A 57,671-nucleotide genomic window follows, 5' to 3' on the forward strand; every position below is an offset into this window, starting at 1 on the left:
ATGCAAAGCTGAATAAGATAGGAAAGATCACGGCGAAAATTAAAATAAACAAAGATGGGCCGCTGACGACATAAGGATAGCCCTCAGAAATGATATGCTGGTATTGTTCCTTTAAGGAACTTAATGGCTTATTTTCATCACGCTGTTTTCCGCTTTGGAACGCATCGCGAAAATTCACATAATACACCGCAAGGCCAAAGCAGGTCACGATGACAGCAATAATCCCTTCCGCCAGCAGAAAAACGGAATTATCCCGCGGCACTTCTGTTCCCAGTGTAAAGATTCCCCAAAACCCCATATTGAGCAGATCTCCAAAGACCGCAAAAAACGATGCGCCTAAGAAAAGAAAGACAATACCTTTTATCCATTGCTTGTTATAAAATTGCCCGAGTCCCGGAATGATAGAAAGCAACAAAGCGACTTGACGATGCTGCACCGTTTTCACCTCTCTTACAATACAAATCTAGCTTTCTCTTTATTTTCCGCTGTGCTTTGCCTTAATTTGTCCTTTGGCCGTTTCAGCGGCTTGATCCAATGCTTGTTTCGGATCTGCCTTCCCTGTTGCAACCGTCTGTAATGCTGAATCAGCCGGCGTCCATATTTCATTCATTTCCGGAATATTTGGGGTTGGCTCTGAGAAACGGGATTGTTCAGTAACAGCCCGTGCCGCCTCGCTTTTCATAATAGCCGGGTCATTGGCTAGGGATTTCACAGCAGGAACTTCTTTCGTCTCTTCATATCGTGTTTTAGAATTTTTTTCATTTGCCAGGAAAACGGCTAATTCTTGCGCCAGCTCTGCATTCTTTGAAAATGCACTGACGTTGTAGCTTTTGACGCCGATAAAGGAGCTCATGTTTTTCCCATTTTCCAGCTTCGGCAGTTTCGTAATGCCATAATTGATTCCTGCTTTCGAAAAGGCTTCTACATTCCATGGACCAGAAATAATTGCGGCGGCTTTTCCTTCTGTGAACAGCGATTCCAATACGTTAATCCCTTGTTCTCCAATAATGCCAGCCGGGAACAGGCCATCTTTGTAAAACTTCTGAATCAGCGCCGCACCTTTGACAGCTCCTTCATTATTGATTCCAATGTCTGACGGGTTATAGCTCCCATCTTTGTCCTTTCCAAAAATGTATCCGCCATATCCGCTCATCACACTTTCTGCATAATAAATTTGATCGAATAGGGCTAAAAAGCCAAATTTGCTGCCATCAGCTGTCTTTTTGGAATAGTCGTACCACTCTTCCAGCGTTTTGGGCAATTCCTTTTCTGTGATGAGATCTTTGTTGTAAAAAAGCACAGTCGTTTCGACCGCTTTTGGCAGTCCATAAAGCTTTTGATCTACCATTTGAGACTGAATGGAAGCGTCAGTATAAAGTGATTGAACGTCTTTTTTGACATGTAATTCCTTGAGTAATCCTTCCGTGACAGCGGTTCCGATTTGGTCCCCTGGCATTGTTAACACGTCAGGGCCTGTGCCGGCCGGTCCGTCCATTCGCAAATCTTCAATCTGCTTGGCATACGGTTTTTCAACGACTTTGACCTTCACATCATGCTCTTTTTCAAACACAGCAACGGCGTCTTTAATGCCGATGCTCTTTTCTTTATCCTCCCATACAACAAGCTCTGACCCTTTTGAACTCGATTTGGCGCTGCTGCTTTCCTTTGGGCCGCAAGCCGCCAAGGATAAACTGACAGCTGCGCAGAGCATGAATACGGAACACTTTTTTGCCATTTTCATTGATTGTCACCCTTTCGGTAGAAATGAAAGCGTTTTAAAGATAATATAGCACGCCTGAGAAAATGTGTAAACAAACTATTTACCTCACGGAGTAAATTTTTTTACCTAAATAAAAAATGACTTAGTGTCCTAAGTCATCCTTAATTCATACTCTTCCTGACGATTAATTCTGCGCCCACATATAATGTTTTTACCGTTCTTCTCTTGTCCTGCACTTGTTCAAGCAGTAATTGAACAGCATTTTTACATAATTCATGTATATCAATATGAAACGTCGTCAGAGGAGGCGAGACATACTTCGCGAAGCTGATGTTGTTGATACTCACAATGCTTACCCTGTTTGGTATGGCAATTCCTTTTTCGTTCAGGGCTTGCAGACAGCCCACTGCAATCGGGTCCGCTGCAATCATAAAAGCAGTCGGAAGCTGATCGCCTAATGTGTCGATCGCTGCTGACATCAGGCGGTAGCCGTTTTCTACAGAGAATCCGCGATGACAAAAAATATAGCGCTCGTCCAGCATGGCTTTTTCCCTCATATAGGATCTGAAGGTTTGTTCACGGATGTCCATTTCATCCTGATTGGTATTCGGATTTTTGTATGTGCCGCCGATAAAACCGATGCTCTTATGCCCCTTCTCAGTCAGGATGTTTACCGTCTTCTTTGTCATTTGTGCCAAATCGGGCCTTACCGAATCAAAATGATCGGGATCAGGAGCTGAATCGATGAACACGCCATTTTCAGTGAGATTTCTGAGGAAAGCCAGCTCTTCATCTGAAAATGTGCCAACGGCAATAAACCCTTCCGTATGTTCAGGAATGCTCTCGATTCCATCCGCTATTTTATAAGTGGTCATATCGACATTGAATGCTTTCGCCAGTTTCTCTACTTCTAATCTCATCGTTTTAAAATAGACATCTTCTAATTCTTCTTTATCTGTCAGCCAATATAAAAACGCAATATGTTTCACCAGCGGCCTTACTGTTTTTTTGCGGTAATTGAGCTTTTCCGCCGCTTCATAGATTTTCTCCCGTGTCTCATCAGGAACAGAAAGGCTTTCATCGTTATTTAAAACGCGGGAAACGGTTGAGATTGAAAATCCCGCTTCCTGCGCGATATCTTTAATTGTCGCCATTGTATCTGCCTCCATTATTCAGCTCGGATTGTTTTAGTAAAATATTTTACTTTATTTTTCACAAATGTCAAGTGCACAAAGCCCTCTGGCTTCCATGTAAAAAGACTGAACCATTTGCGGCTCAGTCTCAGTTGTTCGTATCATTCGGAACCGGCGGAATTGCCCGGGAAATGAGTTGGTTATTGCACATTTTCCTCGAAATATCCCGAAAGCACATCTTCCACATTCGTCAAATGCGCCAGCATGGCGGCTTCCGCCTGTACACCGTTCCCGGCAGCCACAGCATTGTAAATCCGTTCGTGCTCCTCATACAGCCGCTGAACGGAGGTCTTCTTGGAAAACAGCCAGATTTTCCTCGTTTCCCTCATTGTTTCCAGCAGCAATGATGACACGTGATTCATCAAGTGTTTAAGAAGTTCATTTTGAGAAGCGTCCGCAAGCGCAAGATGAAATGCGAAGTCTGCTTTCTCTCCCAGCTCCCCGTCCGCTTCAATGCTGCCCATTTCCTTTAGTGCATCCTGAATTCTTTCGAGATCTGCTTCTGTCCTTTTTTCAGCCGCTAGTGAAGCCACGCCGATTTCAAGCAGTTTTCTGACCTCGAGCAGCTGCTTGACGTCCTCTTTTTTCATCAGAAGGGCCGCTGAGAGCGGCTGAGAGATTTGATTGAGCTCAAATTCCTTCAGATACGTGCCTTCTCCCTGTTTCATTTCGACAAGCCCCATCGCTTTTAGCGCAGAAAGTGCTTCGCGAACCGCTGAACGGCTGACTTGAAAGCTCTCAGCAAGCGCCTGTACAGAGTCCAGTTTATCCCCCGGCTTCAATTCGCCGTTTTTGATCATATCTAATAGGGCATCTGCTACTTCTTCATATATTTTTTTTGTTTTAATCTGTTTGTATTTCAATGCAATTCACCCCGTAACTTGTAGGTCTGGCTGTTTACGATCTATTATACTCTGTTTTGTGGGCCGCCAAAAGATTTTGACTATTTTGTCAAAAAGTCTTGTACTTTGATTTTTTTCAAAATATAATGCTAGGTAACTGGTCTTATTACCCAGTCATCAGATGATCATATCATCTATAGAAACCGCTTACATATGGCCAGTTTATGTTTCAAGGAGGGGTTTGGGATGCAATGGACACAGGCATATACGCCTATAGGGGGAAATTTGCTATTATCAGCGCTTGCCGCACTTGTACCGATTATTTTCTTTTTTTGGGCACTCGCGATTAAACGGATGAAGGGGTATACAGCAGGCTTGGCCACATTGGGGATCGCCCTTGTCATTGCTGTATTGGTTTATCGGATGCCTGCGGAAAAAGCGCTGATGTCCGCGACACAAGGAGCCGTATACGGAATGTTGCCGATCGGCTGGATCATTGTGACGTCTGTTTTTTTGTATAAAATCACTGTGAAAACGGGACAGTTTGATATCATTCGCAGCTCTGTTCTCTCGATTACTGATGACCGACGGCTTCAAGCTCTCTTGATCGCTTTTTCATTCGGGGCTTTTTTAGAAGGGGCAGCAGGCTTCGGAGCGCCGGTCGCCATTTCTGCCGCGCTGCTGGTCGGTCTCGGCTTTAATCCTCTTTATGCTGCGGGGATCTGTTTGATCGCCAATACGGCGCCGGTTGCCTTCGGGGCGATTGGGATTCCAATTACAGCCGTAGAAGGGCCGACAGGGATTCCGGCGATGGAGATTTCGCAAATGGTCGGGCGGCAGCTGCCGTTTTTATCCGTATTTATTCCTCTTTATTTAATCATCATCATGAGCGGGTTCAGGAAAGCCTTGGAGATCTGGCCGGCGATTCTCGTATCTGGTGTTTCCTTTGCTGTTGTTCAATATCTCAGTTCCAATTTTTTAGGGCCTGAGCTGCCCGATGTTTTGTCAGCTCTTGTTTCAATGGCTGCACTTGCTGTGTTTTTGAAATGGTGGAAGCCGAAAACAACATTCCGGTTTGCCGGTGAACAAGAGTCGGCCGCCTCAATTGAAACGGCGCGCACAAATCCGGCGGCGCCTGCGTACAGCGGCGGACAGATTTTTAAGGCTTGGTCGCCATTTCTGCTGCTGACGGCGATGATTTCCGTATGGGGCATTCCATCTGTCAAATCTGCACTAACCGGGCATTATGAAGGCTCTGCGGTGTTCTTGAAGTGGCTGAATGCTGTTGGAGAAAAACTGACTTTTGCCCCCGGTGTGCCTTTTTTGAACAATCAGATTGTCAATGCTGACGGTACGCCGATTGAGGCGGTTTACAAGCTTGAGGTGCTTGGTTCAGCCGGCACCGCGATATTGATTGCCGCAGTGCTGTCAAAGTTCATCACGGCGATTTCGTGGAAAGACTGGGGAACCGTTTTTAAAGAAACAGTCCAGGAATTGAAGCTTCCGATTTTGACCATCGCTTCTGTCGTTGGTTTTGCCTATGTCACCAACTCCTCGGGAATGAGCACGACACTCGGGATGACACTCGCGCTGACAGGTTCGATGTTTACCTTCTTTTCGCCCGTCCTCGGCTGGCTCGGCGTCTTCATTACCGGCTCGGATACTTCCGCCAACCTGCTGTTCGGCAACCTGCAGAAAGTCACCGCATTATCAGTCGGCATGGACCCCGTTCTGTCTGTGGCCGCCAACTCTTCAGGCGGTGTCACAGGAAAAATGATTTCACCGCAGTCGATAGCGGTGGCGTGCGCCGCGGTAGGACTCGCCGGAAAGGAGTCAGATCTTTTCCGCTTTACCATTAAACACAGTCTGTTTTTGCTGCTGCTCGTCTGTATCATCACCTTTTTGCAGCATCACATATTCAGCTGGATGATTCCTTAAAAAAATCCTCCCGTCTAGGGAGGATTTTATTTATATCGCTTTCTCGCTGCCGATGACGGAATATTCATTTGATCGCGATATTTTGCCACGGTGCGTCTCGAGATTTGGATGCCGTGTTGTTCATACAGCAAATCGACAAGCTTTTGGTCTGAAAGCGGTTTTGTTTTGTCCTCTTGATTGATCAGGTCTTCAAGATGCATTTTGACTGCATAATTCGACGCATCTCCCTCTCCTGAAGCCTCGGCTTTTGCTGAGAAAAAGAGCTTCATCTCAAACAGCCCATAAGGCGTTTGTATTGTTTTCCCTTTAATGGCCCGGCTCACAGTTGATTCATGAAGGCTTAGACAGTCCGCCACCTCTCTGAGAGTCAGCGGCTTCATTGCGCTTCGCCCTTTCAGAAAGAAATCCTTTTGGCGTGTGATCAGTTCATTGATAATTCTCGTGATTGTCTGTTTTCGCTGCCGCAGCGCGCGGCTCAGCCAGCGCCACTCCTGATATTTCGCAGATAAATAGGAGACAGTATCCTGACAGGAGCCGGATGATAAAAGCGTTCTGTACTGCGGATGCAGATCGATCTCGGGAAACGAGCGGGTATTCAGCTCCGCTGCGATGTGCCCATTTTTTACGGTGATAAAAATGTCAGGCTCAATATACACATCTTGCTCTGGCCGGGCAAACAGAAGGCCAGGTCTAGGATGAAGAGCCGCGATATCATCTGAGATATCTTGAATGGTATGAAGCGGAATTCCCGTCTCCACTGAAAGCGCTTTCCATTTTTTTTGCGCAAAAGCATCAAAATGAGCTGAAACCAGCATTTCCGCTTGTTCATTTCTGTTCGGCAGCCGCTGTAATTGAAGAAGGATGCATTCCTGCAAAGATCTCGCGCCGATTCCAGCCGGTTCTAATGACTGGAGTTTTGCCAAAACAGCCTCCGTTTCCTTAACCGATACAGATAGGCGCCGTGCTGCCTCCTCCACATCTTCTTCCAAGTATCCATTTGAATCAAGCGAATAAATCAGATAATTAAAAATCTTTTTTTCAGTGTTTGTCAGATTCATATCGAGTGACTGCTGTTTTAACGCATCCTGCAATGTTTTTTGCGGATCACTTAATTGAAGGCCCGCTTCCTGTGCATTCATCCTGTTTTTGTTTGTTTTATGGTAAGATAGTGGCGGTGTGTCTGTTTCCTTTCGTTCAATAAGAGGGTTTTCCAGTGAGAGCTCATCAATGTACTCGGCGAGTTCTGCCGAATGATAGCCAAGCAGTGTGATGGCCTGCCTGAGCTCCTGTGTCAGTTGAGGCTTTAATACTTGTACTTGCTGAAGTTTCATATCCATCATGCTCACTCCCCTTTCTTCATTGTACATGATTGAGATCACACCGTATACATTTATGAAAAAGGAGCTGCCAAAGAAATGTCTGAACTTTTTTCCGTCCCTTATTTTATTGAGAATTTAAAACAGCATATTAAAATGAATCAGTCTGAGGATAAAATCCACGCGATGAACAGCTACTACCGTTCCGTCGTCTCAACACTAGTGCAGGACCAGCTGACGAAAAACGCAGTTGTCCTGAAACGGATTCAGCATTTAGATGAAGCATACAACAAAGTTAAACGTGGAGAATCAAAATAAACCTTCCGCTCACATGTGAGCAGGAAGGTTTTCCTTCTTTGAGGCGTGCTGGATGAGACGGGTGCTTGGCACGCCTTCCATCCAGGTATGAAAGTAATTGGCGTTTTTCCCGTAGGAATTATCAATGACCGTGTTTTCTTTTTGAAGAAGAGAAGACAGGATGTGGCCGTGCAGCCTTGATGTTTCCACCGATTCGTAACGGCTGAAAAACCGAATCGCTTTTTGGACGATATAATCCGAGTATTTTTCCCATATATACGCAATGGGCAAAGGGTTGCCTGCTTTTTTATTCAAGACGTTCAGCGTTTGGAGAAAAGCAATCGTCCGGCGGTCTGAAGCTGACAGCACCGTGCGCCAGTCGTAGCTTTCCGCTTCTGCGTGTTCCTGAAGCGCCTGGTTTGCTTCATGATCTGTTCGGATAAATCTCAGATTTTGATTGGACGGCTGCTGCGTGGGAATGACGGGAAACAGCTGATGAGCCATATCAGGCAGAAGCTGAATGTGATTTCTTGAAAAATAAGACTGTGCCGTAGCATAGGAGGCTTTTTCCCTTGTCATGATGTGAAGGTTCGCATGCTTAGAAAATATCTCTGCCGTCCGTTTGAGATTGTCTTTGTTTTGAAAATAAATCGATTGCGGCAGGATCACAATTTTGTGGTTCGGATAGGTTTGGACGATTTTCTCTCTAAAGCCTTGATAATACGGATACAGATCCCCGAAGTTTCCGCCTCCCTGGCAGACGATGATGAGATTAGGATCCAGCTTTCGCCCGACTGGAAAATTGTCAGGATTCCAGCGTTTTCTGACCCGAATCCCGTATTCTTTAAAGAAGGCTTCTGTTCCTTTCATAATAAATAAATCCCCTACATTCCCATATAGAGGATAGTCAGCATATATAATCTCTGATTGTTTCGGAATGACGTCGAGCAGCCCGGACAGTTTCTGTTTTAGGCTGATCATCGAATGCTTGCTGTCCATTTCTTCACCTCGGCAGTTTGGAATACGTGCAGTAGCACTTCAATGACCCGGTCTTGCTCATCTTCTGTCATATTGGACCCCGATGGGAGACAGATTCCTCGCTTGAACAGATCTTCGCATACGCTTCCTGTATCTTCATGAGAATAAAATAAAGCCGGATCAAACAGCGGCTGGGTATGGAGCGGCTTCCACAGCGGACGGGCTTCAATGTTTTCTTCAGCAAGACGTTGAACGACGTCATATGGGCTGAGCCCGTTATCAAGTGTGAGCGTGGTGAGCCAGCGATTGGATACGCCTGCTGCGTACTCCGGCATAAAGCGGACGCCGGCTATGTGACCGAGCGCATTTTTGTATCTCGTGAAAATGGTCCTTCTTTTCTCCACTCGCTCATCCAGCACCTCAAGCTGGGCAATGCCGACGCCGGCTAAGATATTGCTCAGCCTGTAATTATGTCCAATTTGACTGTGTTGATAATGAACAGCCGGCTCTCGTGCCTGCGAAGCGAGAAATCTTGCTTTTTCAATTGCGGCTTCATCATTTGAAACGAGCATCCCTCCCCCTGATGTGGTAATGATTTTGTTCCCGTTAAATGAAAAAATGCCGAAGCGCCCGAAAGTTCCGCTTTGCTTCCCTTTATAGACTGTACCCAGAGATTCGGCTGCATCCTCAATGACAGGAACTCCGTATGCATCACACAGGCTTACGATTTCATCCATTTTCGCACTCTGCCCATATAGATTGACGGCAATCACCGCTTTTGGCAGTGTTCCGTTTCTTTTCGCTTCCTCCAATGCTCTTTCAAGGGCTGTCGGCGACATATTCCACGTATCAGGCTCAGAATCAATAAAGACGGGCACCGCTTTTTCATATAAAATCGGATTGGCGGTTGCTACAAATGTGAAGGACTGGCAAAACACGCTGTCACCTTCTTTTACCTCAAGCAAACGCAGCGCGAGATGAATCGCCGCTGTTCCTGAGCTGACCGCAGCTGCTGCTTTTACACCGACTCGTTCTGCCAGCTGTTCTTCAAATGAATTCACGAGCGGCCCAAGCGGCGCGATCCAGTTTGAGCAAAAGGCTTCTGAAATATAGTGCTGCTCCCTGCCGCTCATATGAGGGGGAGATAAGTAGATTTTTTTATGCATAGAATCATCCTTTGTTTGATGTTTGAATGGAAGAAATGATGCGTGCCGGAGCACCGGCTGCCGTTACCCTGTCCGGTATGGGACGGATCACCGCGGAGCCGGCACCGACAATGCTCCAAGCCCCGATTGTAAGCTGCGGTATGACGGATGCACCGGTTCCGACATGAGCGCCTTCCTGAACGGAAACCGCTCCTGACAGCGTGACACGCGGAGACAGATGGACATAATCGCTGATCTGATTGTCGTGCTCTGCCACTGCACCCGTATTGATGATGCAATGAGCGCCGATGCGCACATCCGCCTGAATGATCGCGCCCGCCATAATCACTGTCCCTTCCCCAATGACAGCAGACTTGCTGACGATGGCTGACGGGTGAATCAATGTAATAAAATCGTCTTTCCTCAGTCCCAGTCGCTCCGCCAGCTGTTTTCTGACACTGTTATTCCCAACAGCAATCAGAAACAGCACATCAGGAATGAGCCTGCGCAGTTCAGTAACGGCTTCCGGCGGTCCTGTGTACCATTCTTTTCCGCCTTCGAACGTTTTGAATTTATCATCCAGCACCGCGGCTAAGCGCGTATCTGAGCGGACGTTTATCAGCTCTCTGATCACCTTTCCGTGACCGCCGTCACCCACAATGGCCACGTTTTTCATGAGGACACATCTCCGCTTCCGGTAAACCGTTCCGCGGTCACATGATTGGTTTGCTGAATCCCTTCTGAAACAAGGACCTTTCGCACCGTCAAACATAAAATTTTCAAATCGAGAAAAAATGACCGGTTGTCAACGTACCAAACATCTAATTCAAATTTCTTTTCCCAGGAAATCGCGTTTCTGCCATTGATTTGCGCCCAGCCTGTGATACCCGGCTTCACCTCATGGCGCCGCGCCTGTTTTTCTGTATAAAGAGGCAGATAGTCCATCAAAAGCGGGCGCGGCCCGACAAGGCTAAGATCGCCCTTCAGGACATTCAGGAGCTGCGGAAGCTCATCAATGCTCAGCTTTCTGATCAGCCTGCCCGTTTTCGTCAGCCGGACTTCATCGGGCAGCAGATTTCCCTCACTGTCTCGTTCATCCGTCATTGTCCGGAACTTATATAGGGTGAACGGTTTGCCGTGCAGGCCCGGCCTTACTTGCTTAAAGAAGACAGGTGATCCTATTTTCAGCCTGACAACGGCGATGGTGAACAGAATGATCACACTCGTACAGCACAACAAAAAAATGGCGGCCGTCAGATCAAAAAGTCGTTTCAGGATCAAAGATTCACAGCTCCTTTCATTTTTCGAAACCGTTTTAATACCAGCTGTCTTTCCTCTTTTGTACAAACGAGCATAAAAGCGAAAACAGCGTAGAAAAAGCTGACTGTCACTCCCGTCGCTATCAGTGACGGCCAGCTGTCAATCTTCACAACGAACTGAATTGCCTTACAGACCGTCCAGGCAAACACAGCGGCTGAAAGAGGCCCGATGATGCCTTTAAAGAACACGTGCTTTTTGCAGCCTGTAATGCGGGATACGTAAAGCGGCGTAAAGATGGCATTTTTTAAAATAAGAGAAATGGCCCCTGCCAATGTTATGCCGTACAGACCGAGATGAGCCGGCCCGCTCAGCGTGACCGCCAGCACCACATTCACCGCACCTAACAGCAGGGTAACAATCGCCGGTGTTTTTTGTTGATTAAAAGCGGTCCATATATAAAACAGCGGCATAAAGGCGAGGCTGACAACCAAGTATCCGGCATGAATAAATAAAAGCGGTGCTATCGACGAAAAGGACGGTCCAAGCCAGATTGTCAGAAAAGGTCCCGCCAATCCGCCCAATAAGGCAGCAGGAAGTGCAAGCAAAAGACCATTGAGCCTTACTGCCTTATTGGCGTAATTCATCAATCCTTCCATATCGCCTTTTGAATAATATGAAGTCATGATAGGCGCAAACAGGGATGCGACCGTTCCGGCCAAGCTGCGCAAAAGCAGCGGAAACTGGATAATCGCCGCGTATTTCCCGGATGCGGACGCCCCAAGCATCAAATTGGCGGTTAACAGATCAATCTGCAAAAAAAGCAGGACGCCGATTTGATTGACGGAGCTCCATGCGCCCGCTTGAAACAGCTCCTTGCTTGTGCGGAATGAAAGATCCTTCATACGAAACGAAAACCACGGAATCAGCTTTTTGAAGAAATAGAAAGACAGCACAGACGCAATGACAGCACCAGCTAAAGCTGCAAGCTGGATCTGCCAGATTTTCGGCGCAAAGCATGCAAACAGGAGCAGCACAGACAGCACACGTATAAGCATTTGCACCGCCTGAATGGAACTGGTGATATAAAGGCGGTTGGCATAAAAGGGTGCAGCACCGAAACCCGCCATCAGAAACGTTAAAATAAACAGCAAACTGCCGATCAAAATCGACAAACGCACATCAGCCAAAAGCGCTTGCGGCACATTCATGACACGGTCAATAAAAAAAGCCGAACCCGCAAGCGGCAGCAAGAGCAGCAATGAAATCAAAACAGAGGCCGCTAAATAATTGCTGATATACGCATTTGCTTTCTCCCGCTCTCCCCTGTGGGCAGCAACAGAAAAGAACCGAACGACAACCGAGCTGAGCGCCACGGTAATAATCGAAAAGTAATTAATTACATTTTGTGTCAAGTGAACAAAGCCAAACGCTTCGACACCGAGCGTTTTGACAATAAAAGGCGTCATCCAAACCGACAGGAAAACGGACAAGAGAAAAGCCGTGAGATTAGCGCTGAAGTTTATCGTGAATTTCATGCCTGCTTCGCACTGCCTTTCATTGTCCCCCGCTGCTCGAAAAACAGCTTGATGAGAAAAGTGAGCCGCCATTTACACAGTGCTAATACCAAACGCTCTCCTCTTAATAATTTCTCATGCTGAAACGGTGTATGTCTGACAGCCTGCCGCACCATGTCATAGGATAAAATCTGTCTGATCTTCTTTTTGATGTCTTTCGGCGAATTCGGAGAAGCACAGGCATTTGCCAAAAGCATCGGAAGCTGATGCCTGCAAATGTACACATTCAAATCTTCTTTACATGCGCCTGCTAAGCCGTAGTGATTGTAGAATGCGATTTTAGCCTGATATTGTTTTTGAAGATGTTCATCCATCGCCGGCTTATAAGGAATTTCTGTCAGGCTGTTCGGATTTTCACGATAGATGTACAAGCCTTCATCAAGCATTTTCACCCGCTCTGCTTCGCGAAAAGCGGACAAATTGAAGGGAGAGTCTTCCGCAAAACGGATGTCTTCATCAAACATCAGATTCGCCCTGTCAAAAAGCTCACGGCGGTAAAGATAACGCCATACATACCAGATAAATCTCGTTTCGTGAGCATGTTTAAGCCGTTCAGTCATTTCTCCTTTTGTCAGCACGCGGTTTGCCTCAAGCTGCGGCGCTACATATGTCCGCCTGTCCGATGACTGCTTGTAAAAACCGCATCCGACGATGTCGAGCTGATTTTGCTCCGCTTCTTCAGCCAGCCTCTGGAACATGGCGGATGATACATAATCGTCTCCGTCTACAAAGCCGATGTAAGTGCCCCGCGCAGCCTTTATTCCCGTATTTCGCGCTGAACTAAGCCCGCCGTTTGCCTGATGAATGACCCGGATTCTCGCATCCTGTTTTGCATAGTCCTCTGCAATTTCGCCTGAACGATCCGGTGTTCCATCATTCACGAGGATGATTTCAATATCAGAAAGCGTTTGACGAAGCAAAGAATCAATGCACTCCCCTATAAATGGTTCAACATGATACATCGGGACAATAATGCTGACGAGCGGGGTCATTGCGCTTCACCGCTGATTTTGTCACGCAGACCTTTAAAATACACATCTCTCGGAAAGCCGGCACGGGGTGTTTCTTTTGTTAAAAGCTCATTGACTGCGGCTGTTACGCGCTCTGGCTCCGGATGTTCTATCAGCTTCATGAACGGGATGTCTTTAAGCCATTGATAGCCTTCCATCACCTTATGGTCAAAGGAGCGAATGACAACACACGGCGTTCCTGTCAGCGCGCAAAAAATCATGCCATGAAGCCTGTCAGTGACGACGGCTTCTGCGCTTTGCAGCTTAGACCACAGCGCTTCAAGTTCTTGTTCGCGTGTATCGCGGCTGACCCGGCGCCCGATCGTTGTCGTAAAGGATTTGATCTCGCCGAATTCCTCAAATAACGCAGCCTTGACCCGGTTCCTCTGGTCCTCCTGAAGCACGCTTTCCTGATCCTCGCGCAAACACATATAAACCCCGTCGCGTTCTGCGGGGGTCTTGCTTCTGTCTAAATACAGCACCATGTCCGGCTGCTTCAAAATTGTTTTTTCTTGAAAATGCTGTTTCATAAATTGATACGTTGTTTCATCCCGTGCCATCAGCAACAAGCCGGGGTGCGCATTATAAATTTTCTGTGCCCGTTTCAGCTCTTTGCGCCCCTTTTTCGTGTCAGAAAAATGAGCCGTTGCTGGAAGCTGGATAACCCGATAGTCACGGAATGTTTTAATGATGAAGCGGCGCGTCCACTCCTCATAACGGTATAAATCCCCCATGTTTCCGCCGCCGATGATAAAGACCATATCCTCCGGATGGCGCGAGCGGATCAGGCTTTTTGCTGATTTGTAAATGTCCTTCATATCAACCTCGACGATGTCAAAGTCCGGGTATTCTTGCTCAAGAAATGCCTTGCTGGCATAAGCAATTGCGTGATCTCCCAAATTGTCATGGGACGGCAGCAGGGTCAGTATGATTTTTTTCTGATGTGCTGCGGCCTTTATCGGCTGATCTGCCGCTCCCAGCCAATATTGGGACGGGTATTTGACCTTAAGCAGCAGCCATTCTGCAAAATTGATTTTCAACGATTGTAACGACATGTCCTCACCCTCTGTTTCTCATTTTGTACTCGATCACCCGCTGATACATAGCCGATGCCATTGCGACGAACGGAATCATTCTGTATTTCGCCATCAGAAGCAGGCATGACCGTTTTGCGTCAAAAGGCGCAGTACCCGTTTTTGAAAGACTTTCTTGAAACACCGGGTCCGCGCATATCACGCCAACATTTCTAAGCTTTTCAAACAGCCGGCGGCTGCCGCTCGTTTTCCATTCATTCAGCATACAGATGCTGCTGTGAAGAACGATAAAGGTATCAAGCTCCTTGCGGTACTCCTCCAGTTTGTTGTTCTCCTGTAAAAACGCCGCATTCGCCTCATACAGCGCAAGTCCTGATTCAAACAATTTTTTCTGATAGCGCTGCACAATGGAGGAAAGGTGAATTCGGTAATGATAGAGCGGCGTTTTTACGTAGGATACTGAGCGGGCGAAAAAATGAGCCCTGAAGCTGAAAAACTGATCCTCGACATGCTCCAGCTCGCCTCGGAGCGGAAACGACAGCCGATGGGCTTCAATCATGCTTCTTCTGTACAGTTTGTTCCATGAAAACCCTCTGACCTTCCCTTCGAATAACGCCTTGATATAGTGCTCCTTCGGCTGATCCTGATAGGTTTGGGCAATGTCTGAGTCCATGGTTTTGCCAGTGTCCTCAAACTCTGCGGCGTAATTGCAAATGACCAGATCAGTTTCACCGCCTGCTGCCCGGAGCATCTGCTCGCAATAATCAGGTTCAATCCAATCGTCTGAATCGATAAACGCGATAAATTCGCCGCGTGCCGCCTCAATGCCTTTATTCCGAACCGCACCGAGACCCTGGTTCTCTTGATGAATCACCTTGAACCTGTTGTCCATTTTGGCGTATTCTTCGGCGATATCCGGGCTGGCGTCTGCTGAACCGTCATTAACAATGATGATTTCTATGTTGTCCACTGTCTGGTTCCGCAGTGATTCGAGACACGTTCTGATATATGTTTCTGTGTTATAAACAGCGACTAACAGACTAACCGCAGGTGTTTCCATAATGACCGGCTCCTCTTGCATAAATTACCGGGAAAAAATCGTTCTGTAAGGCAGAACGGATGAATCAACCGGCATAAGCAAATAACTGTAAAGAAAATAACAAACAACGATAGCGATATAGATAAGGGCGTTCGATTTTTCATCAAATATCCTGACGAAATAAGGGACTAAGATCATTTGATACAGACCAAAATAAATATTGAATCTGGCAAAAATCACGTCCTTTGTGGCCAAAAGGCCGAACAAAAAACCAAGCAGGCACAAATTAACGACAATATCGATTTGCGGCCACAGACTCCGCAATCGTTCTTTATAGCAAAATGCAAGGAACAGCGGCAGAACCAAAACAGCGATTTTGATCACATTCATTCCATTTGTGTTCGTCATGAGCCATTTTTCATAATGGCTGTATGAGCTGTTTTCAAGTACAACGACAAACACAGAAATAAATTTTTGATATAAAAATGTCATGCCGAGAAACAAAGCGGATAGGCCGAATATCGCCGGTGACCAGGCTTTTCTTCTGACAATAAAGTACACTGGAATCATAATCAGCGCCGACGAATGAAAGAGCGAGCTGACCAGCACAATCAGGAAATATCGCTTCCAGTTCCCACTGATGATATAACGGATCGCCCAAAACAAAACAGCTGCCACCATGTATTGCCTGATGCCGTTAAAAGACGCGTAGTAATGAAAGGTTCCCAAAAATAAAAAGACACTCAGCTCAAACGGCCTGCCATAGTCGGCGAGTGTCTTCATAATAAAGCTGTAGGTCACGACCGCGACCGTAAAATACATGATTTGAGGATCTTCCGTGATGAAATTCATCAGCCAAAGGAGTGCGGTAAACCCCGGATCTGTCGCTGTTTTGGCTGTGCCGAAACCGAATATCTGCCACACATTTTGATAATCGCCCGCCAATTCGTACAGCAGCGTGTACGTCTGAAAATCCGTGCCGACTCGATAGCGGAGACCTGACACGAGCACAAGTGAAGCGAGCGGAATCCAGATCAAAAGCTTATTCGGCCGATACCCCGTGGCAAGCGAATCGTCACGGCCGCCGCACATTTTAGCGAACCAAGACCAAATAAATACAATCCCCATATTGACGGCATATACAATCATCGGTTATGGTCCTTTTCCGTGCTGATGTTGTATACATTTAGCAGCGCTCCTACATTTTGCTGTGCATCGTAGCCAAGTTGAGCGAGTGTTTCTTTGATGAACTCACGCTTCGGCCTGCCTGCGGCGGCCGCCCTTGCAATGGTTTCAGCCCAGACGCTGATCGGCTCAGAAAGACTTAATCTTGTGACAAGCCCGAGACCGGCGTCGACTTTTTCTGTAATGCTGTCTGAAATGATGCATGGAAGCCCCGACGCCTGCGCTTCCACAAGCACAACCGGCAAGCCTTCGTACAGAGACGGCATGACAAATACATCAAATGTGCGCATCAGTTCATGGATCCGTTCTTCCGTGCCTAAAAAGAGGACGTCTGATAGCAAATTCTGCTGCCGCGCATCCTCCTCTATCTCCCCGCGCAACGGCCCGTCTCCCGCCAGAACGAGCTGAAAGCGAACGCCCCTTTCTTTGAGATGTGCGGCAAGTTTCAGCAGGAACGCGTGGTTTTTCACTTCATGAAACCGGGCCACATGGCCGATGATGAGCCGATCGGCTGCAATGCCGCGTGCTGCTTTTTCTTCATCAGCCGCCTGTCCATTTGGGGCGAACAACTCAAGGTCAATCCCGTTAGGAAGAAGGTGAACACGCTCCCGCTCCATGTTGGACTGTCCAAATAAAAACCTGCCCGCATCCTCTCCACAGGCACACAGCGCTGTCGCATTTGCCAAAATGAGCCGCCTGAACACGAGCAGCTGCAAGCGATCCTTCCAATTGAAGCCGGTCTTCCAAGACGTATTGTGGGAATGGCATACCCTGACCGGCACTCCGGCGAGCCTTGCCGCAAGGGCGATAAAACCCGTTTGGAAATCCGTGTGCGCATGAACGGCGCTGAACGGCCCGTTTTCTTTTATCGCGTTTCTCACATTCCTCACAAATGTAAGGGGATTGCTTTGCCCGATGCTCGGGACATAAAAAAGCCGCCCGCCTAAAGATAAAATCTCTTCATCATAAGCGCACGGATCATTTCGATACGTTAAAAAATCAAATTGCACTTTGCTTTTGTCCATCTTCCGATATAAATTCATTACCATGGTTTCCGCGCCGCCCCTGTTCATGCCGCTGAGAACATGGAGCACGCGCTTTTGGCTGCTATTCATGCTTGACAAACCCTTCCTTTTGGTTCATCACTCTTTTTTTATGGTAGCGATTCATCACGGCTGGAGGCATAAAGGCGCGGATTAACGGTTTTGCGATATATATGTAATCAGATAAAGGAAGCTTCAAGCGTCTGCACGCCTGATAGACAAGAATGGCATTGTCGATTGAATACGTAAATGACCGCCGTTTGAATGCATCGCTGTCTTCCCTCACTTTATACAAGGCTTCCTGAAGATTATAGCCCCTGAAGCCCTCTTCAAAAAAGCGAAGCCACAAATCAATATCTTCCATTCGTCTCGTCCGCCGCACCGACCGGTAGCCTTTCAGCGTGCGGTAGGCACTCGCTCTCATCATAATCGTGCCGTGGCAAAATGGGGTCCCTTTTGCCATGATGCCCGGCTCCGGAACAGAAGGCAGAATGCGGGCGCCTCTTACGCCAAATTCATCAAATACAAGCATGCCGGTGCCAACCACCTGATAGTGTCGGTGCTTTTCTAAAAACGCGACCTGCTTTTCCAGACGGCGCGGAAACGAAAGGTCATCTCCGTCCTGACGTGCAATATAATCGCCTGTCGCATGCGAAAGACAATGATTTAATGATGCGGCAAGCCGCTTGTTTGTTTTGTTTTGAATCAGTTTGATGCGGTCGCTGTAATGAGCGGCATACTGCTTCGCGATGCGGAGCGTGCCGTCTGTTGACGCATCATCGCACAAAATCAGCTCCCAATTTTTATAGGATTGGCTGAGAATGGATTCTATGCTTTCTGCCAAAGTGCGTTCGCAATTATAAATGCCCATAATGACAGAAACTTTCGGTCCTGAGTTCATACGCTTTTCTCCTTTGTATCCATATCCATGTACGCGGAATAAATATCTGCCATTTCTTCCACCGTTCGCGCCTCCGAGAAGCGCAAGGCTGTTTTTCGGCCTTCCTGTCCCAGCTTTCGGCAGAGCTCCGGCTTATGGTAAAGCTGTTCAATCCGGCGGGCAAAAGCAGCACTGTCACCGATTTTGATCAGAAAACCGTTTTCTCCGTCGCGAATGATTTCCCGATGCCCGCGATTATCTGTGGCGATCGCCGGTTTTTCTGCCGCCATTCCCTCAAGCACATTCATGCCGAGGCCCTCTCTAATGCTGGATGCGACAGATACATCCGCAAGCTGAATCAGCTCATGTATGTCGCTGCAAAAGCCGTAAAAACAGACATTGGCGGAGGCACCAAGCTTTTCAGCTAACGTTTGATACGTTTGTTCCATTGCCCCTTCCCCGGCAAACACAAGGCGGAGCGAAGGAGTTTTTTCTTTTAGCAAGGCTGCGGCTTCTATTAACTGCTTCTGGTTTTTGTTCAGATTGAGCTCAGCCGGATAAACCAATATAAAATCATCTTCACGGAACCCGTGCTTTTCTCTGAGTCTTTGCTGCTCTATCGGACTGACAGGCCGGAAACGCTCGGTATTGACGCCAATGCCGTGAATTTTCTGCGTCCTTCCGCCCGGCCTTTGAAGTCCTTTCGCCCGTGTGTAATCCTCTTCATTAATCGTAATCAGGCAGTCCGTATATGCTGAAAGCCATTTCTCGACCGGATAGTATAGAAGCCAATTTTTTATTGGTGCTCCTTTGCAGAAGTGAAATCCGTGCGCTGTATACAGCACCTTTGTTCCGTGCCGCCGTGCCTGCCTCGCCGCTAGTCTGGCGAGAACGCCGCCGACCGGTGTATGGCAATGGACAATGTCGTATTCATAGGTGTCGATCACTTTCTTCAGCTGCCTATAAACGGCCAGGTTCTGAGGGTCAAAAGGTGACCTGCGAATCGGGATGGAGAATTTCTCATCCACATACGGCAGCTTGGTTTGTCCGTTCGCGGCGACATGAACCTCCCAGCCCATTCGCTTGAACCATTTAAAATAAGGGAGGTGAAAGGCCTTAAAATGATAATCAACAGTCGCGCAAAACAATATCTTTTTCGTCATTTTCACTCCCCCTAATGAACGCTGGCAGCCGTCATTTCTTCTGATGTATTGATTGCCGCAAACAGCCTCGCTCTCAGGTCGGCTTCCGGCAGCTCAGTGAAATCCTCGATAAAGCGCATCAGCACCGGCCAATCGCCGTCCACCGCTTTACCGATGTGAATTTTTGGAAATATTTGTTCAGCATGGACTTCATTTTTGTTCAGTAATTCTTCATACATTTTTTCGCCCGGACGAATGCCTGTGAATTCGATCGGAATCTGCTCAGTCGTGTAGCCGGACAAATGAATGAGGTTTTTGGCAAGATCCACAATCTTTACGGGCTCTCCCATATCGAGAACGAAAATTTGACGCCCTTTCGCCAGTGCCCCAGCCTGAATCACAAGCCTTGATGCCTCGGGAATCGTCATGAAATAGCGGGTCATTGCCGGATGTGTTACTGTTACCGGGCCGCCTTTTTCAATCTGTTTTTTGAAAATCGGAATGACGCTGCCGCGGCTCCCGAGTACATTGCCGAAGCGAACAGCGACAAATTTGGTTCTGCTGACTTTCCCAAGATTCATAATAATCATCTCTGCGAATCGTTTTGTCGCCCCCATTACATTGGCTGGGTTCACCGCTTTGTCCGATGAAATCAGCACGAATGTCTCTGTTCCCGACATATCGGCTGCTTCCGCGACATTTTTTGTTCCGATAATATTGTTTTTGACCGCCTCTTCAGGATTGTGTTCCATTAAAGGCACATGCTTATGGGCAGCTGCATGATAGACAACATGCGGCTCGTATTTTTTCATCAAGGTAAACATTTTATCGCGGTCCTGCACATCAGCGATTTCCGTATGGAACACAATGTGTTTGCCGAATCGTCCGTTCAGCTCTGTATAAATCGAATGAATGCTGTTTTCCCCATGGCCGAGCAGAATGATTTCCTTAGGCAAAAACGCGCTGATCTGCCGGCAGATTTCCGAGCCGATTGATCCGCCCGCTCCCGTGACGAGAACTGTTTTTCCTTTGATGCGGTTCGAAATTTCGCTAGTGTCGAGGGTTACCGGCTTTCTGCCGAGCAAGTCCTCAGCTTTTACATCTCTGATTTGTCCGGCAGTTCGTGTGCCAAGCAGCATTTCATCAAAATGAGGCATAATTTTGATGCTTACCCCGGTTCGCACACATTCTTTATATAACACCTGAAGCTCATGGGTGCGGAGTGAAGGAATGGCAATAATAATATAATTAATTTTGAGCTTTTGCACCGCAGGCATGATACTTTCTTTTCCGCCGATTACGGGCAGCCCCATAATTTCTAATTTATGCTTCGTTTGGTCGTCATCAATAAAAGCGACAGGTATGATATCAGGTTCATCTTTCGAAAGCAGCTGCCTGACCATCAGAGTCCCGCCTGAGCCTGCCCCGATAATCAGCGCGCGGGACGAGGCGCAGCGTTTTTTCCTGATGCTTTCGTTTAATACTCTGGATAAAATACGGGTCCCTCCAATAGACAAAAGCTGAAGCACCCAGCACGCGGTTAACAGACGGAAGAACATCGTGTGATACACAGCATACTGAATGACGCCGGTCACAGCGGCGGAAAGCGTAATGCCCTTAAGCAGGACAATCAGCTCGCCGAGTCCGGTGTATGTCCACACCTGTTTATACTGATTGAACAGGAAAGCACACACATGATAGCTGAGGAGCAAGCTGACAGCGGTAAGCAGTAATGCTCCGGAGTCATAAAATTGATAGGAATCTTTTAAAAATTGATATCCTGCAATAACTGAATTTAAAACGAGGTAAGTATCCAGCGCAATAATCATTGACAGTCTTCTCCGGTAACTCAACCTTTTCCCCCCTAATTCTTTTATCGGTTTAGCTGCGGCGGTTTTCGTCTCTCCAAAAAATCGACAGCAGCTAAACCGACAATACGTCCTATGTATATATGAGATAAGTGGGCATTTAACCCATCCTCACGCCCCGCCAGCGACGACCAGCATCTAAGGCAGCAACTTCAGCTGCCCACAGCAGAGCCGAGTGCCTCCATTGATACAGGTCAGGAGACATCACCTTTACAAAAACTAGTAGGAATAGTGTTCCGATTTTTTCATTTTCTTTTTGTTTAAAAGAGCGCCTAACAGCTTCGCATTGGATTGTTCCAGTGCATCTTTTGCTTTCAGAACGGTTTCTGTTTTTGTTTTTCCGCTTAAAACGACGAGCACGCTGCCGTCTGTTTGATTTGCAAGAATCTGAGCATCTGCAACAGCCAAAAGCGGAGGGGAATCAAAGATGACGAGGCTGAATTGTTCATAGATCTCAGATATTAAATCTCCCATTGCTTTTGAAGACAGCAGTTCTGCCGGGTTTGGCGGGGTCGGCCCGCTTGTCAGTACATATAAGTTATCAATCGGCGTCTTTTGCACCGTCTCACTGAGTGAAGCATTGCCGACCAGCACATTTGTCAGCCCGATTACATTATCAACCTGAAACGTCTGATTGATGGTTGGCTTTCTTAAATCGGCATCCACCAGCAGTACTTTCTTTTCCTGCTGCTGCGCAAAGACAGCCGCAAGATTCGCTGCACTGAACGATTTACCTTCACCAGGCACAGAGGAGGTGACGAGGATAGATCGCAAGTTGGTCTGGACAGATGAGAACTCAATGTTTGTCCGAATGGTGCGATATTGTTCCGCAACAACTGATTTATTGTGTAAAACAGATATTTGAGCCAAACCTCGCCTTGCTTTCTTTTTTCTAAAGATCACTCGCTTCACTCCCCGAAATGTTTTATCCCGCGATTCCGCCCTTTGTGGACATCAGGAACGGAGCCTAAGCATGGCAATCCGGTTCTCTCGCTGAGCTGCCGTGCGCTTTTGCATGTATCATCGAGAAAATGCAGAAAAAATGCCAGTGTAATGCCGCCCATGACAGCAGCGCCAAAAGCCATGACCATATTTCGCAGCCTGGCCGGCTTGATCATCGGGCTTTCAGAAGCCTTCGCCTCTGATAATATATGTACGCCTTGTACATTCATTCTTTCATCTACTTCTTTTTCAAACTTATTCACTAACGTGTTCGCAATCTCAGCCGCTTTCGCCGGATCGTGATCCTGGACGGCAACGTTGATAATTTCTGATTCATTTTCACTGCTGGTGATTACTTTTCCTTTCAGCGAGGAAGCCGATTCAGATAGGTGCAATTCCGCCTTAACTTCTTCCATCAAGGCAGTGCTTTTCATAATCGATTGGAACGTGCTGCTGTACTGAAGATTTCGCTGGATGTCACTGAGATTCGAGTTTTCTTCACCGTCTGATTCATGAATCAGCACCTGTGTCGACGCCTGATAGGTCGGTGAAATAACCTTTAATTGCACAAAACCCGTAATCAGGGTAACGCCGATTGTGATGAGCAGAATCAGCACGAATCTGTGTCTGACAATCGCATATAATTCTTTAAAACTCATATTCTCATTCATGTATTCATAGCCTTCAGCCTTCCCGCGGCTGGCTTCCCGCGCCCCTTTCTGTTAATGATTGGATTATAAAAGAAAATAGTATTATTTAAAAATTGCAAAATAAGCCAATAAGTTCTCTTTAGAGAACAAAATCATGATTTTCCTCTTATTTACTGCACTTCCCTTATTATTTTAAATTTTATAAAGAACGAAAAATTCCTTATAATGAACAAAATAACGACAGGAATAGAGGAGAATTACATATTATGATTGGAAGAATTATCCGTTTGTACCGTAAAAGAAAAGGCTATTCTATTAATCAGCTGGCTGTTGAGTCAGGCGTATCCAAATCCTATTTAAGCAAGATTGAAAGAGGCGTTCACAAGAATCCGTCCGTTCAATTTTTAAAAAAAGTTTCTGCCACTCTGGAAGTTGAATTAACAGAATTATTTGACGCAGAAACAATGATGTATGAAAAAATCAGCGGCGATGAAGAAGAATGGCGCGTACATTTAGTGCAAGCCGTACAAGCGGGGATGGAAAAGGAAGAATTGTTCACTTTTACGAACAGGCTCAAGAAAGAACAGCCTGAAACTGCCTCTTACCGCAACCGCAAACTGACGGAATCCAATATAGAAGAATGGAAAGCGCTGATGGCGGAAGCAAGAGAAATCGGCTTGACTGTCCATGAAGTCAAATCCTTTTTAAAAACAATGGGAAGATGATGATCGGTTAAGGGCTAACGTTCGCATCTGCAGGGTAAATCTGTTTATAATGGGGGAAAAAGGGAGAGAACACAATGACTCATCAAATAGTAACGACTCAATACGGCAAAGTAAAAGGCACAACGGAAAACGGCGTACATAAGTGGAAAGGAATCCCCTATGCCAAGCCGCCTGTCGGACAATGGCGTTTTAAAGCACCTGAGCCGCCTGAAGTGTGGGAAGATGTACTTGATGCCACAGCGTACGGCCCTGTTTGCCCGCAGCCGTCTGATTTGCTGTCACTATCGTATGCTGAACTGCCGCGCCAGTCCGAGGATTGCTTGTATCTCAATGTATTTGCGCCTGACACTCCAAGTCAAAACCTGCCTGTCATGGTGTGGATTCACGGAGGCGCTTTTTATCTTGGAGCAGGCAGTGAGCCATTGTATGATGGATCAAAACTTGCGGCGCAGGGAGAGGTCATTGTCGTTACACTGAACTATCGGCTGGGGCCGTTTGGCTTTTTGCACTTGTCTTCATTTGATGAGGCGTATTCCGATAACCTTGGGCTTTTAGACCAAGCCGCCGCGCTGAAATGGGTGCGAGAGAATATCTCAGCGTTTGGCGGTGATCCCGATAACGTAACAGTATTTGGAGAATCCGCCGGCGGCATGAGCATTGCCGCGCTGCTTGCTATGCCTGCGGCAAAAGGCCTGTTCCAGAAAGCAATCATGGAAAGCGGCGCTTCCCGAACGATGACGAAAGAACAAGCGGCGAGCACCTCGGCAGCCTTTTTACAGGTCCTTGGGATTAACGAGGGCCAACTGGATAAATTGCATACGGTTTCTGCGGAAGATTTGCTTAAAGCCGCCGATCAGCTTCGGATTGCAGAAAAAGAAAATATCTTTCAGCTGTTCTTCCAGCCCGCCCTTGATCCGAAAACGCTCCCTGCTGAACCAGAAAAAGCGATCGCAGAAGGGGCTGCTTCCGGCATTCCGCTATTAATCGGAACAACCCGTGATGAAGGATATTTATTTTTCACCCCGGATTCAGACGTTCATTCTCAGGAAACGCTTGATGCAGCGCTCGAGTATTTACTAGGGAAGCCGCTGGCAGAGAAAGCAGCCGATTTGTATCCGCGTTCTTTGGAAAGCCAAATTCATATGATGACTGATTTATTATTTTGGCGCCCTGCCGTCGCCTATGCATCCGCACAGTCTCATTACGCCCCTGTCTGGATGTACCGGTTCGATTGGCACCCGGAGAAGCCGCCGTACAATAAAGCGTTTCACGCATTAGAGCTTCCTTTTGTCTTTGGAAATCTGGACGGGTTGGAACGAATGGCAAACGCGGAGGTTACCGATGAAGTGAAACAGCTTTCTCACATGATACAATCAGCATGGATCACATTCGCCAAAACAGGAAACCCAAGCACCGAAGCTGTGAATTGGCCGGCGTATCATGAAGAAACAAGAGAGACGCTGATTTTAGATTCGGAGATTGTGATCGAAAACGATCCGGATTCTGAAAAAAGGCAGAAACTATTCCCTCCAAAAGGAGAATAAACATGAGGAAAACAGGATACATTGGCGCTGCCATTGTTGTGGCAGCTTGTATCATTATTTTATCGGCCGTGGTATGTTTGCGGGACAAAGCCTATTACCAGCCTATGCGCTGGACTGGCATCATACTGTTTTTCGCGGGAATTATGATGGTTCCCACATACTCAGCAAAAAAAAACCCGGAAAAGAGAAGTAATTCTCTTTTCCGGGTTTTTATGTTTATTATAATCTTCCCGCGCGAATATCGTCTGTCATTCCCTCATAAGGAGCCTTCGAAATCACTTCTTCGTTGTCGACTCCTTCATTTTTTAGAAATGTAATTTCCGCAAATTCAGGTACAACGTATTTTGGATACGTTTCATATTTTTCGCGGGATTCTTCCATCAAATCAATGTGGTCATTTTGGTAGCAAACCGTAATTTCAGGATGTTCATGCACCCATTTCGGGAAGAAAATAATGCCGTGCATGCGTTTTTCATTTGGCATAAAGTTTAATGAAACATCCGTGCCAGTCGGCTCTGTCCAAGACACTTTATATACGCCTTCTGTCAGTTTGACAATATTCACTTCCTGATCCCGAACCCAGCGTCCGGCAACCATTCCGCTATGAATTCTATAATCAATTGTATGGTCGTTTTTAATATAAATCTCGTATTCCCATCCGTTTTCATACGTATAAATCATGTGGCTTCCGATAAAGTTTTCCATCTTACACACTCTCCTTAGTCTTTTACTGTACTTCATAAATGTCTAGTAGAACGTAATCAGGGGTTCTTTCTGCGGAACCGATAAACAAGCGGTCATGGAGCCATTGATAGACTTCACTGCCTGTTTCAAACGTCGGTACCGTACGAAAATAAACATGCTCCGGATCAATAATTTCCCCGGCTGCCGCTTGTTTTCGAAACGGCTCGCTGACTTGCCGTATTCCATTGTTTTCAATGTAAATCAGTTCATGATCTGCTGTTTCAATCACATACCTGGCAGATAAATCAGTTCTGCCGTCAGCGCGAATCATTTGTGAATCGGCACCGCCCGGCAAAATACGTCCCTTTACTTCCCCGGTTATTGTTCCCGAACGAATCGGAATGAATCGTCTCAGTCCCAGGCCTGTCTCGCCAATCGTGATAGGCGGATCAACCTTGATTTCTAAAGAGGCGAATGGTTTTAAAACCGGCTTCTTCATGAGCACCACCTCACCTTCAGAAAAAATCATGTAACTATTTACATGTTTACTTTAACACCATTGCAGTTAACTGTCAAACAATAGGAACATAAAAAAACAAGGACTGTTTGAAGACAGTCCTTGTCTGAAGCTAGCTTTGATAAGCAAGATATGTGCTGACAGTGCTTTTGGCAAGACAGGCAGAGGAATCTATAATCGGAATCTCACTTTGAATATGATCTAACACCGCATTTAAATCCGTGCAGGCTGAAATGATGATGTCTGCATGCTGACTGATTTCTTCATATAGCGTCTGCCACAATACTTGTGTATGCTGCATATGATTTGGCTGTTTGATTGCGGCGATAAGCTGGTTCACAGCCTGCTGCCAATGGTCCTTGTGAACAACTTCTTGTCCATTTTCCTCCAGAACTTTTTGGTAGATGGCGGATTGGATGGTTGGCTCTGTTCCTAAAACCACCGCTTTTTTTGCAGGATGCGGAATCTCTTTTATCGTTTCCTCAACAATATGCAACATAGGAACCGACAGTGCCTGCTGAATCTCTTCATAGTAGACATGCGCCGTATTACAAGGCAGCGCAATGAAATCCACGCCTGTTTTCTCGAGCTTTACCGCTCCGTCGATAATCGCTTTTTTCATCTCGTCATGGTCAATTGGACGATCTGCATAGAAGGGCGTCGGGCATGAATAGATCATCATGTGCGGGTAGTCAATATCGTTTGAAGCCCCATACAGCTTCTGACAGTAATCAATCACCTTATCAATAAACGGCGAGGTCGATTTCGGCCCCATTCCGGCTAATATTCCGATCATCAAATTCATTCCTTTCTACTTCGTACGGACCGCTTCTTCTTCTGTGCCATCCTCATAGAGGATAAAGCTTTTCGCTGCATCCTCACCTAACATGAATTCAATTTCAACAGGCAATGACCGCAGAAAAAAACGGGTTTCCGAAGAAGGAAACAACTCCAGTCTCAGCTGTCCAGTGATCTCCAAATAAAGCCGTTCATTCTCGGCTGTCACCCGTGCAGCCGTCCCATCCTGCAACAGGTAGCTGCCAACATAGCGGCTGTATATTGCCGTATCAATTGCTTTTTTCTTTTTATCAGCAGGACGTTCCGGGACCTCATATGGCTGGCCAAATAGAATATGTTCCGCCGCCTTCAGAATCGCTTGTTCATATTCAGTATCCTCTTCCTTATTACTCAAATAGATCAGCGTTTTACGATGATCGATATATCGGATCATCATCGTCGAATAGCCGGGCCATCCTCCGCTGTGGCTGACAACCCGCCCTTTTTCAGGACTGTTTTGCAGTACCCAGCCAAAGCCATAATCAATTGTTTCTCCATTGTTGAGGCGCACTGGAGAAAACGCAGATTCCTTAGAAGCCTTGCTGATGAAATCGTCCTGATATAAAGCCTGATCAAATCGAAACAAATCGCTTGTGACAGAGTTCACCGTCCCATCTCCCTGTATGCCATCGAGATACACAACATAGTTCGTTTCCTCCAGCTCATCAGGGAGGACGTATGTTTCGGAATGTACATCATACACATATCCATATGCATAATGATCAATTCGCTCAGGCGAAAGCCTCCTGTTATACACTCTTGTTTCATTCATGCCGATCGGTGAAAAAATACTTGTTTTCATAAAATCCGCATAGCTCATGCCAGATGCTTTTTCAATGATAACCGCCAGCAGAACATACCCTGTATTGCTGTACAGCCAGCCTTCATTCGGCTCAAAATAACCGGGCAGCCCCTCATTCATCAGCATATCGACAATATCCTGATTCACCGCAATCTTGTGTGGATCCCAATTGGCAAAAAACCATCCCATATAATCAGGAAGCCCTGACGTATGGTTCAATAAATGCCGAATCGTTACGCCCTGATACGGAAAACCGGGCAGCCAGCGATCCACTTTATCTTCATAGCCAAGAATCCCCTTCTCCTCCAGCAAGATGATTCCCAATGCTGTAAAAGGCTTTGACAAAGACGCTAACTCAAACAAAGAGTTGATTTTCAACGGGCGTTTTTCCGTCATTTCCGCATAGCCAAAAGAGTGGTGATATAAAATATCGCCACCCTCCGCAGCCAGAACCGTCCCGTTAAACTGATGTTTTTCGCCTAATGTCTCAAATAACGTCTGAAGATGCTTTCTTTTATTCTGCTTCATTCCTCCACCTCCCATATCTCTGTACGTTACTAGGCTACTAACGTTTCAAATATTTTGAAAACAATAAAAAAAGCTGATCAATCCTCAAACAGGAAAAATCAACTTTAATATAGCGGTATTAGATCTGCATGAATCAAAAAATCCCCTTTTATGAAGTCGGAGAAGGAACTCTAGCGGCTGCAAAATGGGTTCTCGTAGTCGCTTGAGTGACTCCGGCGGCAGTACTCCTCATTGCAACTGTCACCGTATCTCCGGCGTTTAACTGAAGAATTTCCGTAATGGCTACGACAGCGGGGAGATTCCCTGCTTGAAATTGGTTATTTCCGCCGCCTACCACATCTTGATTCACGAGAAATACGACTTCTAAGTTGAAGCCAACATTCGCATTCGCTTGAAATTCAACTGATGCATTAAGAGAATACACGCCTGCTGTTCTCGGGGAAAATGTAGATGTGCCGGGGTTATATTCATTCGCCAAATCAAATTGGACATTTTGAAAAAGAACTCCGCTGGCTGCATTTGCAGCAACTGACAGATTCATATTGCTGGTGGCTCTGAAAGCAGAAATAGGCTGGTTCGTCATTGGTGCGAAGGACTGGTTTTGTTGAGCTGATGGGGTATTTCCATTTGTGACACTTGGTGATAAAAGGGGTTCTGGTCGATCGTTTCTCTTAATCCATTTAGTTGGCCGTGGCGGCATAACTTTTTCCTCCTTATAAGCCTTAAGCTTCTATCTTTATTTGCTAGTTAATACATTATTATATTGATCGTTACAGACATTGAAACGGTATCTGCCCGGACTGTACTCAAAAATAGAAATAACAGCAGCTGTTCCCAAAACGAATTACTGCTTTTTAATCCAAGAGGCATGCTTCACCAAGGCATCAGCTAATCTTATATGAAAGACCACAGTTAGAGATCCTTTTTAATCGATCAATAGGAAAATGAGATATTGTCATATTTTCTGAATTATGATGAAAAAGGCAACTTTATGCCCATGCAACAGAAGCTATAAAAAATACAGAGAATGAAAAGAAACAGATAGTTTTTTTAGTTCTTTAGGCCCTCAATCCGCAAATCCTTTTATGATTTTCTATCAAACAAAAGAGGAAAATAGACCAGTTGCAATCCAAACGAGAGTCTAATAGAATGAGGTCGAAAAGTAAATCGAGCGGGTTTGTTACTGATAAAGCAGGCAAGACCTAAAATGTGTAAAGGGCAAAGTGTATACTTTGGCGTCACCCCTTACATATTTTAGGTCTTTTTTTATTGTGCGTAACTAACTTGCCATCTTCAAATAGGAGGGCTGGAAGAAGCAGACCGCTAACACAGTACATAAAAAAGGAGACATGAACGATGAACATCAAAAAGTTTGCAAAACAAGCAACAGTATTAACCTTTACTACCGCACTGCTGGCAGGAGGCGCAACTCAAGCGTTTGCGAAAGAAACGAACCAAAAGCCATATAAGGAAACATACGGCATTTCCCATATTACACGCCATGATATGCTGCAAATCCCTGAACAGCAAAAAAATGAAAAATATCAAGTGCCTGAATTCGATTCGTCCACAATTAAAAATATCTCTTCTGCAAAAGGCCTGGACGTTTGGGACAGCTGGCCATTACAAAACGCTGACGGCACAGTCGCAAACTATCACGGCTACCACATCGTCTTTGCATTAGCCGGTGATCCTAAAAATGCGGATGACACATCGATTTACATGTTCTATCAAAAAGTCGGCGAAACTTCTATTGACAGCTGGAAAAATGCTGGCCGCGTCTTTAAAGACAGCGACAAATTCGATGCAAATGATTCTATCCTAAAAGACCAAACGCAAGAATGGTCAGGTTCAGCCACATTTACATCTGACGGAAAAATCCGTTTATTCTACACTGATTTCTCCGGTAAACATTACGGCAAACAAACACTGACAACTGCACAGGTTAACGTATCAGCATCAGACAGCTCTTTGAACATCAACGGTGTAGAGGATTATAAATCAATCTTTGACGGTGACGGCAAAACGTATCAAAATGTACAGCAGTTCATCGATGAAGGCAACTACAGCTCAGGCGACAACCATACGCTGAGAGATCCTCACTACGTAGAAGATAAAGGCCACAAATACTTAGTATTTGAAGCAAACACTGGAACTGAAGATGGCTACCAAGGCGAAGAATCTTTATTTAACAAAGCATACTATGGCAAAAGCACATCGTTCTTCCGTCAAGAAAGTCAAAAACTTCTGCAAAGCGATAAAAAACGCACGGCTGAGTTAGCAAACGGCGCCCTCGGCATGATTGAGCTAAACGATGACTACACACTGAAAAAAGTGATGAAACCGCTGATTGCATCTAACACAGTAACAGATGAAATTGAACGCGCGAACGTCTTTAAAATGAACGGCAAATGGTACCTGTTCACTGACTCCCGCGGATCAAAAATGACGATTGACGGCATTACGTCTAACGATATTTACATGCTTGGTTATGTTTCTAATTCTTTAACTGGCCCATACAAGCCGCTGAACAAAACTGGCCTTGTGTTAAAAATGGATCTTGATCCTAACGATGTAACCTTTACTTACTCACACTTCGCTGTACCTCAAGCGAAAGGAAACAATGTCGTGATTACAAGCTATATGACAAACAGAGGATTCTACGCAGACAAACAATCAACGTTTGCGCCAAGCTTCCTGCTGAACATCAAAGGCAAGAAAACATCTGTTGTCAAAGACAGCATCCTTGAACAAGGACAATTAACAGTTAACAAATAAAAACGCAAAAGAAAATGCCGATATCCTATTGGCATTTTCTTTTATTTCTTATCAACATAAAGGTGAATCCCATATGAACTATATAAAAGCAGGCAAATGGCTAACCGTATTCCTAACCTTTTTAGGAATATTGCTGTTTATCGACTTATTTCCAAAAGAAGAACATGACCAAAAAACAAAATCAAAACAGAAGCCGGACTACCGGGCGGCATATCATTTTACGACGCCGGATAAATGGAAAAATGACCCTCAAAAACCGATCTATTTTGATGGCAAGTATCATTATTTCTATCTATATAACCGGGATTACCCAAAAGGCAACGGCACAGAATGGCGCCATGCCGTCTCAGAGGATTTGGTGCACTGGACCGATGAAGGCGTGGCGATTCCGAAATATACAAACCCGGACGGTGACATTTGGACCGGTTCCGTCGTGGTTGATAAAGAGAACACAGCCGGCTTCGGGAAAAATGCGCTTGTCGCGATTGTGACACAGCCCTCAGCCAAAGACAAAAAACAGGAGCAATATTTGTGGTACAGCACAGACAAAGGAAAATCATTCAAATTCTACAGTGGCAATCCCGTTATGCCTAACCCGGGCACAGACGATTTCAGAGATCCGAAAGTCATATGGGATGACCAGGATAACAAATGGGTCATGGTCATGGCTGAAGGATCAAAAATCGGCTTTTATGAATCCGATAATCTTAAGGACTGGCATTACACAAGCGGATTCTTCCCAGAACAGGCGGGAATGGTGGAATGTCCCGACCTCTACATGATGCGGGCAAGCGACGGAACGAATAAGTGGGTTCTCGGTGCCAGCGCGAATGGCAAACCGTGGGGCAAACCAAATACGTACGCCTACTGGACCGGAAGCTTCGACGGAAAAGAATTCAAAGCGGATCAGACTGAAGCCCAATGGCTTGACTATGGCTTCGACTGGTATGGCGGTGTGACGTTCGAAGACAGCAAAAGCACAGATCCATTAGAAAAGCGGTATGCGCTTGCCTGGATGAACAATTGGGATTATGCCAACAACACCCCGACAATGAAGAACGGCTTTAACGGCACAGATTCTGTCATACGCGAACTCCGGCTGAAGGAGCAGGATGGAACATACAGCCTCGTCTCACAGCCGATTGAAGCTTTGGAGCAGCTGACTGTTTCAACTGAAGAAATAGAGGATCAGGATGTGAACGGATCAAAAACATTGTCGATAACAGGTGATACGTACCAGCTTGATACGGATCTTTCTTGGTCAGAGCTAAAGAATGCAGGCGTCAGGCTCAGAGAATCAGAAGACCAAAAACGCCATATTGATGTCGGTATTTTCGCTGAAGGCGGCTATGCTTATGTCAATAGAGCAGCCACAAATCAGCCTGACAAAAGCAATACCTATGTCGAAAGCAAAGCTCCTTATGATGTAAGCAAACGTAAGGTGCATTTGAAAATACTTGTCGATAAAACAACGATAGAAGTATTTGTTGGCGACGGAAAAACCGTTTTTTCAAATGAAGTCTTCCCAAAGCCTGAAGATAAAGGAATTACCCTTTATTCTGACGGCGGCACAGGCTCCTTCAAGAATATAACAGTGAAACACTTTGATTCGGTTCATGAATAAAAACAGGGGCAGCGCAGGCTGCCCTGTTTTTTTATTAGGAGCGGTATTCTCTGTTACATATTGGGCATTGTAAGGAATATAAGGCTGGTTTCAAAGGAGGAAGCGAATGTCTAAACAAGGAAATTTTCAAAAATCAATGTCGCTGTTTGATCTGATTTTGATTGGGATGGGAGCCATCTTTGGATCAGCGTGGCTGTTCGCTGTCAGTAATGTCGCTTCAAAAGCAGGGCCCTCCGGCGCTTTTTCCTGGATCCTCGGAGGAGCCATTATTTTGTTAATCGGGCTCGTATATGCAGAGCTCGGAGCCGCTCTGCCCCGTACCGGAGGCATCATTCGATACCCCGTTTATTCACATGGCCACCTTGTCGGCTACTTAATTTCGTTTGTCACGATTGTCGCTTATACAAGCTTGATTTCAATTGAAGTGACAGCTGTGCGCCAGTATGTGGCCTATTGGTTTCCCGGCCTGACCATTAAAGGGTCTGATTCACCGACCATTTCCGGCTGGATCTTGCAGTTTGCCCTATTATGCTTGTTTTTCCTGCTGAATTATTGGAGCGTCAAAACCTTCGCTAAGGCGAATTTCATCATATCGATTTTTAAATATATTGTGCCGATTACCATCATTATTGTGCTGATCTTTCATTTTCAGCCGGAGAATTTATCCGTTCAAGGATTTGCACCGTTTGGATTTACAGGTATTCAGGCTGCCATCTCGACAGGCGGCGTCATGTTTGCGTATCTCGGCCTGCATCCGATTGTATCTGTAGCAGGTGAAGTCCAAAATCCAAAACGCAATATCCCGATCGCTTTAATCATTTGCATCATCGTTTCAACCATCATTTATACTGTTTTGCAGGTCACCTTTATTGGTGCAATCCCGACAGAAACACTGAAACATGGCTGGCCGGCAATTGGCCGGGAGTTCTCATTGCCGTTTAAGGATATTGCGGTCATGCTCGGGTTAGGCTGGCTTGCAACGCTTGTCATTTTAGACGCCATTCTGTCTCCCGGTGGAAACGGGAATATCTTTATGAATACGACATCCCGCCTTGTTTACGCCTGGGCGCGTAACGGCACATTATTTGGCATATTCTCAAAGGTCAATAAAGATACGGGGACACCCCGCGCTTCGCTTTGGCTTTCGTTTGCCCTGTCCATTTTCTGGACACTTCCCTTTCCTTCGTGGAACGCGCTCGTCAATGTCTGTTCAGTCGCGCTCATTCTTTCATATGCGATTGCACCCATTTCTTCAGCTGCGCTGAGGGTCAACGCGAAGGACTTAAACAGGCCGTTTTATTTAAAGGGAATGAGCATTATCGGGCCGCTTTCCTTTATATTTACAGCGTTTATCGTGTACTGGTCAGGATGGAAAACAGTCTCCTGGCTGCTCGGTTCACAACTCGTGATGTTTTTGATCTATCTCTGTTTCAGCAAATATACGCCTAAAGAAGATGTCAGCCTCGCTCAGCAGCTGAAATCAGCCTGGTGGCTTATCGGGTTTTATATTATGATGCTGATCTTTTCCTACATCGGTTCTTTCGGACATGGTTTAGGGATTATCAGCAATCCCGTCGACCTCATTTTAGTCGCGATCGGCTCACTTGCGATTTATTACTGGGCAAAGTATACCGGGCTCCCAAAAGCCGCCATTGATTACGATAAATAAAGAAGCAAGAGGTTTTCTTGCTTCTTTATTCTTTACAAACATACATACACGCGATAAAATGAATGAGAGTCAGTCATTATCGGAGGTGTTCCTCATGCCAAAACAATCATCGGGCAAATATGAAAAAATTCTGCAGGCTGCCATAGAAGTCATTTCTGAAAAAGGCCTCGACAAAGCTTCTATTTCTGATATTGTCAAAAAGGCCGGCACTGCCCAAGGAACATTCTATTTGTATTTTTCATCTAAAAATGCCCTCATACCGGCCATTGCAGAAAATCTCCTCACCCATACACTTGATCAAATCAAAGGTAGGCTGAATGGGGACGAGGATTTTTGGACCGTTTTAGATATATTAATTGATGAGACATTTCTCATTACAGAACGCCATAAGGATATTATTGTCCTCTGTTATTCCGGGCTTGCGATCGACCACTCCATGGAAAAATGGGAGACGATCTATCAGCCTTATTATTCCTGGCTTGAAAAAATCATCAACAAGGCCATTGCAAACCTTGAGGTAACGGAAGAAATCAATTCAAAATGGACGGCCAGAACAATTATCAACTTGGTCGAGAACACTGCGGAACGATTCTATATCGGATTTGAACAAGATGAGAATGTTGAAGTGTATAAAAAGGAAATTTTTTCTTTCTTAAAACGGAGTTTAGGCACAGCTTAAAAAATGACTGGGTAACACCGCTCATTTTTTAATGCCCTAAAAATGACTGACGTTCATTCATAAAATAGAGAGGTGTTTCATTTGAATTGGGTTCTTGTTTTTATTGCAGGGCTTTTAGAAGTTGTTTGGGCCTCTTCCCTCAAACATGCCGATTCGCTTTTGGATTGGATCATCATTTTTATCTTAATCGCGGTCAGCTTTATCCTGTTGATCCGCTCTTATCAAAAAATCCCGATGGCCGCCGCGTACACTGTGTTTGTGGGAATCGGAACCGTCGGAACATATCTGACTGGAATTGTTCTGGGCGAATCCTTCTCAGCAGCCCAAATGTTCTTTTTAGCTTTATTGCTGGCTGGCATTTTAGGAATGAAATTATTTACGAAAGAAAGCAAATCTCAGCCGGGAGGTGAACAATAATGGCATGGTTTTTATTAGTGATTGCCGGCATAGAAGAAATTATAGCTGCCATTGCCATGAAATATATAGACGGAACAAGAAAAAAATGGCCGATCATTGTGATGACTGTTGGATTCGGCTTATCCTTTTACTGCCTTTCCCAAGCGATGATCGTCCTGCCTGCCGGAGTCGCATATGCCGTCTGGACTGGCATTGGAAGCATTGGTGTTTCGGCGGTCGGGTTCATTTGGTTTAAGGAGCGGTTTCAGCTTTCACAGGTGATTTCACTTTGCCTTATCCTAGCTGGCGTCATCGGCCTGCGTCTTACGTCATCTTCATAAAATCAAGGCATATACAGCTGTATATGCCTTTGCCATTAAGCTTCGTGATGTTTTTGAAGATGAAGCGGCGGCGGGATGAGCCAGCCTTTGTTTTTTAGCAGCCTTAAGTATTTTGCGCCAGTTGCCGCTTTCGACATATGAAATTGCCCAAACATCATGGCAATATCCTCACGAATCGATTGCCCCATCATTTTGCTGCATGTCACAAGACCTGCAGCATTTTGTGCTGCCGCGGAGGCCGCCACATCCGGATCGAGAAACCGTGCGCCAGGCGGAATGTCGTTAAGATCTGCTGTCGGCGGTTCAGGAGAAGCCGGCGGCAGCGCCACCCCGTTTTCTTTCAGGATCGTGCTGACCTGTTTGATTTCATCTTGGCACTTCTCAATGGACTCACGAAGCAGCTTCTTCAGGTCGTCATCACCGACATGATTCAATAGCATTTGGTAATTGCCGACCATTTTATTGCCCGCCATCACATAACTCCATAAGCCGAATACCTCACCATAATGCATCGGTTCATCCTGCGGATTTCCGCTTAAAATACCCATGTTCATCCTCCTCGCAAATTCAATATCGCATACATTCCATAACGTGCCCGAGAGAAGGAAAATTTATGTTTCAGCGTGAGAGATTTATGAAACAAAACAAAAAAGACAAGAGCGGCAAATCGCCAAACCCTTGTCTTTCCTGTTGTTCTATTGGACGCGCTCGGAGGGATTCGAACCCCCGACAGACGTGGTACCGGAAACCACCGCTCTATCCAACTGAGCTACGAGCGCAGAATGACTGCGTTATGAGAACGTCAGCACAACTAATTATACGATAATTCCATTCAAATAACAACCCTCTATTTTCGAGAGGCCGTTTTTTAAATAGACAAAGCATCTTAATTGGCAATCTGACATACGATGGTTTGAACCCCTGTATTTTTGGGGAAAATGGGAAAAAGAGACGACTTTGCATATCAGGCCAGCTTTTTGTTTGACCTTTATTGACCAAAAATGTATCATGTAACTACATACTTACCTAAAAGGTGAAGGAGGAGCATTATGAATTTAATACCTACAGTCATTGAACAAACGAACCGCGGGGAAAGAGCGTATGACATTTATTCTCGTCTATTAAAGGATCGTATCATCATGCTTGGATCTGCGATTGATGACAACGTTGCGAACTCCATCGTGTCACAGCTTTTATTCTTAGCAGCAGAAGACCCTGAAAAAGAAATTTCTCTTTACATCAACAGCCCGGGCGGCTCTATTACAGCCGGTATGGCGATCTATGATACCATGCAGTTTATTAAGCCGAAGGTATCTACAATTTGTATCGGTATGGCTGCGTCAATGGGCGCGTTCCTGCTTGCAGCCGGCGAAAAAGGCAAACGCTATGCGCTTCCAAACAGTGAAGTCATGATTCACCAGCCTCTTGGCGGTGCGCAAGGTCAGGCGACAGAAATTGAAATTGCCGCGAAACGCATTCTCTTGCTTCGCGACAAATTAAACAAAGTCCTTGCTGAACGTACTGGCCAGCCGCTTGAAGTGATCGAACGCGACACAGACCGTGATAACTTCAAGTCTGCTGAAGAAGCGCTTGAATACGGCCTGATTGACAAAATTTTGACTCACACAGAAGATAAAAAGTAATAATACAACCTGCAAGAGCTGCGTCTCTTGCAGGTTTTTTCATTTCAAGGAATTGACTCCCTTAAACACTTTTTATTCTATACTGCTCCCATTCCTCGTGTAACAGCTCAAGTGTTAGATCACTCGTCTGCCTCACAACTAGATCAGCACCAAGCATCGGCTGTCCTTGACCGACACCAACCGCAAACATCCCTGCAGATTTGATTGCGGAAATGCCTGCTTCTGCGTCTTCTATTGCCGCGCAATCAGCAGGGGAAACATCGAGCATCGCTGCAGCTGTTAAAAAGATGTCAGGATCAGGCTTCCCCTTCGCAAGAGCCGTCGGATCAACAATGGCATGAAAATCATCAAGAATTGCCAATCGTCTTAAAATCTCGGGGGCATTGCGGCTTGAAGATGCTAACCCGATTTTTATATTTTTGTTTTTCAATTGACATAGGAGACTGCCAATCCCCGGTAAAAGATCTTCAGGCGTCAATTTGCTGATCAGCGTTTGATAATCGCTATTTTTCCGATGCATAAGCTCTTGTTTCTCCGCATTTGTATACCTAGTTTCCGCACCGCCAGAGATCAATATGCTTTCAAGTGACTCTTCTCTGCTGATTCCTTTTAGCCTTTCATTCATGTCTCTGTCAAAGGGGATATTGATTTGTTCTGCGATGTGCTTCCAAGCGAGAAAATGATATTCAGCAGTATCTGTTATCACTCCGTCTAAATCAAAAATGACCGCTTTCATATACTAATGCCCATCACAGCTTCATAAGGTTTGAGGCTAATACTCTTTAAGTCAGCCCGCTCCTGCGGATAGTTTGAAATCAGCACTTTCCAACGCTCATGAATCAGTTCTGGAGGCGCTTCGAACAGAGCCTTTTCTTCCGATAAATTCACAACGACAAGAAGCTTTTCCCCTTGATATTCTCGAAGGTAAGAAAAGACCTGCGGATCATTCTCCTGCAAAAGCTGATAATCGCCATATATCATAATCTTATATTGCTTTCGTAATTGAATGAGCTTCTGATAGTAAAAGAAAATCGAATCTTGATCTTTCAAGGACTCTTTCACATTGATATCTTGATAGCGGGAATTTACCGGTATCCACGGGTCTCCGGTTGTGAATCCCGCATGTTTTCCGGCATCCCACTGCATAGGTGTTCTCGCATGATCCCTTCCTTTTATCATCACGGCTTTGACAAACTCTTTTTCTGACATCGTTTTGTTTTCGACGACTAGTTCACGATATGCATTCTTTATTTCAAGATCATCATACATCTCCAGCGGCATATCGCTGTTGACCATGCCGATTTCTTCTCCCTGGTAAATAAACGGCGTTCCTTTCATGCCGTGCAAAACCGTTGCAAATGCCTTCGCACATTCCTTACGCAGTTTCCTGTCATTGCCCCAGCGGGAAATAACCCTCGGCTGGTCATGGTTCTCAAAATAAAGGGTATTCCAGCCGACATTCATTAACCCGGTCTGCCACCTTGTCATCGTCTTTTTTAAAGCAATCAAATCAAACGGCTTGATCTGCCATTTCCCATTTGGCGAGTTTTGTTCTGTATCAATATCCATATGTTCAAATGTAAAGATCATATTCAGCTCTTGCCTGCTTGCATCTGTGTACTTTTTCGCCTCTTCAATATCAGAGCCGTTTGCCTCTCCGACTGTCATGCAGTCGTAATGAGAAAGCACTTCCCTGTTCATCTCTTGAATAAACTCATGAAGACGTGGGCCGTTAGAGTGATAACAGCCGACAATATAGCTGCGGCTGTGATTCGTTTCGTAGTCCGGAAAATCGGTGTATTTAGAAATAGAGCCGATCACATCCATCCGCCAGCCGTCAACGCCTCTATCCATCCAGAATCTCATTACATCATAAACTTCCCGGCGAACGGCTTCGTTTTCCCAATTTAAATCAGGCTGTTTTTTCGAAAAGTAGTGCAAATAATACTGCCCTGTTCCTTCATCGTATGTCCACGCTGAGCCTGAAAAGATCGATCCCCAATTATTCGGCTCTGAGCCGTCCGGTTTAGGATCTTTCCAAAAATAATAATCCCGGTAAGGATTGTCCTTCGACTTGCGGCTTTCAGCAAACCAAGCATGCTCATCTGATGTGTGGTTCACGACCAAATCCATGACGATTTTCATTCCGCGTTTATGGACTTCATCAATCAGCTGAAACATATCTTCATTTGTCCCAAACTTTTCATACATGTTTTTGTAATCGCTGATATCATATCCGTTGTCATCCTGCGGGGAATCAAATACCGGGGAGAGCCAGATGACATCCGCTCCGAGATTTTTGATGTAATCCAGCTTTTGAATCACACCTTGCAAATCCCCGAATCCATCTCCATTGGCATCATAAAAACTGCGCGGGTAAATTTGATAAACGACAGCTTCTTTCCACCATTCACTCATTAGGCGTTCTCCTTTCACATCGTCCCTGTAGGACAACTGGTTCCTCATAAACGTTCATGTGCAGCGGCTCGCCTTTTACAAGCTCAAAAATAACGCGCTTTTCGTCAACCGTCACATTGATTAATCGATTTCGATAATTGATGTTGAATGAATATTCGTCCCATTCTTTCGGCAAAAACGGAGCAAATGACAGCGTCTCATTCGCGGTGCGCATGCCTGCAAAGCCATGAACGATTGCCAGCCAGCTACCCGTCATTGAAGTAATATGCAAGCCTTCTTCCGTATCATGATTGTAATTATCAAGATCAAGCCTTGCTGTGCGCTTATATAATTCGAGCGCTTTCTTTTCCAGCTTGAGTTCGGCTGCGAGAATCGCATGGACAGAGGGCGATAGGCTTGATTCATGAACAGTCATCGGCTCATAAAATTCAAAATTTCGCCGTTTTTCTTCCATTGTAAAACGGTCATTAAAAAGATAAATGCCTTGGAGAACATCTGCCTGCTTAATAAAATTGGAGCGGAGAATCTTGTCCCATGACCAATTCTGGTAAAGAGGCCGTTCCGCTGGATCTAATTCGTCAACTGCTTGCAGGTCTTTATCCAAGAACGTGTCATGCTGAACGAAAATTTGCAGTTCTTCACTATACGGATAGTACATGTGCTGGATGATTTCTCTCCAGACTTTCAATTCTTCTTCCTGTACATCCAGAAGGCGGCGTTTCTCCGCTGAGATACTTTCGAGACTTTGTAGAGTATACTCCAACGTCCAAGCCGCAATGACATTCGTATACCAATTGTTGTTAACGTTGTTTTCGTATTCATTCGGCCCTGTGACGCCATGGATCATATACTTATTTTTTCGTTTCGAGAAGTGAACACGGTCGGCCCAAAATCTGCTGACTGCCACAAGTACGTCTATCCCGTATTCTTCCATATAGTTACGGTCGCCTGTATAATTGATATAATTGTAGATCGCATAACAGATCGCGCCATTGCGGTGAATTTCTTCAAAGGTGATTTCCCATTCGTTGTGGCATTCATCACCGGTGAACGTCACCATCGGATAAAGTGCCCCCTTCATCCCCAATTTTGCCGCGTTTCGTTCGGCAGCCTCCAACTGATGATAGCGATACAAAAGCAGGTTTTTCGTCACCTCCGGCTCGGCTGTCGCCAAATACATCGGAACGGCGTACGCCTCAGTATCCCAATATGCGGCACCTCCATATTTCTCGCCAGTAAATCCTTTCGGCCCGATATTCAAACGGGCATCGCCCCCGTAATATGTCGAGAATAACTGAAAGATATTGTAGCGGATTCCTTGTTGAAGCTCCTCATCTCCTTTAATCTCAATGTCCGCTTTTGCCCATCTTTCCTTCCATCGATCAGTGTGCCTCCGTTTTGCATCTTCATAGCCGTTCTCTACCACATCCGCCAAAAGCTCCTTGGCTTTCGATAAAAGCTCTTCCTCACGAAAATCACGTGAAGTCGTGACAATCACAAACTTTTTCAATGATGCCTTCGTTTGATAACTGTAGCGATTCTCGACATACATTTCAGTCGTTTTAAAGCTTTCATGGACAAAACCCTCCGTCTCGTTTGCCATTGCGGCTAAAACCGTGAAGCGCGGTGTTCCAAATGGATTTTCGATTGTTTTTGCCGCTAAATGGCCGCTGTGAGAATCAGCACCTTTCGCTTCCTCCTGCCAAAACTGTTCTTCGTAGTTAGAATCTTCATTTGCCACATTTCCATCCAGGTAAGGAACAAGCGTAATGACAGCATCTCCCGTCAAGCACTCCGCTTCATAATGAATCGCACAGAGTTCTTTTACAGCAAGGCTAAGAAACCGCTCTGACCTGATTCTGACGGATTTATCTTGAATGCGGACAACAGCGCTTCGCCGCAGAATCCCCTCTTTCATATTGAGTTCTACCTCAAATGATTTGATTGGGTTTTGATGGAGATCGATTTTTTCACCGTCAACATATAAGCCTATGCCCATAAAGTTCATTGCATTGATCACTTTTCCGAAATATTCCGGATACCCGTTTTTCCACCAGCCGACTCGCGTTTTGTCGGGGAACCACACGCCTGCAATATATGTGCCTTGGTGACTGTCGCCTGAATAGCCTTCTTCAAAATTCCCTCTGACCCCCATATAGCCATTGGCAAGAGACGTCAGGCTTTCCAGCAGCCGTGTATGCTCCTTATTAAATGTATTTGTTTTGATTTTCCATTCATCAATCTCAAATAACCGCTGATTTATCATCATTTCCTCCCGAATGTAAGTTTCCATTATCACGGCGGATTTTGGTCAAATATCTAAATGCAAAAGAGATCATCAAAGTAACGCCACACGAATGGATCATCAATACAGTAATCAAATCAAAATGAACCATGCCGATAGCAGCTGCCGCAAATGCCGGCAGTGCTGATGCGCAAATCGCTATAGAGGCCGCTTCCTTGAATGATGCAATAGAGACCATGTTTGATATTTTTGTGATCCAGAGGCCTCCGGCAAGAACAAACGTTAACAAAAGCTGGATCATAGAAACCACCGTATATGCCAGCATCATGATCATCGGCTTATACTGTGCCAACCACAATGTATCGATCAAGACCTCTACATCATGGACGTTTGGTTTCTCGAGCTTAACGTCCATTTTCGCATAGCCAACAGAAAACCCCGTTTCGTTTTGATCGGTGATCACCAGTTGATCAGGTTGAAATATGATGGCGTTTTCAAATCCAGTTACTTTCAATCGCCCATTTTCACCGCTTGTCTCATATTCATGCTTCATATCGACTGCCATCACATTCTGCCCATCTTCAATCCTCTCAGAGCTCTTCCCGCCTGTTAGTTTTCCGTTCCTGATTTGAAAACCCTGCAATTGATCAGCAAATTGATCATTAACTCCTTGAATCGCTGACGGCATGAAAGATGCAACGCTGAAGCGATCCATTTTCACAAACGAAACCGCTAACGGCGTCATTAAGCAGGCCGTTAAAAACAGAAAGAGAAAAGAGAGCTGCAGCCAGCTGAAGGTATTCCCATAGCGGCAAACACCTGATGGGGATGCAGCCGCCTTCAGGCAGCGGATGATAAAGCTTTTATTCTCCAGATTCTTCATTGGCATTACCCCTTTGTTCCGCCGGCTGTCAAACCGGACACAAAGTTCTTTTGGAGAAAAAAGAATAGAACGCATATCGGCAGTGCGGCTAGTATGGCACCGGCTGCAAATAGAGCTACTTTTTGCTGCTGCGGATTAGAAATAAAGGATTGTAATCCTACAGCGATGGTCAGCCTTTCCGGTGAGCGAAGCAGAAATTTCGCCAGCAAATAGTCGCCGAACGGTGCCATAAACGCCCAAAGCGCTTGTACCGCGAGCATTGGCTTAACAAGCGGCAGAACAATTGAAGCGAAAATCCTCAGATGTCCCGCTCCGTCAATTCGCGCGGCTTCATCAATTTCTCTCGGCACAGTATCAAAATAACCTTTCATCAGCCACGTGTTCATCGGAATTCCGCCGCCGATATAGATCGCTGTTAAAAACCAGTATTGATCGAGTGCGCCTATTAGCATCGCCAAGACATAAAAAGCAGTCAGCGCCGCCATTGTCGGCACCATTTGAATGATTAAAAAGAATATCAGGCTCTTTTTTCTGCCTGCAAACCGATAGCGGCTGTACGAGTACCCGGCAAGTGTCACAATCGTAACCTGCAAAACCATGACCGATAGCGCGATGACAAGTGTATTGCTGTACCAATTGAGATAAAGCGTTTCGTCAAATAGCCGCTTAAAATGATCCAATGTCCAAGGACCCGAAAAATCGAGCTGAAAAGCCGCCGAATTCCCCACACGGAAGGCTGATGATGCCGTAATCAGCAACGGATATATAATGACAATACTTAAAAGCGTCAAAAATAAATACGTACAGATTTTATTAAGCATTCTGGCAGTGCTCGCGTTCACCTACATAACCTCCTCATTGCCAAAAGCATTTGATTTTTTGAAAGCAATCAGTGAAATTCCAATGACAATGAAAGAAATTAACAGTGTCACAGCCGCCGCAACGGAATATTGGGGTGATGTGCCTGTTGTCAGTTTATAAATCCACGAAATTAAGATATCGGTCGATCCGGCCCCGGCTCCCACACTGCCTGGCCCTCCCTCATTAAATAAATAGATGATCGAGAAATTATTGAAATTAAACGTATACTGAGTAATCATCACGGGTGCTGTGGCAAATAAAATCATCGGGAATGTAATATGCCGAAAACGCTGAATAAAAGTGGCCCCGTCAATCTTTGCCGCTTCATACAATTCACCTGGAATCGCCTGAAGCACTCCCGTTACCATGACATAAATATATGGAAAGCCAAGCCACGTCTGAATCATAATGAGGGCAGTCTTTGTCCAGAAAGGATCAGTCTTCCACGCGATCGCAGGCAGCTCAACAAACGGCAGGTGATTGAATAGTGGAATCACCTGTGCATTCACCGCTCCTATGCTGTCGTTAAACATGTTGGAAAAACTCATGATTGTAATAAACGCCGGAACAGCCCATGGAAATAAGAAAATCATTCGAAATATCCGCTTGCCTTTTATAAAATCCTGATTGACGAAAAGTGCCGTCACAATACCTAAAATGATTTGCAGCGTTGTTGCACAGATTGTCCAGATAACCGTCCAGCCCAGTACATTCACAAATGTTTCACGATAGGAGCCAAGGAAAAAAATATTTAAGAAATTTTTAAACCCGACCCAGTCAATCAGACGATTAGGCGGAATATGATAAAAATCATAGTTTGTTAATGCAACAAACAGAGTCACCAAAACCGGAAAAATAATCACAAACACCATCATGATATATGCCGGAAGTGTAAATAGATATGGAAACCCTTTATCGCCCGCATGACAGATCATATCCTTGGCTGTTGTATTGACTTCCAAACCCGCCGCTTTCATTGCGGCGGTCTTACGCGAATCATGAATATTAAAGATATAGAACATGAGGAAAATCATTGTCACGATCAATTGCAGCGTGCCTTCAATCAGCATAAACAGCGAGTGATCTTCACCGGGAACACTTCCCAATGTCATCAATCCGGTTAGCGCCTGTATACCGAAAACGCATAATTCAAAAGCAAACAAGCCTGTGATGGCAAGAAATAAGAGCCCCTTTGACAATTGCTGATTCGCAATCTGCCCAAGTCCTGGAATGATCGATAAAAGCCCTGCCTTTCGTTTTTGCTTTGCAAGTGTGTGATGTTTATTCATTTTTTTCCGCCCTCTATTCTTCCGGACGCTATCCCGCCGTTTTATTTCACATACTTTTCTTTAATATTTTCCTTTATGACGTTTACAGCATCATTCGCTGATGTTTGTGTCGATTTTTTTCCTGAAGCTGCATCAAAAATTAAACTTTCCGCTCCTGTCCATACTTCAGCCATTTCCGGAATATTTGGAGTCGGCGTTGCTGTTTCATATTGTTTAATCACAGCTGACGTCAGTTCATTCTTTTGCTCATCGGCTTTCTTCCTTGCAGCCGTGTTGGCCGGAACTTCGTTTGTATCCTCATAAAAACCGTAAGCATTGGCATCATTTGCAGCATACTCAAGCCATTTTTCAGCCAGCTCGGGCTCTTTTGTATATTTTGAAGCTACCCAGGCCTTCCCGCCCGCAAAAGGGGCATATTCTTCTCCATTGGGCAATGTCGGAATGGGAGCCGCTCCGTAGTTCAATTTAGCCTCTTTATAGTTGGCAGCTGACCAAGGACCGCCAATGATCGCAGCCGCTTTGCCTTCTAAAAACATCTGCTGAATAAAGTCGTCTGCGCTTGTATTGTCTTGCATTCCTTTCGGCCAATATGTCTCAAACCATTTCTCCGCATATTTCACCGCTTCTACAGCCCCTTTATTGTTCAGGCCGATGTCCCCGGAATCTGTGCCGTTTTTTCCAAACACATATCCGCCGTATCCAGCCAATAAGCCGTACGACATATAAAAGTCAGTCCATTTTGCTAAAAATCCGGTTGATTTTCCTTTTTCCGAAGCAAACGCGAATCGAGGATCTTCCGTTAACTTTTCAAGGTCTTTAAATGTTTTTGGCGCTGTTTTTAAAAGATCTTTGTTGTAATACAAAATAAGTGTCTCAATGACTAGCGGCATTCCGTACACTTTGCCGTCAACTGTCACCTGCTGCATTTCTTTATCACCAAAGCTTTTTGTGTTAGATGGCTTAATATCAAGTAAATGTCCTTGTTGTCCCAAACCGCCGATCCGGTCATATGCAGCAAGCATAACATCAGGCGCATTACCCGCCGGGCCATCAAGAGGAAGCGCTTCTAACTGTTCGAACATTTGCTTTTCAACAATTTTTACTGTGACATCATTTTCTTTTTCGAACTTTGTTTTTATGCTTTCAATGTATTCTTTATACGTTTCTTCGACAGACACAGTCAGCACCTTTTTGCCATCAGAGCTTGCTGGATTTTTTGAACTTGAGCAGGCGGCAAGGCCGATTGCCAGGAATGATGCCGCCAATATGGCGAACCCCTTTTTTAAAAGAACCATCTCTTTTCCCCCTTCTATTTACGAATCTATAACAATTGTATTGTCCTATAGAAAGCGGTTACAACAACTTTCGATTTGTTACCGATAACAGAATGTTATACAGGGGCGGCAGCACTCAAAATCAAAAATTCTCCCGGCTGAACGGCAATGACATCGTGATGCTGTAGCGGCTGCTCTGTCCATGCATCACAGATTTTCTTATTCCTTTCAATATTCAACTCTCGTAAACTGACATATTGAACCGCATTCCCTTGATTAAAGAAATAAATCACTATTTTTTCATCAAGAGTCCGTGAAAAGCTAATAAAATCGTTTTGGTCATCCAGCAGATTCCACTCAAGATGTCCTTCAGTCAATAAAGTGCTTTCCTGCTTGCGTAAAGCAATTAACCGTTTCATAAATTGCAGCATGTCTTGGTTTTGCTTCTCCTTTTCCCAAACCATACATTTCCGGCATAATGGATCATTTTCGCCGTCCAGCCCGATTTCCGTTCCGTAATAAATGCATGGTGAGCCTGTCTGGGCAAACATAAAGGCCAGCAACGCGCGTGCTTTCTTCTCATCATTGCGGCATCTGGTCAAAAGGCGCTTTGTATCATGGCTATCCAGTAAATTAAACATCACCTCATTGGCCTGCTTCATTCCATTCATCAAATGTGCATTGACACGGTAGGCCATACGTGAGGCTGGGATCGTCCGGTCAGCAAAATATTCAATCATAGGCTCTGTAAAAGGGTAATTCATCGCCGCATGAAATTCATCCCCTCTAAGCCAGGGTTCGGCAGAATGCCAGATCTCACCTAAAATATAAACGTCAGGCTTTTCAGTAGATACAGCCTGCCTAAATGTCTTCCAAAACACGTGATCCACTTCATTTGCGACATCCAAACGCCAGCCGTCAATGTCAAATTCGCGAATCCAGTACAAAGCAATATCAAGCAAATATTTCTGCACTTCGGGATTAGCCGTGTTTAGCTTCGGCATATCAGCTGTAAAAGCAAACCTGTCATAATTGTCGCCTATGACGGGAAAAGAGTGAATATGGAACCAGTCTTTATAGCGGGATCGAGCTCCGTTTTTGACGACATCCTGCCATTGCGGAGACGCGCTTCCTATATGGTTAAAAACCGCATCTAGCATAATTCTCATCCCCCGCTGATGAAGCTGGCTGACCAATGTACGAAAAATCTCCGGATCCCCGAAATGCGGATCAATAGAAAAGTAATCCAGCGTGTCGTATTTATGATTAGAAGGCGCGGAAAAGATCGGCGTCAGATAAATGCCGTTCACCCCTAAATCCTCTAAATAATCAAGCTTGTCAACAATCCCTTGCAAATCTCCTCCAAAAAAATCATTGACGCCCGGGTCCTTGCTCCCCCACGGCAATGAATTCTTCGGTGACAAGTCTTCTCTTCCAATTGCAAAACGCTCCGGAAAAATTTGATACCAAACCGTTGACTTGACCCATTCAGGCGCTTGAAATGTATCAGCCTCGTGAACAAACGGAAATTTAAAGTAATAATGAATCGTTCCCAGTGTTTTTTCGTTATAAGGGCATACACCCGAACTTCCGAAAAAGATGTCTTCATGATCGTCTGTTACAACAAACGCATATTGTAAACGCCTAAATGGCGGCACCACTTCAGCAAACCAATAGTCATGCATTTCTGTTGCAGCAATTTTTCTCATCGGCTGCTCGTTTGCCGACCATTTGCCGTCGTTGTACTCATAGGGATCACCCCAAATGAATCGAATGTGATCTGCATTACCTTTTTTCGTCCGAATCTTGATATGCACAGTCCGCCCATCATAAGAATAAGCATCTGTGCTGAATGGCTGGTGGTGAATCGCTGCATATTCCATCATGTTTCCCCCTTTGATTTCCGTTTTATTGAAGCCGGCTCATAGTTTGAAAGTATCATGATGAAATTGTGGGAACAATCCTTTTCACCCTGTTACCGATAACAGAATACGGCGCTTACAGCGTTGATTCTCGTACAATTAACTCTGGTTCAAAAAATAGACTTCCTTGTGCAGCACCGTCTTCATTCATTTTTTTCAGCAACATTTTCGCACAGGCTTCCCCCATTTCAACAACAGGCTGTCTGACCGTAGTCAAGCGCGGCGAGGAGATGCGATCAAGAAACACACCGTCATTCCCGGTAACCGCAACGTCTTCTGGAATTCGCTTTCCAAGGGATTGCGCCGCACGAATGACGCCGAGCGCGATTCGATCAGATGCGCAGACAAATGCGGCCTGATTGTCCATGGATTTCAGCAGTTCTCTTGCAAGGCCTTCACTTTTCTTAGAACTGTTGTCGATCCGAAACATATTCGATTTTTTAAAGCTTTTATTCATCGCCCGTATATACCCCTGTTCTCTTGCACGTTCGAAAGGCTCATCTAAATCAATGCCAAAAAAGACAACTTTCCGCTCCCCCAGCCCCATAACATGGCGGGTTGCCATAAAAGTGCCTTTCTCGTTATTCACATCGATAAAGTCATAGCCCATTTCATTTTGCCCGAATACGACGAGCGGCTTCTCAAACGCTTTTATTACACCTTCAAAATCGTTCTTTCTCAAGCCGGTGGCAATAATGCCGTCACATTGGCCAATATTAAGAGAATTTCTTGTTACAAGCTGGAGAGCATAGTGATTGCGATCCAGCTCCCTGCTGATTCCTGTCAGCAGGTTCATGTAATATGGTTCTGTCGTATCCATTTCCTCAAGTATCAATAGTTTCACAACCTGTGTTCTGTTTTGCACGAGCGCTCTCGCCGCATAATTAGGGATGTAATTCAGCTCTTTCATCGCAGAATGAACAAGCTTTTTCAATTCATCTGTCACCGTCTCAGGGTGATTGATCACTCGTGATACCGTCATTTTCGAAACATTTGCTTTTTTTGCCACATCTGACAATGTTGCCATTTTCATCCCCTCCTTATCTGTGCTTATTATCCAAACTAGTGATAAAGTCCTCTATTACTGTTAAATATACGATGCAGGCAAAAGAGAAATAAAAAAGAGATTTCCTTTAAGGAAACCTCACTTTGTTAAAAACACTCGATATTTCATGGATCATACGCTAGGTGGCAGACTCATTCTCTCCGCTTCCATGAGAAAGTCTCTTTTTTAAATTTCTGTCCACTTTTTTTCTAAAATCGGATAAGAATAATTTTGCATTTGCTCAATTAACTCCTCCGGCCGTGACGAGCTGTGAATCAGTTTTAGGTGCGATTCGTTAGAAAACCCTTCTTGAATGCTGTATTTCACCATTTTCATCATTGGTTCAAAATATCCGTTTACATTGTACAGTCCGATTGGCTTTTGGTGGATACCGATCTGTGCCCAGCACAGCACTTCAAATAATTCTTCATATGTACCGAAGCCGCCCGGCATCGAGATAAAGCCGTCCGCCAGCTCGCTCATTTTAGCCTTTCGTTCATGCATCCCGTTTACTTCAATCAGCTCAGTCAGGTTTTGATGGACAACCTCCCCGCTGAACAAACCGCTCGGCATGACCCCGATTGCAGTTCCGCCGTTTTCCATAATCGCGTCAGCAATCGTGCCCATCAAGCCTACGCGGGAGCCCCCATAGACAAGGCCGATTCCCTGCTCAGCCATATACACGCCAAGCTCTGCCGCTTTTCTTTTATACGCTTCATTTCCCCCAGGGTTTGATCCCGCAAATACACAAATGGTTTTCATCTTGTCATCTCCGCATCTATATATCGTGTTAAATATTCAAAAACACACTATATATTGTCCCATCTTCATGTGATAATATCAATATGAAATACATAAAGAATGCAGGAGTGATGAGGTTGCAGCTGGCTGATGCAGAAAAATGGATGAAAGAGTTTTACGAAAAAAGAGGCTGGACAGAATACGGACCTTTTATTCGCGTCGGCTTTTTAATGGAGGAAGCCGGAGAACTGGCACGGGCTGTCAGGGCGTATGAAATCGGCAGAGACCGGCCGGATGAGAAAGAATCGTCACGCGCTGAGCAAAAACAAGAATTGATTGAAGAAATGGGAGATGTCATCGGAAATATCGCCATTCTTGCTGATATGTATGGTGTCTCTTTAGAAGACGTCATGAAGGCCCACCAAGAAAAACTGACAAAACGATTTGAGCATGCATAAAAAAGCGGCCGCGATGGCCGCTTTTTTTAACCTGTGATTTCATCATGGTGATCAAAGAAATGCTGCTTTCCTATTTTGTGAAAAAGGCCTGTTTTATGCAGCAGCTCCTTCGGCTGCGATTGCAATCCTACAATCATCAGCTTTCCATTGTGGCGTTTAATTCGATTCATAATGTTCCCAAGCACCGCTTCAGCTGACGTATCCATATAGTGCACCTTATTCATAAGCAGAATGAGGGTTTTCGGTTTTTTCTGTACATGCTCCAGCAATGACGATTCAAGGGAATCAATTGACCCGAAAAACAGCGGCCCTTCTATGGCATACATGCTGACAGATGGATCTTCTCTCTTCGCCAGAACAGGATGCGATTCCTGATTGTGGATGCGGGTCGCTTCGCTCATTCTTCTGATAAAGAACACAAATGCGAGCAGCAATCCGGTTGCCACACCGATGATTAAGTCAAACAGAACCGTAAGGGCGAAGGTCGCCGCCAAAATAAAGGAATCAGCGTTTTTCAGTCTCAGCATGTTTGCGACTTCCTTGCGCTCACTCATATTCCATGCGACCACCATGAGAATCGGTGCCATACTGGCGAGCGGCACATGGGACGCATAAGGCGCAAATACAAGCAGGACAAGGAGAACGACTACGCCGTGAACGACGCCGGAAACTGGGGAAACCGCTCCGTTTTTTATATTGGTCGCCGTTCTCGCAATCGCTCCTGTAGCCGGGATTCCGCCAAACAGGGGCGCTGCCATATTCGCAATCCCCTGGCCGACAAGCTCCTTGTTGCTGTCATGCTTTGAGCCCTTCATGTTATCAGCGACCATTGCGGACAAAATCGACTCAAGTCCTCCAAGAAGCGCGATGACAAGCGCAGCCGGAAACAGCATAACCATTTTATCCAAAGTAAGCTCAGGAAACTGAAATTCAGGCAAATGGCGGGGGATTTCACCATAAGTTGACCCGATCGTTGCCATGCGGTCAGGGAAAAAGACAACCGCGACCACTGTGGAAATAAGAAGCGCCAACAAAGCGCCCGGCACTTTAGGCATCACCTTGGCGGATACAAGCAAAATGACGAGCCCGATCACAGCTGTCAAAATGGCATACACGTTAAAGGTGCCGAGCTGCTGCACAATTTCAAACATGTTGTGGTGAAAGTTCTCATGTTTTTCAACATTTCTCAATCCGAGAAAATTAGCGATTTGTTCCGTAAAGATTAACACGGCAATTCCTGCTGTAAAACCGACGATAACGGGTTTAGGCACAAATTTCATTATTTTTCCGAGCTTAAACAGCCCAAACAGCACCAGCATTACCCCTGCCATAAACCCCGCAATCAGCAGATTCTCTAATCCGTACTGCATGATAATGCCGAACAGTATCGGGACAAAGGCGCCTGTCGGACCGCCAATTTGATATTTAGATCCTCCGAACAAAGAGATACAAATCCCCGCTATAACAACAGTGTACAGCCCGTATTCGGGCTCGACTCCCGAGGCAATGGCAAACGCCATTCCTAAAGGAATTGCCACGACACCTACTACGATACCTGCAATTAAGTCTTTCTGAAATTTCTGTAAATTGTATCCCTTGAATCTCCCTGAGAATCGCATATTTTGTTATAACCTCCCTTATGAGTGATTGTTTATTAGCTCAGTTTCATAACCGTTAATGACCACATCAAGTTTTCCTGTTTCAGGGTGAATGACAAGCCCGTGAACCGGCACCTTTTTCGGAAGCAGCGGATGATTCTTAATCATGTTCACACTGTGGGAAACGCTTTCTTCCACGCTGTGAAAACCAGTCAGCCACGTTTTCAAATCGAGTCCGGCACTCGTCAGCAAATTCAGGCAGCTATCCTCCACCCCGCGTTCCTTTGCTTTCTCAAGAATCGAGGACGCATTTAGCCCTGACATTCCGCATTCATGATGGCCGACAATGCATACCTCTTCAGCCTGCAATTCATAAATCGCGACCAGTATGCTTCGCATCACGCTTCCAAATGGGTGAGAAACGATGGCTCCCGCGTTTTTTACAATTTTAGCATCACCGTTTCTAAGCCCCATTGCTTGCGGAAGAAGTTCTGTAAGCCTTGTATCCATACAGGTGACAATGACGAGCTTTTTTGAAGGAAACTTTGTCGTTTTGTACGGTTCATACTTCTTCTCTCTGACAAACCGCTGATTGTGTTCCAAAATTGATGTTAAAGAAACCATTTGATTCATCTCCCATCCATATGATTTTGCAAGCCTTCTTACCCAGCTTACAGTAAGGAATTATAGCATAGGAATAAGCCAAGAAAAGGATTTCAAAAAAAGACACTATAATTGGACTGTAGAATCAAAACATAAACATTTATATCTTTCAAAGATAATAAAATTTATATTTAATGAATCCTATAATCCGGCTGCTGCTCGCATATTGATGATTTGTCTGACAAAAAATATGGGTGAATTCTGATAATTAAAAAACTTTTTTAAGCAGATTTAGCTGTTCGATCTCCATTTTAAGTTCAAAAGAACCAGAAAATAAAAAGAACGCAGCTATATTTTTAACATCTATTTATTTCCGATATAATGAAATAGACAATAGCCATAAAGGGGGAGCCTTGTTGAAACCATTTGTATTTATCACAAAACCGATTCCTGAAGAGATTGAAGCATTCATCGGTGAACATTGCCGTTATGAAGTATGGCAGGAGGATACGCTTCCGAGTGACGTGCTATTTGAAAAATTAAAAGATGCGGAAGGGCTTTTAACGTCAGGGACTTCCGGTCCGTCAATCAATCGTGAGTTGCTGGAACACGCGCCTAAGCTCAAAGTGGTCAGCAACCAATCAGTAGGCTACGATAACTTCGATATAGAAGCAATGAAAGAAAGAGGAGTCGTCGGGACTCATACACCTTATACACTGGATGACACAGTTGCAGATCTGGCTTTTTCACTGATTCTGTCTTCCGCCAGACGTGTTGCCGAACTGGACCGTTTTGTCAGAGCAGGAAAATGGGGAACCGTGGAAGAGGAAGCGCTTTTCGGAATTGATGTTCATCATCAAACGTTAGGCATTATCGGCATGGGCAGAATTGGAGAACAAGCAGCGAGACGCGCCAAATTTGGTTTTGATATGGAAGTGCTTTATCATAACCGACATCGCAAACAAGAAACAGAAGACAGCATCGGCGTTAAGTATGCAGAGCTTGATACAATGCTTGAGCAATCTGATTTTATTCTTCTCATTACGCCGCTGACTGATGAAACCTATCACATGATAGGAGAACGTGAATTTAAGTTAATGAAGGATTCAGCAATTTTCGTCAATATTTCCCGGGGAAAGACAGTCGATGAAAAAGCACTGGTTCGCGCTCTTCAGGAAGGCTGGATCAGGGGAGCCGGCTTAGATGTATACGAAAAAGAGCCAGTCACCCGAGATAATCCGCTTCTGCAGCTGGATAATGTCACGCTGCTTCCTCATATCGGTTCAGCAACAGCTAAAGTGCGCTTCAACATGTGCAAACAGGCCGCCGAAAATATGATTGCAGCCATTCAAGGACAAACACCGAAAAATCTCACAAGAGAATTTCAATAAATCAAAAATCCGGTCTGATAACAGACCGGATTTCTATTACATACGCTGAAGAACAGCACGCTTATAAATATGGCGGGTGACGATATAATAAACAGCCTGGAATACAAAATAAATGAAGATGACAATTACGGCCTCAAGAAATAAATTGGAATTCAGCATATTACTTAACGCTGCATACGCAAAGCCGGCGTGAATCGTACCTGCGATAAATGGGATGAAGAATAAAAATCCTATTTGCTTTCCAAGGATCGAGTGAATCTCTTTGTCCGTAACCCCTATCCTTTTTAGCGCTAACACCTGCACTCTCGTATCTTCTATTTCCGTAAACATCCGCAAATACAGCATGCTTCCTTGCACGATAAAAAACAGCACGCTGACAAACAGACCAATAAACAGCATTAATGCAACTCCCTGCTTCACAATTTGATAACTAGGAGCACGTGTTTGAAAATCAGATGTATGTTCTTTCGGCACCATGTTTTCAAGCTTTTCAGAGACATCCACCGTCTCCTGCCAATGCTCAAGCTCATAACCTACCATTCTCATCTGTTCCTTCAGCGGCACATCCTGTGACAGACTGTCAAAGCTCTTTTCGCTGACAACCAATAAACGGCTGACTCCATCGACAGACATCAATATCCCTTTGTTTTGCTGCTTTTTCATGACGTAGGAAAGAGTTTTTCCTGACTTCATATGAAATGCTGCTGTTTCCCCTTCTCCAAATGTGTCTTTCACCATCATTTGAAAAGAAACATTAATAAATGCTTCATTTTCTTGTAAATGAATAACTGGGAACCCTTTTTCCTTTGCGACTTGATTATAGACTTTTTCTGAAATCAGCAAAGCTTCCGCTTCCATCTTCTTATTTCCATACGGCAAGTCTGACTGAAAAGTGACAGGAATCCCTGTGGCATCCACCTTATACTTGATAACAGCATGAGCTTTTTTCAATGTATTCTCAGCCGTCTCAGGCTTCATGACCTGAAAGCGGGAAGCATCCTTTTCCACCCAGGAAACAGACTGAGGAATGCTTTGCTCCTCCTGCCTTTGTAAATCGGAATAAAACATATAGATGACACCTGTAGCTGTTAATATGACCGCTGTAATGACAGAGGTTAAAAACAGCATGCGTGCATGATCCTTCAGCCTGAATATCATGTTGGAACGCACAATGATATTTGTGCCTTTGTAGAAGCTGTGTTTCTTTCGGTACAGCATGCGGAAAAACGCCACACTGCTTTGTGTAAAAAAGAAATACGTGCCAATTAACACTAAAATCAAAATTGGAAATACCCGAAACATCATGTCAATTGCATTGGCTGTTGCAGATAGATAATAACCGCTGCCAAGACATAGCAAAGACAATACAGTGAGCCATTTCGAATAAACCGGCAAGCTTTTCGGCTTTTTGGCCGATTTAATCAGTTCAATGATTTCCAGCTTCCGAATCCGTCCCAGTGATAAAATGAGCAGCGTCTGAAACAGGATGAGAAAGCCGGCAATTGTCATCACAAACGCTTTCGGCACAATGGCAAACGAAATCGGCACCTTCACGCTGAGCATCCATGTCATGATCATAAAAAACAGTTTTGAAAATAACAGGCCTGCTCCAATGCCGGCCGCAATCGCCGCAAGAGAAATAAGTGACTGCTCATAATAAATCATCTTGCGAAGCTGCTGCTTTGATGTGCCAAACAGTGTCAGCAGCCCAAACTCTTTCTTTCTTGCCTGCAAAAACGCTGAATTGGAATATGTGATGAAAAATATACAAAACACAATGATGACGACAAGAGCTGCGCTCAAGCATGTTTTGACAAGGCTTCCGCCATATATATTGTCTTCATTGACATCAGGATGAAAAATAAATGATGTGAAGACAAAAAACACCGAAACGGCAAACACACAGCTTAAAAAGTAGGCCACATACCGTTGCAGATTCCCAAGAATGTTTTTACGGGCGATAGTTCTCAAATTCATGAAAATCGCCTCCCAACACACTCAAGGTATCCAATATACTTTGATAAAACACCTGCCTGTTTGTTCCTCTGTGAATCTCTGAAAAGAAACGTCCGTCTTTAATAAAAACAATTCGTTTACAGAAACTTGCTGCTGTGGCATCATGCGTAACCAACAGAATCGTCGCTTCCTTTTCCTCATTCAACTGAGCTAGTGTGTTCATCACTTGCTTTGCCGATTTTGAGTCGAGGTTTCCTGTCGGTTCATCGGCAAGAATGAGCGCTGGATTGTGAATAATCGCTCTGGCACAGGCTGCCCGCTGCTGCTGTCCGCCCGACACCTCATATGTGCGGTGATCGAGAATATGCTTGATTTGCAGCGTATCCGCCAGTTCATCCAATCGGGCTTCCATTTCTCTCAGCTTTACCTTATCCAATGCGAGCGGCAAGAGAATATTTTCACGAATCGTCAGCGTATCAAGCAGATTAAAATCCTGAAAGACGAAGCCGAGTTCTCTTCTGCGAAACAAAGCCAGCTCTTGGTCCTTTAACGTTTTCGGCTGAATGCCGTTGATCATCATCTCGCCCTGGGTCGGCTTATCAATGGTAGCCAGCAAATTCAAAAGCGTGGTTTTTCCGCTTCCCGACGGCCCCATAATCCCGACAAATTCTCCTTTTGACACACTGAGATCAAAGGCGCTGAGCGCTTGGTATGATATTGTTCCTTTATTTGAATAGTACGTTTTCGATAGGTTCGTTGTTTGCAACACGTTCATGTTCTGCTCCTCCTTTTTCTTTATTATAAAAAGGAAGTCAGCATCCTCCCATCGAACTTTCTTGCAATTCCGCTCCCCAACCTTACAATGCTGTCACATTCACGAGGGTGTCACTTGAAAACACGATGGTCATCACAGTGCCAGCCCCTTCTTTTGATTCCGCATACAGCTTATGGCCGAGACGGCTGCACACCTGTTTTGCCAAATAAAGGCCCATTCCAGTTGCCTCTTTCATGGTTCGTCCGTTTTCTCCGGTAAAAAACGCGTCAAAAATCCGCGGCAGATCCTGCGGCGGTATGCCGATTCCTTCGTCGGCAACCGACAATCGCGTCTCATGTCCCTGCGTTTCAATCCGGATTGTAATAGGGTCTCCCACACCTTGCTTGGAA

The 57,671-nt window shown here is 45.2% G+C and carries 54 protein-coding genes, 1 tRNA gene and 1 pseudogene (2 of these 56 only partly in view); 14 read left to right on the forward strand and 42 right to left on the reverse strand.

What is annotated here, in order from left to right; genetic code table 11:
- From ganP to lutR, 4 genes are all read right to left on the reverse strand, one after another.
- Positions 1-436, reverse strand: partial view of a galactooligosaccharide ABC transporter permease GanP gene (ganP, locus tag FB592_RS01760; RefSeq protein WP_141949190.1) — the beginning only. 821 nt of this gene lie to the left of the window's left edge; the window shows 436 of its 1,257 coding nt (coding positions 1-436); the start codon lies at positions 434-436; its stop codon lies off the left edge, out of view.
- 39 nt (positions 437-475) lie between these two features.
- Positions 476-1,741 carry an arabinogalactan oligomer ABC transporter substrate-binding protein GanS gene (gene ganS / locus FB592_RS01765; RefSeq protein WP_141949191.1) on the reverse strand — a complete coding sequence of 422 codons (1,266 nt, stop codon included), beginning with the start codon at positions 1,739-1,741 and terminating at the stop codon, positions 476-478.
- A gap of 140 nt (positions 1,742-1,881) precedes the next feature.
- Entirely contained in the window at positions 1,882-2,874 is a 993-nt protein-coding gene (ganR, locus tag FB592_RS01770; protein ID WP_141949192.1) for a galactan degradation operon transcriptional regulator GanR, read from the reverse strand.
- Positions 2,875-3,053: 179 nt separating this feature from the next.
- Positions 3,054-3,776 carry an L-lactate utilization/bacilysin biosynthesis transcriptional regulator LutR gene (gene lutR / locus FB592_RS01775; protein ID WP_021480640.1) on the reverse strand — a complete coding sequence of 241 codons (723 nt, stop codon included), beginning with the start codon at positions 3,774-3,776 and terminating at the stop codon, positions 3,054-3,056.
- Positions 3,777-4,001: 225 nt separating this feature from the next.
- Here lutR and lutP point away from each other — a divergent pair, with 225 nt between their 5' ends.
- Entirely contained in the window at positions 4,002-5,693 is a 1,692-nt protein-coding gene (gene lutP, locus FB592_RS01780; protein ID WP_141949193.1) for an L-lactate permease LutP, read from the forward strand.
- 26 nt (positions 5,694-5,719) lie between these two features.
- Here lutP and rpoN read toward each other — a convergent pair whose 3' ends face one another.
- The gene (gene rpoN, locus FB592_RS01785) at positions 5,720-7,030 is read right to left on the reverse strand and encodes an RNA polymerase factor sigma-54 (RefSeq protein ID WP_141949194.1); all 1,311 of its coding nucleotides are present in this window, start codon (positions 7,028-7,030) and stop codon (positions 5,720-5,722) included.
- A 78-nt stretch (positions 7,031-7,108) separates the two neighbouring features.
- Here rpoN and yvfG point away from each other — a divergent pair, with 78 nt between their 5' ends.
- Positions 7,109-7,327 (forward strand): protein YvfG, encoded by a 219-nt coding sequence (yvfG, locus tag FB592_RS01790; protein ID WP_141949195.1) that lies wholly within the window; start codon positions 7,109-7,111, stop codon positions 7,325-7,327.
- A gap of 9 nt (positions 7,328-7,336) precedes the next feature.
- Here yvfG and FB592_RS01795 read toward each other — a convergent pair whose 3' ends face one another.
- The 15 genes from FB592_RS01795 to FB592_RS01865 all read right to left on the reverse strand — a co-directional run bounded on the left by FB592_RS01795 (position 7,337) and on the right by FB592_RS01865 (position 23,077).
- On the reverse strand, positions 7,337-8,305 hold the full coding sequence (locus FB592_RS01795) for a polysaccharide pyruvyl transferase family protein (RefSeq protein ID WP_141949196.1): 969 nt from the start codon (positions 8,303-8,305) through the stop codon (positions 7,337-7,339).
- Positions 8,284-9,450, reverse strand: coding sequence for a DegT/DnrJ/EryC1/StrS family aminotransferase (locus tag FB592_RS01800; protein WP_141949197.1), 1,167 nt, complete (start codon positions 9,448-9,450; stop codon positions 8,284-8,286). Before FB592_RS01800 ends, FB592_RS01795 begins: the two co-directional genes overlap by 22 nt.
- A gap of 4 nt (positions 9,451-9,454) precedes the next feature.
- Positions 9,455-10,105: an acetyltransferase gene (locus FB592_RS01805; protein ID WP_141949198.1), complete on the reverse strand. Its 651-nt coding sequence runs from the start codon at positions 10,103-10,105 to the stop codon at positions 9,455-9,457.
- Positions 10,102-10,710 carry a sugar transferase gene (locus tag FB592_RS01810; RefSeq protein WP_014480945.1) on the reverse strand — a complete coding sequence of 203 codons (609 nt, stop codon included), beginning with the start codon at positions 10,708-10,710 and terminating at the stop codon, positions 10,102-10,104. The genes FB592_RS01805 and FB592_RS01810 overlap by 4 nt, the downstream gene beginning before the upstream one ends.
- Entirely contained in the window at positions 10,707-12,224 is a 1,518-nt protein-coding gene (locus FB592_RS01815) for an MATE family efflux transporter (protein WP_141949199.1), read from the reverse strand. Before FB592_RS01815 ends, FB592_RS01810 begins: the two co-directional genes overlap by 4 nt.
- A complete protein-coding gene (locus FB592_RS01820; RefSeq protein WP_141949200.1) occupies positions 12,221-13,255 on the reverse strand; it encodes a glycosyltransferase in 1,035 nt (344 codons plus the stop codon). Before FB592_RS01820 ends, FB592_RS01815 begins: the two co-directional genes overlap by 4 nt.
- Positions 13,252-14,328 carry a polysaccharide pyruvyl transferase family protein gene (locus FB592_RS01825; RefSeq protein ID WP_141949201.1) on the reverse strand — a complete coding sequence of 359 codons (1,077 nt, stop codon included), beginning with the start codon at positions 14,326-14,328 and terminating at the stop codon, positions 13,252-13,254. The genes FB592_RS01820 and FB592_RS01825 overlap by 4 nt, the downstream gene beginning before the upstream one ends.
- Before the next feature lie 4 nt (positions 14,329-14,332).
- Positions 14,333-15,367 carry a glycosyltransferase family 2 protein gene (locus FB592_RS01830; protein ID WP_141949202.1) on the reverse strand — a complete coding sequence of 345 codons (1,035 nt, stop codon included), beginning with the start codon at positions 15,365-15,367 and terminating at the stop codon, positions 14,333-14,335.
- A 24-nt stretch (positions 15,368-15,391) separates the two neighbouring features.
- Complete coding sequence (epsG, locus tag FB592_RS01835; RefSeq protein ID WP_003228259.1) at positions 15,392-16,495, reverse strand: biofilm exopolysaccharide biosynthesis protein EpsG; 1,104 nt, start codon at positions 16,493-16,495, stop codon at positions 15,392-15,394.
- The gene (locus FB592_RS01840; protein WP_141949203.1) at positions 16,492-17,646 is read right to left on the reverse strand and encodes a glycosyltransferase family 1 protein; all 1,155 of its coding nucleotides are present in this window, start codon (positions 17,644-17,646) and stop codon (positions 16,492-16,494) included. The genes epsG and FB592_RS01840 overlap by 4 nt, the downstream gene beginning before the upstream one ends.
- Positions 17,639-18,475, reverse strand: a complete 837-nt coding sequence (gene epsE, locus FB592_RS01845; RefSeq protein WP_141949204.1) for a glycosyltransferase EpsE — start codon at positions 18,473-18,475, stop codon at positions 17,639-17,641. The genes FB592_RS01840 and epsE overlap by 8 nt, the downstream gene beginning before the upstream one ends.
- Positions 18,472-19,617: a glycosyltransferase family 4 protein gene (locus FB592_RS01850; protein WP_141949205.1), complete on the reverse strand. Its 1,146-nt coding sequence runs from the start codon at positions 19,615-19,617 to the stop codon at positions 18,472-18,474. Before FB592_RS01850 ends, epsE begins: the two co-directional genes overlap by 4 nt.
- An 11-nt stretch (positions 19,618-19,628) precedes the next feature.
- Positions 19,629-21,449 carry a polysaccharide biosynthesis protein gene (locus FB592_RS01855; RefSeq protein ID WP_185739354.1) on the reverse strand — a complete coding sequence of 607 codons (1,821 nt, stop codon included), beginning with the start codon at positions 21,447-21,449 and terminating at the stop codon, positions 19,629-19,631.
- A gap of 234 nt (positions 21,450-21,683) precedes the next feature.
- A complete protein-coding gene (gene epsB / locus FB592_RS01860) occupies positions 21,684-22,367 on the reverse strand; it encodes a protein tyrosine kinase EpsB (protein ID WP_141949206.1) in 684 nt (227 codons plus the stop codon).
- Positions 22,368-22,372: 5 nt separating this feature from the next.
- Positions 22,373-23,077: a YveK family protein gene (locus tag FB592_RS01865; protein ID WP_141949207.1), complete on the reverse strand. Its 705-nt coding sequence runs from the start codon at positions 23,075-23,077 to the stop codon at positions 22,373-22,375.
- Between the two features lie 245 nt (positions 23,078-23,322).
- Between FB592_RS01865 and slrR the strand changes: the two genes are divergently transcribed.
- The 3 genes and pseudogenes from slrR to FB592_RS01880 all read left to right on the forward strand — a co-directional run.
- The gene (gene slrR / locus FB592_RS01870) at positions 23,323-23,781 is read left to right on the forward strand and encodes an HTH-type transcriptional regulator SlrR (RefSeq protein ID WP_128441873.1); all 459 of its coding nucleotides are present in this window, start codon (positions 23,323-23,325) and stop codon (positions 23,779-23,781) included.
- Positions 23,782-23,855: 74 nt separating this feature from the next.
- The gene (gene pnbA, locus FB592_RS01875) at positions 23,856-25,325 is read left to right on the forward strand and encodes a para-nitrobenzyl esterase (protein ID WP_141949208.1); all 1,470 of its coding nucleotides are present in this window, start codon (positions 23,856-23,858) and stop codon (positions 25,323-25,325) included.
- 2 nt (positions 25,326-25,327) lie between these two features.
- Positions 25,328-25,510 (forward strand): annotated as a pseudogene (locus FB592_RS01880) (hypothetical protein); the annotation flags it as partial.
- Between the two features lie 34 nt (positions 25,511-25,544).
- On the opposite strand, the gene padC reads toward FB592_RS01880, so the two are convergent.
- From padC to FB592_RS01905, 5 genes are all read right to left on the reverse strand, one after another.
- Positions 25,545-26,030, reverse strand: coding sequence for a phenolic acid decarboxylase (gene padC, locus FB592_RS01885; protein ID WP_003228238.1), 486 nt, complete (start codon positions 26,028-26,030; stop codon positions 25,545-25,547).
- A 22-nt stretch (positions 26,031-26,052) separates the two neighbouring features.
- A complete protein-coding gene (locus tag FB592_RS01890; RefSeq protein ID WP_141949209.1) occupies positions 26,053-26,508 on the reverse strand; it encodes a DUF3237 domain-containing protein in 456 nt (151 codons plus the stop codon).
- 130 nt (positions 26,509-26,638) lie between these two features.
- Entirely contained in the window at positions 26,639-27,322 is a 684-nt protein-coding gene (racX, locus tag FB592_RS01895) for a broad specificity amino-acid racemase RacX (protein WP_141949210.1), read from the reverse strand.
- Positions 27,323-27,337: 15 nt separating this feature from the next.
- A complete protein-coding gene (locus FB592_RS01900) occupies positions 27,338-28,693 on the reverse strand; it encodes a serine hydrolase (RefSeq protein WP_141949211.1) in 1,356 nt (451 codons plus the stop codon).
- Between the two features lie 148 nt (positions 28,694-28,841).
- Positions 28,842-29,393 carry a C1q-like domain-containing protein gene (locus tag FB592_RS01905; RefSeq protein ID WP_141949212.1) on the reverse strand — a complete coding sequence of 184 codons (552 nt, stop codon included), beginning with the start codon at positions 29,391-29,393 and terminating at the stop codon, positions 28,842-28,844.
- A gap of 656 nt (positions 29,394-30,049) precedes the next feature.
- On the opposite strand from FB592_RS01905, the gene sacB reads away from it, so the two are divergent.
- The 6 genes from sacB to FB592_RS01935 all read left to right on the forward strand — a co-directional run bounded on the left by sacB (position 30,050) and on the right by FB592_RS01935 (position 36,180).
- Entirely contained in the window at positions 30,050-31,471 is a 1,422-nt protein-coding gene (sacB, locus tag FB592_RS01910; protein ID WP_001022105.1) for a levansucrase, read from the forward strand.
- 73 nt (positions 31,472-31,544) lie between these two features.
- Positions 31,545-33,095, forward strand: coding sequence for a 2,6-beta-fructan 6-levanbiohydrolase (gene levB, locus FB592_RS01915; RefSeq protein WP_141949213.1), 1,551 nt, complete (start codon positions 31,545-31,547; stop codon positions 33,093-33,095).
- A 106-nt stretch (positions 33,096-33,201) separates the two neighbouring features.
- Positions 33,202-34,764: an aspartate/proton symporter AspP gene (gene aspP / locus FB592_RS01920; protein WP_003228228.1), complete on the forward strand. Its 1,563-nt coding sequence runs from the start codon at positions 33,202-33,204 to the stop codon at positions 34,762-34,764.
- Between the two features lie 94 nt (positions 34,765-34,858).
- Positions 34,859-35,443, forward strand: a complete 585-nt coding sequence (locus tag FB592_RS01925; protein WP_185739355.1) for a TetR/AcrR family transcriptional regulator — start codon at positions 34,859-34,861, stop codon at positions 35,441-35,443.
- 81 nt (positions 35,444-35,524) lie between these two features.
- The gene (locus tag FB592_RS01930) at positions 35,525-35,860 is read left to right on the forward strand and encodes an SMR family transporter (protein WP_014480966.1); all 336 of its coding nucleotides are present in this window, start codon (positions 35,525-35,527) and stop codon (positions 35,858-35,860) included.
- Entirely contained in the window at positions 35,860-36,180 is a 321-nt protein-coding gene (locus tag FB592_RS01935; RefSeq protein ID WP_101501486.1) for a DMT family transporter, read from the forward strand. Before FB592_RS01930 ends, FB592_RS01935 begins: the two co-directional genes overlap by 1 nt.
- A gap of 35 nt (positions 36,181-36,215) precedes the next feature.
- Here FB592_RS01935 and FB592_RS01940 read toward each other — a convergent pair whose 3' ends face one another.
- The gene (locus tag FB592_RS01940; RefSeq protein WP_014478056.1) at positions 36,216-36,728 is read right to left on the reverse strand and encodes a DUF3231 family protein; all 513 of its coding nucleotides are present in this window, start codon (positions 36,726-36,728) and stop codon (positions 36,216-36,218) included.
- Positions 36,729-36,883: 155 nt separating this feature from the next.
- A tRNA-Arg gene (locus FB592_RS01945) sits at positions 36,884-36,959 on the reverse strand.
- 270 nt (positions 36,960-37,229) lie between these two features.
- On the opposite strand from FB592_RS01945, the gene clpP reads away from it, so the two are divergent.
- Positions 37,230-37,823: an ATP-dependent Clp endopeptidase proteolytic subunit ClpP gene (gene clpP, locus FB592_RS01950; protein ID WP_003228214.1), complete on the forward strand. Its 594-nt coding sequence runs from the start codon at positions 37,230-37,232 to the stop codon at positions 37,821-37,823.
- 61 nt (positions 37,824-37,884) lie between these two features.
- On the opposite strand, the gene pgmB is transcribed toward clpP, so the two are convergent.
- The 10 genes from pgmB to FB592_RS02000 form a co-directional block, all read right to left on the reverse strand.
- Complete coding sequence (pgmB, locus tag FB592_RS01955) at positions 37,885-38,559, reverse strand: beta-phosphoglucomutase (RefSeq protein ID WP_141949214.1); 675 nt, start codon at positions 38,557-38,559, stop codon at positions 37,885-37,887.
- Positions 38,556-40,241 carry an oligo-1,6-glucosidase gene (malL, locus tag FB592_RS01960; RefSeq protein WP_141949215.1) on the reverse strand — a complete coding sequence of 562 codons (1,686 nt, stop codon included), beginning with the start codon at positions 40,239-40,241 and terminating at the stop codon, positions 38,556-38,558. The genes pgmB and malL overlap by 4 nt, the downstream gene beginning before the upstream one ends.
- A complete protein-coding gene (mdxK, locus tag FB592_RS01965; protein ID WP_141949216.1) occupies positions 40,234-42,507 on the reverse strand; it encodes a maltose phosphorylase in 2,274 nt (757 codons plus the stop codon). Before mdxK ends, malL begins: the two co-directional genes overlap by 8 nt.
- Positions 42,485-43,369, reverse strand: a complete 885-nt coding sequence (locus FB592_RS01970; RefSeq protein WP_141949217.1) for a DUF1189 domain-containing protein — start codon at positions 43,367-43,369, stop codon at positions 42,485-42,487. Before FB592_RS01970 ends, mdxK begins: the two co-directional genes overlap by 23 nt.
- A 5-nt stretch (positions 43,370-43,374) precedes the next feature.
- The gene (mdxG, locus tag FB592_RS01975; protein WP_021480666.1) at positions 43,375-44,211 is read right to left on the reverse strand and encodes a maltodextrin ABC transporter permease MdxG; all 837 of its coding nucleotides are present in this window, start codon (positions 44,209-44,211) and stop codon (positions 43,375-43,377) included.
- Entirely contained in the window at positions 44,212-45,519 is a 1,308-nt protein-coding gene (gene mdxF / locus FB592_RS01980) for a maltodextrin ABC transporter permease MdxF (RefSeq protein ID WP_021480667.1), read from the reverse strand. It lies immediately after the preceding gene.
- 41 nt (positions 45,520-45,560) lie between these two features.
- On the reverse strand, positions 45,561-46,814 hold the full coding sequence (gene mdxE, locus FB592_RS01985) for a maltodextrin ABC transporter substrate-binding protein MdxE (RefSeq protein ID WP_141949218.1): 1,254 nt from the start codon (positions 46,812-46,814) through the stop codon (positions 45,561-45,563).
- 95 nt (positions 46,815-46,909) lie between these two features.
- Positions 46,910-48,679 carry a maltogenic alpha-amylase gene (mdxD, locus tag FB592_RS01990; protein WP_141949219.1) on the reverse strand — a complete coding sequence of 590 codons (1,770 nt, stop codon included), beginning with the start codon at positions 48,677-48,679 and terminating at the stop codon, positions 46,910-46,912.
- Positions 48,680-48,791: 112 nt separating this feature from the next.
- Positions 48,792-49,742, reverse strand: a complete 951-nt coding sequence (locus FB592_RS01995) for a LacI family DNA-binding transcriptional regulator (RefSeq protein ID WP_021480670.1) — start codon at positions 49,740-49,742, stop codon at positions 48,792-48,794.
- Between the two features lie 204 nt (positions 49,743-49,946).
- Positions 49,947-50,522, reverse strand: a complete 576-nt coding sequence (locus FB592_RS02000; RefSeq protein ID WP_141949220.1) for an LOG family protein — start codon at positions 50,520-50,522, stop codon at positions 49,947-49,949.
- 116 nt (positions 50,523-50,638) lie between these two features.
- On the opposite strand from FB592_RS02000, the gene FB592_RS02005 reads away from it, so the two are divergent.
- A complete protein-coding gene (locus FB592_RS02005; RefSeq protein ID WP_003242570.1) occupies positions 50,639-50,959 on the forward strand; it encodes a MazG nucleotide pyrophosphohydrolase domain-containing protein in 321 nt (106 codons plus the stop codon).
- Positions 50,960-50,985: 26 nt separating this feature from the next.
- On the opposite strand, the gene FB592_RS02010 is transcribed toward FB592_RS02005, so the two are convergent.
- Positions 50,986-52,578 carry a SulP family inorganic anion transporter gene (locus FB592_RS02010; RefSeq protein ID WP_003228175.1) on the reverse strand — a complete coding sequence of 531 codons (1,593 nt, stop codon included), beginning with the start codon at positions 52,576-52,578 and terminating at the stop codon, positions 50,986-50,988.
- Between the two features lie 18 nt (positions 52,579-52,596).
- Positions 52,597-53,190: a beta-class carbonic anhydrase gene (locus tag FB592_RS02015; RefSeq protein ID WP_003228173.1), complete on the reverse strand. Its 594-nt coding sequence runs from the start codon at positions 53,188-53,190 to the stop codon at positions 52,597-52,599.
- 383 nt (positions 53,191-53,573) lie between these two features.
- Here FB592_RS02015 and FB592_RS02020 point away from each other — a divergent pair, with 383 nt between their 5' ends.
- Complete coding sequence (locus tag FB592_RS02020) at positions 53,574-54,551, forward strand: 2-hydroxyacid dehydrogenase (protein WP_128747248.1); 978 nt, start codon at positions 53,574-53,576, stop codon at positions 54,549-54,551.
- Positions 54,552-54,587: 36 nt separating this feature from the next.
- Here the strand turns inward: FB592_RS02020 and psdB are convergent, their stop codons facing one another.
- The 3 genes from psdB to psdS form a co-directional block, all read right to left on the reverse strand.
- Entirely contained in the window at positions 54,588-56,528 is a 1,941-nt protein-coding gene (gene psdB / locus FB592_RS02025; RefSeq protein ID WP_032726921.1) for a lantibiotic ABC transporter permease PsdB, read from the reverse strand.
- Positions 56,503-57,282 (reverse strand): lantibiotic ABC transporter ATP-binding protein PsdA, encoded by a 780-nt coding sequence (gene psdA, locus FB592_RS02030; protein WP_003228167.1) that lies wholly within the window; start codon positions 57,280-57,282, stop codon positions 56,503-56,505. The genes psdB and psdA overlap by 26 nt, the downstream gene beginning before the upstream one ends.
- 82 nt (positions 57,283-57,364) lie before the next feature.
- Positions 57,365-57,671, reverse strand: the 3' portion of a protein-coding gene (gene psdS, locus FB592_RS02035; RefSeq protein WP_049140409.1) for a two-component sensor histidine kinase PsdS. The gene runs 764 nt beyond the window's last position; only the last 307 of its 1,071 coding nucleotides appear in the window; its start codon lies off the right edge, out of view — the gene reads right to left on this strand; its stop codon occupies positions 57,365-57,367.

Origin of the sequence: Bacillus sp. SJZ110 (genome assembly GCF_006715455.1) — a bacterium.
In the GTDB taxonomy this organism is placed as follows: Bacteria; Bacillota; Bacilli; order Bacillales; family Bacillaceae; genus Bacillus; species Bacillus subtilis.

Excerpts from the sequence above, each read along its gene's own strand:
- ganS (WP_141949191.1), bottom strand. The coding sequence starts at position 1,741 with ATGAAAATGGCAAAAAAGTGTTCCGTATTCATGCTCTGCGCAGCTGTC.
- ganR (WP_141949192.1), bottom strand. The coding sequence starts at position 2,874 with ATGGCGACAATTAAAGATATCGCGCAGGAAGCGGGATTTTCAATCTCA.
- lutP (WP_141949193.1), top strand. The coding sequence starts at position 4,002 with ATGCAATGGACACAGGCATATACGCCTATAGGGGGAAATTTGCTATTA.
- rpoN (WP_141949194.1), bottom strand. The coding sequence starts at position 7,030 with ATGGATATGAAACTTCAGCAAGTACAAGTATTAAAGCCTCAACTGACA.
- yvfG (WP_141949195.1), top strand. The coding sequence starts at position 7,109 with ATGTCTGAACTTTTTTCCGTCCCTTATTTTATTGAGAATTTAAAACAG.
- FB592_RS01795 (WP_141949196.1), bottom strand. The coding sequence starts at position 8,305 with ATGGACAGCAAGCATTCGATGATCAGCCTAAAACAGAAACTGTCCGGG.
- FB592_RS01800 (WP_141949197.1), bottom strand. The coding sequence starts at position 9,450 with ATGCATAAAAAAATCTACTTATCTCCCCCTCATATGAGCGGCAGGGAG.
- FB592_RS01805 (WP_141949198.1), bottom strand. The coding sequence starts at position 10,105 with ATGAAAAACGTGGCCATTGTGGGTGACGGCGGTCACGGAAAGGTGATC.
- FB592_RS01815 (WP_141949199.1), bottom strand. The coding sequence starts at position 12,224 with ATGAAATTCACGATAAACTTCAGCGCTAATCTCACGGCTTTTCTCTTG.
- FB592_RS01820 (WP_141949200.1), bottom strand. The coding sequence starts at position 13,255 with ATGACCCCGCTCGTCAGCATTATTGTCCCGATGTATCATGTTGAACCA.
- FB592_RS01825 (WP_141949201.1), bottom strand. The coding sequence starts at position 14,328 with ATGTCGTTACAATCGTTGAAAATCAATTTTGCAGAATGGCTGCTGCTT.
- FB592_RS01830 (WP_141949202.1), bottom strand. The coding sequence starts at position 15,367 with ATGGAAACACCTGCGGTTAGTCTGTTAGTCGCTGTTTATAACACAGAA.
- epsG (WP_003228259.1), bottom strand. The coding sequence starts at position 16,495 with ATGATTGTATATGCCGTCAATATGGGGATTGTATTTATTTGGTCTTGG.
- FB592_RS01840 (WP_141949203.1), bottom strand. The coding sequence starts at position 17,646 with ATGAATAGCAGCCAAAAGCGCGTGCTCCATGTTCTCAGCGGCATGAAC.
- epsE (WP_141949204.1), bottom strand. The coding sequence starts at position 18,475 with ATGAACTCAGGACCGAAAGTTTCTGTCATTATGGGCATTTATAATTGC.
- FB592_RS01850 (WP_141949205.1), bottom strand. The coding sequence starts at position 19,617 with ATGACGAAAAAGATATTGTTTTGCGCGACTGTTGATTATCATTTTAAG.
- FB592_RS01865 (WP_141949207.1), bottom strand. The coding sequence starts at position 23,077 with ATGAATGAGAATATGAGTTTTAAAGAATTATATGCGATTGTCAGACAC.
- slrR (WP_128441873.1), top strand. The coding sequence starts at position 23,323 with ATGATTGGAAGAATTATCCGTTTGTACCGTAAAAGAAAAGGCTATTCT.
- pnbA (WP_141949208.1), top strand. The coding sequence starts at position 23,856 with ATGACTCATCAAATAGTAACGACTCAATACGGCAAAGTAAAAGGCACA.
- padC (WP_003228238.1), bottom strand. The coding sequence starts at position 26,030 with ATGGAAAACTTTATCGGAAGCCACATGATTTATACGTATGAAAACGGA.
- FB592_RS01890 (WP_141949209.1), bottom strand. The coding sequence starts at position 26,508 with ATGAAGAAGCCGGTTTTAAAACCATTCGCCTCTTTAGAAATCAAGGTT.
- racX (WP_141949210.1), bottom strand. The coding sequence starts at position 27,322 with ATGATCGGAATATTAGCCGGAATGGGGCCGAAATCGACCTCGCCGTTT.
- FB592_RS01900 (WP_141949211.1), bottom strand. The coding sequence starts at position 28,693 with ATGAAGCAGAATAAAAGAAAGCATCTTCAGACGTTATTTGAGACATTA.
- FB592_RS01905 (WP_141949212.1), bottom strand. The coding sequence starts at position 29,393 with ATGCCGCCACGGCCAACTAAATGGATTAAGAGAAACGATCGACCAGAA.
- sacB (WP_001022105.1), top strand. The coding sequence starts at position 30,050 with ATGAACATCAAAAAGTTTGCAAAACAAGCAACAGTATTAACCTTTACT.
- levB (WP_141949213.1), top strand. The coding sequence starts at position 31,545 with ATGAACTATATAAAAGCAGGCAAATGGCTAACCGTATTCCTAACCTTT.
- aspP (WP_003228228.1), top strand. The coding sequence starts at position 33,202 with ATGTCTAAACAAGGAAATTTTCAAAAATCAATGTCGCTGTTTGATCTG.
- FB592_RS01925 (WP_185739355.1), top strand. The coding sequence starts at position 34,859 with ATGCCAAAACAATCATCGGGCAAATATGAAAAAATTCTGCAGGCTGCC.
- FB592_RS01935 (WP_101501486.1), top strand. The coding sequence starts at position 35,860 with ATGGCATGGTTTTTATTAGTGATTGCCGGCATAGAAGAAATTATAGCT.
- FB592_RS01940 (WP_014478056.1), bottom strand. The coding sequence starts at position 36,728 with ATGGGTATTTTAAGCGGAAATCCGCAGGATGAACCGATGCATTATGGT.
- clpP (WP_003228214.1), top strand. The coding sequence starts at position 37,230 with ATGAATTTAATACCTACAGTCATTGAACAAACGAACCGCGGGGAAAGA.
- pgmB (WP_141949214.1), bottom strand. The coding sequence starts at position 38,559 with ATGAAAGCGGTCATTTTTGATTTAGACGGAGTGATAACAGATACTGCT.
- malL (WP_141949215.1), bottom strand. The coding sequence starts at position 40,241 with ATGAGTGAATGGTGGAAAGAAGCTGTCGTTTATCAAATTTACCCGCGC.
- mdxK (WP_141949216.1), bottom strand. The coding sequence starts at position 42,507 with ATGATAAATCAGCGGTTATTTGAGATTGATGAATGGAAAATCAAAACA.
- FB592_RS01970 (WP_141949217.1), bottom strand. The coding sequence starts at position 43,369 with ATGAAGAATCTGGAGAATAAAAGCTTTATCATCCGCTGCCTGAAGGCG.
- mdxF (WP_021480667.1), bottom strand. The coding sequence starts at position 45,519 with ATGAATAAACATCACACACTTGCAAAGCAAAAACGAAAGGCAGGGCTT.
- mdxE (WP_141949218.1), bottom strand. The coding sequence starts at position 46,814 with ATGGTTCTTTTAAAAAAGGGGTTCGCCATATTGGCGGCATCATTCCTG.
- mdxD (WP_141949219.1), bottom strand. The coding sequence starts at position 48,679 with ATGATGGAATATGCAGCGATTCACCACCAGCCATTCAGCACAGATGCT.
- FB592_RS01995 (WP_021480670.1), bottom strand. The coding sequence starts at position 49,742 with ATGGCAACATTGTCAGATGTGGCAAAAAAAGCAAATGTTTCGAAAATG.
- FB592_RS02000 (WP_141949220.1), bottom strand. The coding sequence starts at position 50,522 with ATGAAAACCATTTGTGTATTTGCGGGATCAAACCCTGGGGGAAATGAA.
- FB592_RS02010 (WP_003228175.1), bottom strand. The coding sequence starts at position 52,578 with ATGCGATTCTCAGGGAGATTCAAGGGATACAATTTACAGAAATTTCAG.
- FB592_RS02015 (WP_003228173.1), bottom strand. The coding sequence starts at position 53,190 with ATGAATCAAATGGTTTCTTTAACATCAATTTTGGAACACAATCAGCGG.
- psdB (WP_032726921.1), bottom strand. The coding sequence starts at position 56,528 with ATGAATTTGAGAACTATCGCCCGTAAAAACATTCTTGGGAATCTGCAA.
- psdA (WP_003228167.1), bottom strand. The coding sequence starts at position 57,282 with ATGAACGTGTTGCAAACAACGAACCTATCGAAAACGTACTATTCAAAT.